The sequence below is a fragment of the Aeromonas sp. 602396 genome, from assembly GCF_049173735.1.
GTDB lineage: Bacteria > Pseudomonadota > Gammaproteobacteria > Enterobacterales > Aeromonadaceae > Aeromonas > Aeromonas veronii_A.
Window position 1 is genome coordinate 1 of sequence record NZ_JAAKSD010000020.1, and the last position, 57,106, is coordinate 57,106.

The 57,106-nt window shown below is 59.9% G+C and carries 54 protein-coding genes; 23 read left to right on the plus strand and 31 right to left on the minus strand.

All coding sequences use genetic code 11. The features are described from left to right. From G5229_RS19190 to trhA, 3 genes are all read right to left on the minus strand, one after another. Window positions 1-1,535 (minus strand): retention module-containing protein (locus G5229_RS19190; RefSeq protein WP_421210068.1); only part of this gene is annotated, 1,535 nt, incomplete at its 3' end. A 229-nt stretch (window positions 1,536-1,764) separates the two neighbouring features. Next, entirely contained in the window at window positions 1,765-3,426 is a 1,662-nt protein-coding gene (locus G5229_RS19195; protein ID WP_216952965.1) for a putative transporter, read from the minus strand. A 127-nt stretch (window positions 3,427-3,553) separates the two neighbouring features. Continuing rightward, complete coding sequence (trhA, locus tag G5229_RS19200) at window positions 3,554-4,189, minus strand: PAQR family membrane homeostasis protein TrhA (protein WP_421210070.1); 636 nt, start codon at window positions 4,187-4,189, stop codon at window positions 3,554-3,556. A 175-nt stretch (window positions 4,190-4,364) separates the two neighbouring features. Between trhA and G5229_RS19205 the strand changes: the two genes are divergently transcribed. The 3 genes from G5229_RS19205 (at window position 4,365) to G5229_RS19215 (ending at window position 6,863) form a co-directional block, all read left to right on the plus strand. Beyond that, the gene (locus G5229_RS19205; protein ID WP_421210072.1) at window positions 4,365-5,888 is read left to right on the plus strand and encodes an aminotransferase class V-fold PLP-dependent enzyme; all 1,524 of its coding nucleotides are present in this window, start codon (window positions 4,365-4,367) and stop codon (window positions 5,886-5,888) included. A 90-nt stretch (window positions 5,889-5,978) separates the two neighbouring features. Continuing rightward, on the plus strand, window positions 5,979-6,542 hold the full coding sequence (locus G5229_RS19210; protein WP_005354349.1) for a septation protein A: 564 nt from the start codon (window positions 5,979-5,981) through the stop codon (window positions 6,540-6,542). A 24-nt stretch (window positions 6,543-6,566) separates the two neighbouring features. Next, entirely contained in the window at window positions 6,567-6,863 is a 297-nt protein-coding gene (locus tag G5229_RS19215; protein ID WP_005354350.1) for a YciI family protein, read from the plus strand. 79 nt (window positions 6,864-6,942) lie between these two features. Here G5229_RS19215 and cysQ read toward each other — a convergent pair whose 3' ends face one another. Continuing rightward, on the minus strand, window positions 6,943-7,698 hold the full coding sequence (cysQ, locus tag G5229_RS19220; RefSeq protein ID WP_421210074.1) for a 3'(2'),5'-bisphosphate nucleotidase CysQ: 756 nt from the start codon (window positions 7,696-7,698) through the stop codon (window positions 6,943-6,945). A gap of 47 nt (window positions 7,699-7,745) precedes the next feature. Next, window positions 7,746-8,606, minus strand: coding sequence for a DeoR family transcriptional regulator (locus G5229_RS19225; RefSeq protein ID WP_421210076.1), 861 nt, complete (start codon window positions 8,604-8,606; stop codon window positions 7,746-7,748). A 274-nt stretch (window positions 8,607-8,880) separates the two neighbouring features. Between G5229_RS19225 and kbaZ the strand changes: the two genes are divergently transcribed. From kbaZ to G5229_RS19275, 10 genes are all read left to right on the plus strand, one after another. Beyond that, on the plus strand, window positions 8,881-10,194 hold the full coding sequence (kbaZ, locus tag G5229_RS19230; RefSeq protein ID WP_421210078.1) for a tagatose-bisphosphate aldolase subunit KbaZ: 1,314 nt from the start codon (window positions 8,881-8,883) through the stop codon (window positions 10,192-10,194). A 12-nt stretch (window positions 10,195-10,206) separates the two neighbouring features. Beyond that, window positions 10,207-11,376: an SIS domain-containing protein gene (locus tag G5229_RS19235; protein WP_421210079.1), complete on the plus strand. Its 1,170-nt coding sequence runs from the start codon at window positions 10,207-10,209 to the stop codon at window positions 11,374-11,376. After that, a complete protein-coding gene (gene agaV / locus G5229_RS19240) occupies window positions 11,376-11,849 on the plus strand; it encodes a PTS N-acetylgalactosamine transporter subunit IIB (RefSeq protein ID WP_005340902.1) in 474 nt (157 codons plus the stop codon). Before G5229_RS19235 ends, agaV begins: the two co-directional genes overlap by 1 nt. 15 nt (window positions 11,850-11,864) lie before the next feature. Next, the gene (agaW, locus tag G5229_RS19245; RefSeq protein ID WP_005340903.1) at window positions 11,865-12,638 is read left to right on the plus strand and encodes a PTS N-acetylgalactosamine transporter subunit IIC; all 774 of its coding nucleotides are present in this window, start codon (window positions 11,865-11,867) and stop codon (window positions 12,636-12,638) included. After that, window positions 12,628-13,506 (plus strand): PTS N-acetylgalactosamine transporter subunit IID, encoded by an 879-nt coding sequence (agaE, locus tag G5229_RS19250; protein WP_005354370.1) that lies wholly within the window; start codon window positions 12,628-12,630, stop codon window positions 13,504-13,506. Before agaW ends, agaE begins: the two co-directional genes overlap by 11 nt. A gap of 48 nt (window positions 13,507-13,554) precedes the next feature. Then, window positions 13,555-13,995, plus strand: a complete 441-nt coding sequence (agaF, locus tag G5229_RS19255) for a PTS galactosamine/N-acetylgalactosamine transporter subunit IIA (protein WP_236368401.1) — start codon at window positions 13,555-13,557, stop codon at window positions 13,993-13,995. Then, on the plus strand, window positions 13,995-15,194 hold the full coding sequence (gene nagA, locus G5229_RS19260) for an N-acetylglucosamine-6-phosphate deacetylase (RefSeq protein ID WP_421205954.1): 1,200 nt from the start codon (window positions 13,995-13,997) through the stop codon (window positions 15,192-15,194). Before agaF ends, nagA begins: the two co-directional genes overlap by 1 nt. Further along, window positions 15,185-16,039 carry a tagatose bisphosphate family class II aldolase gene (locus G5229_RS19265; RefSeq protein ID WP_421210083.1) on the plus strand — a complete coding sequence of 285 codons (855 nt, stop codon included), beginning with the start codon at window positions 15,185-15,187 and terminating at the stop codon, window positions 16,037-16,039. Before nagA ends, G5229_RS19265 begins: the two co-directional genes overlap by 10 nt. 104 nt (window positions 16,040-16,143) lie before the next feature. Next, complete coding sequence (gene malX, locus G5229_RS19270; protein ID WP_232354435.1) at window positions 16,144-17,613, plus strand: maltose/glucose-specific PTS transporter subunit IIBC; 1,470 nt, start codon at window positions 16,144-16,146, stop codon at window positions 17,611-17,613. Then, window positions 17,600-18,844, plus strand: coding sequence for a MalY/PatB family protein (locus tag G5229_RS19275; protein ID WP_421210085.1), 1,245 nt, complete (start codon window positions 17,600-17,602; stop codon window positions 18,842-18,844). The genes malX and G5229_RS19275 overlap by 14 nt, the downstream gene beginning before the upstream one ends. A 96-nt stretch (window positions 18,845-18,940) precedes the next feature. Here G5229_RS19275 and pdxJ read toward each other — a convergent pair whose 3' ends face one another. The 10 genes from pdxJ to rpoE form a co-directional block, all read right to left on the minus strand. Beyond that, window positions 18,941-19,678, minus strand: coding sequence for a pyridoxine 5'-phosphate synthase (gene pdxJ, locus G5229_RS19280; protein ID WP_005335389.1), 738 nt, complete (start codon window positions 19,676-19,678; stop codon window positions 18,941-18,943). Window positions 19,679-19,762: 84 nt separating this feature from the next. After that, window positions 19,763-20,473: a DNA repair protein RecO gene (gene recO, locus G5229_RS19285; protein ID WP_216950233.1), complete on the minus strand. Its 711-nt coding sequence runs from the start codon at window positions 20,471-20,473 to the stop codon at window positions 19,763-19,765. Then, window positions 20,474-21,373, minus strand: a complete 900-nt coding sequence (gene era, locus G5229_RS19290) for a GTPase Era (protein WP_005335393.1) — start codon at window positions 21,371-21,373, stop codon at window positions 20,474-20,476. Further along, entirely contained in the window at window positions 21,370-22,041 is a 672-nt protein-coding gene (rnc, locus tag G5229_RS19295; RefSeq protein ID WP_005335394.1) for a ribonuclease III, read from the minus strand. The genes era and rnc overlap by 4 nt, the downstream gene beginning before the upstream one ends. Further along, complete coding sequence (gene lepB / locus G5229_RS19300) at window positions 22,042-22,965, minus strand: signal peptidase I (RefSeq protein WP_005335395.1); 924 nt, start codon at window positions 22,963-22,965, stop codon at window positions 22,042-22,044. A gap of 3 nt (window positions 22,966-22,968) precedes the next feature. Next, the gene (lepA, locus tag G5229_RS19305) at window positions 22,969-24,762 is read right to left on the minus strand and encodes a translation elongation factor 4 (protein WP_005335396.1); all 1,794 of its coding nucleotides are present in this window, start codon (window positions 24,760-24,762) and stop codon (window positions 22,969-22,971) included. Between the two features lie 116 nt (window positions 24,763-24,878). Further along, window positions 24,879-25,340 (minus strand): SoxR reducing system RseC family protein, encoded by a 462-nt coding sequence (locus G5229_RS19310; RefSeq protein ID WP_040068038.1) that lies wholly within the window; start codon window positions 25,338-25,340, stop codon window positions 24,879-24,881. A 100-nt stretch (window positions 25,341-25,440) separates the two neighbouring features. After that, window positions 25,441-26,421: a MucB/RseB C-terminal domain-containing protein gene (locus G5229_RS19315; RefSeq protein ID WP_216980206.1), complete on the minus strand. Its 981-nt coding sequence runs from the start codon at window positions 26,419-26,421 to the stop codon at window positions 25,441-25,443. 21 nt (window positions 26,422-26,442) lie between these two features. Beyond that, the gene (locus tag G5229_RS19320) at window positions 26,443-27,045 is read right to left on the minus strand and encodes an RseA family anti-sigma factor (protein WP_421205956.1); all 603 of its coding nucleotides are present in this window, start codon (window positions 27,043-27,045) and stop codon (window positions 26,443-26,445) included. A 22-nt stretch (window positions 27,046-27,067) separates the two neighbouring features. Next, window positions 27,068-27,649 carry an RNA polymerase sigma factor RpoE gene (gene rpoE, locus G5229_RS19325; RefSeq protein WP_042062096.1) on the minus strand — a complete coding sequence of 194 codons (582 nt, stop codon included), beginning with the start codon at window positions 27,647-27,649 and terminating at the stop codon, window positions 27,068-27,070. Between the two features lie 182 nt (window positions 27,650-27,831). Between rpoE and nadB the strand changes: the two genes are divergently transcribed. Next, window positions 27,832-29,439 carry an L-aspartate oxidase gene (gene nadB / locus G5229_RS19330; RefSeq protein ID WP_005335413.1) on the plus strand — a complete coding sequence of 536 codons (1,608 nt, stop codon included), beginning with the start codon at window positions 27,832-27,834 and terminating at the stop codon, window positions 29,437-29,439. A 133-nt stretch (window positions 29,440-29,572) separates the two neighbouring features. On the opposite strand, the gene G5229_RS19335 is transcribed toward nadB, so the two are convergent. Both G5229_RS19335 and G5229_RS19340 read right to left on the minus strand, forming a co-directional pair. Then, window positions 29,573-29,965: a protein YgfX gene (locus tag G5229_RS19335; RefSeq protein ID WP_421210107.1), complete on the minus strand. Its 393-nt coding sequence runs from the start codon at window positions 29,963-29,965 to the stop codon at window positions 29,573-29,575. Between the two features lie 19 nt (window positions 29,966-29,984). Beyond that, window positions 29,985-30,254 carry a succinate dehydrogenase assembly factor 2 gene (locus tag G5229_RS19340; RefSeq protein ID WP_005335417.1) on the minus strand — a complete coding sequence of 90 codons (270 nt, stop codon included), beginning with the start codon at window positions 30,252-30,254 and terminating at the stop codon, window positions 29,985-29,987. A gap of 111 nt (window positions 30,255-30,365) precedes the next feature. On the opposite strand from G5229_RS19340, the gene ygfZ reads away from it, so the two are divergent. Next, window positions 30,366-31,274 (plus strand): tRNA-modifying protein YgfZ, encoded by a 909-nt coding sequence (gene ygfZ / locus G5229_RS19345; protein ID WP_421210088.1) that lies wholly within the window; start codon window positions 30,366-30,368, stop codon window positions 31,272-31,274. Between the two features lie 6 nt (window positions 31,275-31,280). Here the strand turns inward: ygfZ and G5229_RS19350 are convergent, their stop codons facing one another. After that, the gene (locus G5229_RS19350; protein WP_270906111.1) at window positions 31,281-32,162 is read right to left on the minus strand and encodes a LysR family transcriptional regulator; all 882 of its coding nucleotides are present in this window, start codon (window positions 32,160-32,162) and stop codon (window positions 31,281-31,283) included. 125 nt (window positions 32,163-32,287) lie between these two features. Between G5229_RS19350 and G5229_RS19355 the strand changes: the two genes are divergently transcribed. After that, the gene (locus tag G5229_RS19355; RefSeq protein WP_216961077.1) at window positions 32,288-32,734 is read left to right on the plus strand and encodes a PACE efflux transporter; all 447 of its coding nucleotides are present in this window, start codon (window positions 32,288-32,290) and stop codon (window positions 32,732-32,734) included. 162 nt (window positions 32,735-32,896) lie between these two features. Here G5229_RS19355 and G5229_RS19360 read toward each other — a convergent pair whose 3' ends face one another. Continuing rightward, on the minus strand, window positions 32,897-33,253 hold the full coding sequence (locus G5229_RS19360) for a hypothetical protein (RefSeq protein WP_167557017.1): 357 nt from the start codon (window positions 33,251-33,253) through the stop codon (window positions 32,897-32,899). A 244-nt stretch (window positions 33,254-33,497) separates the two neighbouring features. Between G5229_RS19360 and cutA the strand changes: the two genes are divergently transcribed. From cutA to G5229_RS19375, 3 genes are all read left to right on the plus strand, one after another. After that, window positions 33,498-33,815, plus strand: coding sequence for a divalent-cation tolerance protein CutA (cutA, locus tag G5229_RS19365; RefSeq protein ID WP_421210090.1), 318 nt, complete (start codon window positions 33,498-33,500; stop codon window positions 33,813-33,815). After that, complete coding sequence (locus G5229_RS19370; protein WP_421210092.1) at window positions 33,812-35,602, plus strand: protein-disulfide reductase DsbD; 1,791 nt, start codon at window positions 33,812-33,814, stop codon at window positions 35,600-35,602. Before cutA ends, G5229_RS19370 begins: the two co-directional genes overlap by 4 nt. Before the next feature lie 131 nt (window positions 35,603-35,733). Further along, window positions 35,734-36,147 (plus strand): hypothetical protein, encoded by a 414-nt coding sequence (locus G5229_RS19375; protein WP_139733337.1) that lies wholly within the window; start codon window positions 35,734-35,736, stop codon window positions 36,145-36,147. Between the two features lie 55 nt (window positions 36,148-36,202). Here the strand turns inward: G5229_RS19375 and G5229_RS19380 are convergent, their stop codons facing one another. The 11 genes from G5229_RS19380 to G5229_RS19430 all read right to left on the minus strand — a co-directional run bounded on the left by G5229_RS19380 (window position 36,203) and on the right by G5229_RS19430 (window position 50,258). Next, complete coding sequence (locus G5229_RS19380) at window positions 36,203-36,793, minus strand: hypothetical protein (RefSeq protein WP_266135361.1); 591 nt, start codon at window positions 36,791-36,793, stop codon at window positions 36,203-36,205. Window positions 36,794-37,009: 216 nt separating this feature from the next. After that, window positions 37,010-38,314, minus strand: a complete 1,305-nt coding sequence (locus tag G5229_RS19385) for an NAD(P)/FAD-dependent oxidoreductase (RefSeq protein WP_421210094.1) — start codon at window positions 38,312-38,314, stop codon at window positions 37,010-37,012. Window positions 38,315-38,473: 159 nt separating this feature from the next. Then, window positions 38,474-39,553 (minus strand): class II fructose-bisphosphate aldolase, encoded by a 1,080-nt coding sequence (fbaA, locus tag G5229_RS19390; protein WP_005340963.1) that lies wholly within the window; start codon window positions 39,551-39,553, stop codon window positions 38,474-38,476. 115 nt (window positions 39,554-39,668) lie between these two features. Further along, a complete protein-coding gene (locus G5229_RS19395; RefSeq protein WP_005340965.1) occupies window positions 39,669-40,832 on the minus strand; it encodes a phosphoglycerate kinase in 1,164 nt (387 codons plus the stop codon). Window positions 40,833-40,893: 61 nt separating this feature from the next. Beyond that, window positions 40,894-41,904 carry an erythrose-4-phosphate dehydrogenase gene (epd, locus tag G5229_RS19400; protein WP_201914803.1) on the minus strand — a complete coding sequence of 337 codons (1,011 nt, stop codon included), beginning with the start codon at window positions 41,902-41,904 and terminating at the stop codon, window positions 40,894-40,896. A 60-nt stretch (window positions 41,905-41,964) separates the two neighbouring features. Further along, entirely contained in the window at window positions 41,965-42,894 is a 930-nt protein-coding gene (locus G5229_RS19405; protein ID WP_421210096.1) for an ROK family protein, read from the minus strand. 111 nt (window positions 42,895-43,005) lie between these two features. Further along, window positions 43,006-44,073 carry a uroporphyrinogen decarboxylase gene (gene hemE, locus G5229_RS19410; protein WP_104016644.1) on the minus strand — a complete coding sequence of 356 codons (1,068 nt, stop codon included), beginning with the start codon at window positions 44,071-44,073 and terminating at the stop codon, window positions 43,006-43,008. Window positions 44,074-44,253: 180 nt separating this feature from the next. Beyond that, window positions 44,254-45,033 (minus strand): NAD(+) diphosphatase, encoded by a 780-nt coding sequence (nudC, locus tag G5229_RS19415; RefSeq protein ID WP_421210098.1) that lies wholly within the window; start codon window positions 45,031-45,033, stop codon window positions 44,254-44,256. A gap of 245 nt (window positions 45,034-45,278) precedes the next feature. Continuing rightward, entirely contained in the window at window positions 45,279-48,443 is a 3,165-nt protein-coding gene (gene putA / locus G5229_RS19420) for a bifunctional proline dehydrogenase/L-glutamate gamma-semialdehyde dehydrogenase PutA (RefSeq protein WP_421210100.1), read from the minus strand. A gap of 313 nt (window positions 48,444-48,756) precedes the next feature. After that, window positions 48,757-49,362, minus strand: coding sequence for a TIGR04211 family SH3 domain-containing protein (locus G5229_RS19425; RefSeq protein WP_005335443.1), 606 nt, complete (start codon window positions 49,360-49,362; stop codon window positions 48,757-48,759). Between the two features lie 146 nt (window positions 49,363-49,508). Next, on the minus strand, window positions 49,509-50,258 hold the full coding sequence (locus G5229_RS19430; protein ID WP_266135366.1) for a potassium channel family protein: 750 nt from the start codon (window positions 50,256-50,258) through the stop codon (window positions 49,509-49,511). A 100-nt stretch (window positions 50,259-50,358) separates the two neighbouring features. Here G5229_RS19430 and G5229_RS19435 point away from each other — a divergent pair, with 100 nt between their 5' ends. Then, window positions 50,359-51,609, plus strand: a complete 1,251-nt coding sequence (locus tag G5229_RS19435; protein ID WP_421210103.1) for a methyl-accepting chemotaxis protein — start codon at window positions 50,359-50,361, stop codon at window positions 51,607-51,609. Between the two features lie 140 nt (window positions 51,610-51,749). Here G5229_RS19435 and gltX read toward each other — a convergent pair whose 3' ends face one another. After that, a complete protein-coding gene (gltX, locus tag G5229_RS19440; protein WP_076360502.1) occupies window positions 51,750-53,165 on the minus strand; it encodes a glutamate--tRNA ligase in 1,416 nt (471 codons plus the stop codon). Between the two features lie 274 nt (window positions 53,166-53,439). Here gltX and G5229_RS19445 point away from each other — a divergent pair, with 274 nt between their 5' ends. From G5229_RS19445 to G5229_RS19455, 3 genes are all read left to right on the plus strand, one after another. Then, window positions 53,440-55,542 carry a methyl-accepting chemotaxis protein gene (locus G5229_RS19445; protein ID WP_421210105.1) on the plus strand — a complete coding sequence of 701 codons (2,103 nt, stop codon included), beginning with the start codon at window positions 53,440-53,442 and terminating at the stop codon, window positions 55,540-55,542. A 99-nt stretch (window positions 55,543-55,641) separates the two neighbouring features. Further along, window positions 55,642-56,310, plus strand: coding sequence for a LysM-like peptidoglycan-binding domain-containing protein (locus G5229_RS19450; protein ID WP_103250429.1), 669 nt, complete (start codon window positions 55,642-55,644; stop codon window positions 56,308-56,310). A gap of 274 nt (window positions 56,311-56,584) precedes the next feature. Next, window positions 56,585-56,794 (plus strand): cold-shock protein, encoded by a 210-nt coding sequence (locus G5229_RS19455; protein WP_005338972.1) that lies wholly within the window; start codon window positions 56,585-56,587, stop codon window positions 56,792-56,794. Window positions 56,795-57,106: the final 312 nt, after the last annotated feature.

Below are 57,106 nucleotides of genomic sequence, written 5' to 3' on the forward strand. Positions count from 1 at the left end.
TCGGTCACAGTCAGGGTGACTTTCTGGCCATCTTCCACGTTGCTGGTCGTGCCCTTGAGCTCGACCGCCTTGGCTTCATCCACCGACAGGTTGCCATCACCAATCGCCGCCAGGTCGATGCTCGGCAGGTCAGTATCCACTTCATAACCTTCGCTGTCGGTCGCGGTGGCGCTGTTGCCCGCCACGTCGGTGCTGGTCACGCTGGCATCGATGGTGCGGTCGCCATCGGCCGCCAGATCGCTGCCCGCCACCAGGATGGTGAAGCGGCCATCGGCAGCCACCTTGCCGGTGTATTCGGTGTTGTTGACGGTCAGGGTGACGGTGTCCCCTACCTTGAACTCGCCCGTCACGGTGCCGCTGACCGGGATCTGCTGACCCGCTTCAGCGGCGTTGATGACGTCGTCGGCGGTGATGTCGGCATCCAGGGTGATGGCCAGGTCAGGGGCCTTGCTATCAACACTGCCATCGTCGGTAGCGGTACCTGTGTTGCCAGACGGATCGGTGATGCTGGCCGTCACCTTATAGCTGCCTTCCGCCAGCGGAGTAGTGACATCTACGCTGTAACCACCACCCGGTTGCACGATGGCGGTCAACGTTTGTTGAGTGCCATTGGCATCGGTCACGACCAGAGTGACCGTGCTGCCAGCAGGTGCATCCGTAGTGCCCGTAATGGTCGGGGTGGTGTCATTGGTATTGTCAGGTGCATCAACAGTAATCACCGGAGCGGTTACATCCACACTGCCATCATCGGTCGCGGTGCCGGTGTTGCCGGCCGGATCGGTCACGGAAGCCGTCACCTGATAGCCCCCTTCGGCCAGCGGTGTGGCGACATCCACGGTGAAGGTGCCATTAGGTGTGACAATAGTGGTCAGGGTCTGCTGATTGCCGTTGGCATCGGTCACCACCAGGGTCACCGTGCTGCCAGCAGGCGCATCCGTGGTTCCGGTCAGGGTCGGAGTGGTGTCATTGGTATTGTCTGGCGCTACCACGGAGATGGTTGGAGGCGTAAGGTCAAATACCTCATCTTCTCCTGCAGCATCCAGCGGTGGCTCGCCATTGGTGTTGTAGGTGGTATCGAAGGTCGCTTCGGCAATGGTTGCGGAGCCGGTACGGTCGATGGTGACAAAACCGCCGTTGCCACTGGCTCCGGCGACACCACCAACCCCGCCACCACCGGCAGCAGGTGCACCGCCTGCGGCGGAGGCTTCAAAGGCCTGGGTCGGGTCAGCGCCACCCAAAATGGCTTCTTGCAGGGCACTGATATCATCGGGTGTGCCTGCGGCACTGTTTTGCGCCAGCTGGGGAGCATCTTCCTCTTCGGCAGGCTCACTCTGCTCGCTGGCAGGTTGCACATTGAAAGACTGTCCGCCGCCCATGAAACTGGCGCCATCCGGCGACATGATCACCGCCCCTTTCGGCAGCACATCCCCTTCCACCAGCAACTTGCGGCTACCATCTGCAGCCACCTGATAAACTTGACCTTTGAGCTGGGTGACGGTTACGCCCTGTTCCAGAGTAACGGAATTGGTAATCATGTTCTCTCCTGAATCCTGATTTGCATGCAAAAAGCCACAGCCTACTCTGCACAGAGAGAGAGCAAATAACCAGTTCGAAAATTCGAAAGAATAGACTGATTTGAGGCTGGACCGTTCAGCCAGACAGAAGGGTGATGAGGGGATTACCGAAAAATAAAAACTAAAATTATCAATATATTACATTATAATGGCAGGAGCATGACAAGGCATGCTCCTGTCCGGTTTAACCCTATGCACCGGCCCAGAGGATGATGGCCAGCAGTTGTGGCGAGATGATCCGCAAGAACATCACCAGCGGGTAGACAGTGGCGTATGAGAGCGCACTGGCACCACTGGTCGGGTGCATGGCGTTGGCAAAGGCCAATGCGGGAGGATCCGTCATGGAGCCAGCCAGCAAGCCACAGAGGGTGAGATAGTTCATCTTGCCATAGAGACGCGCCAGCACCCCGACCACCAGCAAGGGGATCAGGGTAATCGCTGCCCCATATAGCATCCAGGAGGGGCCATCACCGTTGATCAGGGTATCAACAAAGCCGGCCCCTGACTTGAAGCCAACCACCGCCAGAAACAGCACGATCCCGATCTCCCGCAGCGCGAGGTTGGCGCTGGGGGGCATGAACCAGTAGAGCTTGCCGATGCTGCCGATCCGCGACAGGATCAGCGCCACCACCAGCGGCCCCCCCGCCAGACCCAATTTGAGAGCGGCCGGGAATCCGGGCAGGTAGAAGGGGATGGAGCCGAGCAATACGCCGAGGCCAATCCCGATAAATACCGGCAACATCTGCACCTGTTGCAGTTTTTGTTGCACGTTGCCGACCACATTGGTCACGGCCTCGATGGCATCGAGACGACCTACCAGGTTGAGGATGTCACCAAACTGCAGACTGGTCTGGCTGGTCGGTACCAGCTCGATACCGGCCCGGTTGAGGCGCGAGATCACCACGTCATAGCGCTGTTTGATGTCAAGATCGCGGATCTTCTTGCCCAGCACCTGCTCGTTGGTCACCACGACCCGCTCCACCCTCAGGTCGGTACCGCGAGTCGATAGGGAGGTGTCGACCTCTTCACCCAGCACCAGCAACACCTTGTGCAGTGCATGGCGCTCACCAACCAGGTGCAGCAGGTCGCCCAGCTCGATACGGGAATCAGGGCGCGGCACCATCAGCTCGTCGCCACGCTTGAGGCGTGAGCAGATGACATCAGACTCGTCGAGACTCGGGATCTCGCTCAGCATCAAGCCATGCATGTTGGGGTTGCGTACCGCGATGTTGATGGTCTGCAAGCTCTCCTTGGTTTTACCTGTCTGCAACTCGAACTGGGCGGCTTCATCGTCGATCTTGATGCGAAAGAAGACCCTGACCAGCCACATGGTGAGCAAAATGCCGCAGATGCCGAATGGATAGGCCACTGCGTATCCCATCCCCATCAGCCCGGTTGAACCATGGGGAGCCCCCAGCTCCGCCAGGATCTGCTGACCCGCACCAAGAGATGGGGTATTGGTCACGGCACCGGAGAAGACCCCGAGGATCACCGGTAGCGGCACATCAAACAGTTGATGAAGTGCCGCCGCAACGATGCACCCCAGGATAACCAGCAAAGCAGCAAAGGCATTGAGCTTGAGTCCGGAGCTGCGCAATGACGAGAAAAAACCGGGGCCGACCTGAATGCCGATGGTATAGACAAACAGGATCAGGCCAAACTCTTGAATAAAATGGAGTGTTTGCTCATCGAGCGCCAGCTCTGACACCCCGGCAAAGTGACCCACTATGATGCCGCCGAACAGCACCCCACCGATCCCTAACCCAACGCCATAGACTCGCCAGTTTCCAAGCCAGAGTCCCAGCACTGCCACCAGCGACAACATGCTGATGGAAAGCGCGATTTCACTCATTTCGTGCATCCTTTGCGAATTGAACTGGCCCTAGCTTGTCAGCAAACGCTGATGCCAACTGTGTGATACCGCACGAATTTATCCTTTTACGCGCTAAAAATACCAATTAAGGGCTAGTTGCAAGACGTTAGGCGACGTAGCCGTAAATGGCCATAAAGTGACAAACGCTGCCACCCAGCACAAAGAGATGCCAGATGGCGTGGTTATAGGGGATCTGCTTGGCCACATAGAAGATGACCCCGAGGCTGTAGATAAGGCCGCCAAGCCCGAGCAGCAGCAGCCCCTCACCGGCCAGATGGATATAGAGCTGGTAGATGACCACCAGCGACAACCAGCCCAACATCAGGTAGGTAAAGAGCGACAACTTCTTGAAGCGGTTGATAAATACCAACTTGAACACCACGCCAGCCAGCGCCAGGGCCCAGATCACCACCATCAACCCCTTTGCCAGCGGCGTGTCGAGTGCAACCAGCAGGAAGGGAGTATAAGTACCGGCAATCAGCAGATAGATGGCACAGTGATCAAACACCTTGCACCAGCGTCTGGCCCGCCCTTCCGCCATGCAGTGGTAGAGGGTCGAGGCAAGATAGAGTAGCACCAGACTGCCGCCATAAAGGCTGTAGCTCACCAGCGCCTGCGTACCCTGCCCCCATCCCTTGATGAGCAACAGCACCAGCCCGACAATCCCCAGCAACAATCCCGCACCGTGACTCAGCCGATTTGCCAGCTCCTCCCGGGGGGAGTAATCCATCACACCACTCATAACATCGACTCCACAATAACTGTGGCTCACTCTACCCAGCGCCATTTCGGAGTACAAGTGTTCGCTTAAAAAATGGAGTGGCTGTCACCCGCCCCCCTTTGGTGTATGCTCTGCCGCCGATGCCCGACAGAAGCGGCATAGACACCAACACCGGTGACCTGGTCTGGAGAACCTGATGACGTTGACTGAGCTGTTTACACAAGCGGATCCCGCCTTTGGCGAGGCGATGAACACCTTGCTGGAGAGCTTCCACCACTCCGACGACAGTCAGGCTATCTACCAGCGCGACCAGTTCACCCACCAGCTCGCTCAATCCCGAATGCCTGCGGTCGGTCTCTCCATCGATGAGTATCTGGCGCGGCTGGCCACCCTGGTACCCGGCGCATCCCATCTCACCTCGCCACGCTACATGGGTCATATGACAGCACCATTGCCGGCCTTCACTGCCGAGCTGTCGCGCCTGCTGGTGATGCTCAACCAGAATCCGATGAAGATGGAGTCCTCCCGACTGCTCAGCTTTCTGGAGCGGGAGGTGCTGGCCAAGCTGCACCGCCTCATCTATGGCAGGGACGATGCTTTCTACGGCGAGCAGATGCATGCCAAGGATGCCGCCCTCGGCGTCATGACCAGCGGCGGCACCATCGCCAACGTCACGGCGCTGTGGCTAGCCCGCAACCGTGCCTGCGGCGACAACCTGTTCGCCCTCTATGAGCAGGGCTATCGCGGCGCCGTCATTCTGGGCTCCCGGCTGATGCACTACTCCTTCGACAAGGGGATGGATCTGTTGGGACTCGGCGCCCGCAGCGTCTGGCGCCTCGAGACCGACGAACAGAACCGGCTCAGTCTGGCCGCGCTGGAGCAGGCGCTGATCCAGAGCAAAGAGCAAAAATTGAAAGTACTGGCGCTGGTCGGCGTGGCGGGCAGCACAGACTTTGGCTCCATCGATCCCCTGCCGGAGCTGGCGGCCATCGCCGAACGCGAGCAGATCCACTTCCACGTGGATGCTGCCTGGGGTGGCCCGACCCTCTTCTCCCCCCGCTATCAAACCCTGCTGGCCGGGATCGAGCGAGCCGATACCGTCACCCTGGATGGCCACAAACAACTGCTGGTGCCGCTCGGTACCGGCATGCTGCTTTGCCGCCAGCCAGACCTGATGATGGCGGTCAAGCGGGAGGCCCCTTACGCCATCCGTGCCACCTCGTTCGATCAGGGTCGCTTTACCCTGGAGGGCACCCGCCCGGCCAACGCCCTCTATCTGGATGCCGCCTTCCAGCTGTTCGGCCAGCAGGGCTATGCCGACCTGCTCGAGGCCAACTACGACCGAGCCAGACTGATGGCCGAGCTTATTACCAGCAATCCGGCCTTCGAGTTGATGTCTGCTCCGGTGATGAACCTGCTCTCCTACCGCTGCATCCCGCCCCATCTACAGGGCAAGCTGCTGGACGAGACGGCCAACGAACAGATCAATGCCTTCAACGTGGCGCTGCAAAAAGCCCAGCGCGCCGAAGGGCACAGCTTTGTCTCCCGTACCCAGCGGGCGGTGGTACGCTACGGTGCCCAACCGCTCACCCTGCTGCGCGCCGTGCTGCTCAACCCGCTTATCGAAGAGCGCCATATCCGCGACCTGCTGGCCGATCAGCAGCGACTGGGGATCTCGATTGCACGCCAACTGTTTGGCGACAGCGCGGAACCGGCGTAAAAATGAGCGGTCTTATTCATTTGCCGTTGTCTGCTGTACAGGTAGACTGGGCGAAATTTGCAGGCCATCTTTGAGGACTAGGCGCCAACAATGAAGCAATTTATTGAATTTATTCCACTTATCGTTTTCTTTGCGGTCTACAAGTTCTACGACATCTACATGGCTACCGGCGCACTGGTGGTGGTCACCGGTCTGCAGCTCGCCTATAGCTGGATCCGCTATCGCAAAGTCGAGAAGATGCAGCTATTCACCTTCCTGCTGGTTGGCTTCTTCGGCGGCCTCACTGTCTTCTTCCACGATGACACCTTTATCAAGTGGAAAGTGACCGTCATCAACGTGCTGTTCGCACTGGGCCTGCTCATCAGCCGCTACGGCTTTGGCAAGAATCTGATCAAACAGATGCTGGCCAAGGAGCTGCAAGCCCCCGATGCAGTCTGGGACAAGGTCAATCTCGGCTGGGTCGGCTTCTTTACCGTCTGTGGCCTGCTCAACCTCTACGTGGCGTTCAACCTGCCGCAAGAGATGTGGGTCAACTTCAAGGTATTCGGCCTGCTGGGGATGACGCTGGTCTTTACCCTGCTGAGCGGCGTCTATCTCTATCGCCATATCCCTGCCGAGCAGTTGTCCCAGCAAAAAGACGAACCCAAAAAGTAACCCTCATCAGAAAAGGATTGTCTCATGTGGTATCTCATCTACTCCGAAGATGTCCCCGATAGCCTGCCACTGCGCAAGCAAGTTCGCCCTGCCCATCTGGCTCGCCTGCAAGCCCTGCAGGATGAGGGGCGGCTGCTGACAGCCGGCCCCAACCCGGCCATCGATGCCGAGGATCCGGCCGATGCCGGCTTTACCGGCAGCACCGTCATCGCCGAGTTTGCCTCGCAGGCGGACGCCCAGGCCTGGGCCGATGCCGATCCCTATGTGGCAGCTGGCGTCTATGCCAAAGTGACCATCAAGCCGTTCAAGAAGGTCTTCTGACCCGAAGCGAATAGCAAAATAAAAAAGGCCGGACTGGAAGTTCACTCCAGTCCGGCCTTTTTGCATCCCGGTATCAGCCTCACGCCCTGGCGACAAACCAGGGGTTAAGGATGTCCGGCTTGTTGTAGGCAAGGGGTGAACCGTCGAGTTGGGTGACGCTGCCACCCGCCCCCTCCAGCACCGCCTGCGCAGCGCCGGTATCCCACTCGCAGGTGGGTGCTAGGCGCGGATAGAGCTCGGCGCCCCCCTCGGCGATGATGCAGAACTTGAGCGAACTGCCCATGGAAACCAGCTCGATCTCGCCAAAGGGAGCCAAGAAATCGAGGGTCTCCTGCGACAGGTGGTTGCGACTGCCCACCACCCGCCACGCAGTTCCTTCAAGATGAGGCCGAGTCTGGATGGACTCGTGCTTGCCATCGGCGATGCGCCAGGCCCCCGCGCCCTTGCCGCCATACCAGAGCTTGTCCAGCACCGGCGCATAGACCAATCCCCAGCGCGGCGCCCCCTCTTCAATCAGCGCGATATTGACGGTGAACTCGCCATTGCGGGAGACAAACTCCTTGGTGCCGTCGAGGGGATCCACCAGCCAGTAACGGGACCAGCCGTGGCGCGCTGCCATCACCTCGGGCCCCGACTCCTCCGACAATACGGGGATGTCAGGGGTCAGCCGTGCCAACGCCTGAACGATCACCTCATGAGCCCCCTTGTCGGCCGCGGTCAGCGGACTCTCGTCGCTCTTGTACTCCACCGCGAAGGGCTGGCTGTAGATGGCCATGATGGCCGCCCCCGCCGCGCGGGCGACAGGTTCAAGTTCGGTGATATCGGGGTGGTACATAACAGGCTCGATCAGTGAGTGAGAAACCCAGTCTATCGCGTTTGTCATCAACCGCTTATAGCTGATTGCACTGGATTATATTGCCCCCGCGTCTCTTGTCCCGTGCTGCCATCGGCCGGTACCAGCAGCACTTCGATACCGGCATTGCGCAGGCCGGAAAGGATATCGGCAGGTACGGCATCGTCGGTGATCAGGGTGTGAATTCGCAGAGTATCGATGATCTTGTGCAGGCTGCGCCGGCCAAACTTGCTGGAGTCGGTGACCACCACAATCCGCTCGGCCACCTGACACATGCAGCGGTTGAGGCGTGCTTCGTCCTCATGATGGGTGCTGACGCCGCGCTCCAGATCGATGCCATCCACCCCGAGAAACAGCATGTCAAAGTGGTAGTTTTGCAGGGACTGCTCCGCTTGTGCACCGTAGAAGGAGAGCGACTTGCGGCGCAGATGTCCACCCGTCATCAGCAGCTCCACCCCTTCGGCTTCGAGCAGTTCATTCGCCACGTTCATGCCGTTGGTCATCACCAGGATCTCCTGATGTCCCTTCAGATGACGCGCCACCTCCAGTGTTGTCGTCCCCGAATCGAGGATAAGGCGACAACCGGAGGGCACCAGGGTCGCCGCCAGCGCGCCGATCCGCTGTTTCACCGGAGTATTGAGCACACTCTTGTCGGCAATGGTGCGCTCCGGAACCGTCTGGCCCGGCTCGCACAACAGGGCGCCGCCGTAGGCGCGCACGGCCACCCCCTGCTTCTCCAGAAAGGCCAGATCGTTGCGGATAGTCACGGTAGAGACCTGATAGTGACTCGCCAGCTCGTTGACCTGAACGCTGCCATTGCTGCGCAGCTGCTGAATAATCCGCTCCCGCCGCTCGCTGGTTCCGAGCGCACCTTTTTCGCTTGTTTGCATAGTTCTTCTGCCGGAATGCTGTAGTGAAAGATCGCTTTCACTTCGTTACGTTTGCATATTAACGCTCAGCGAAGGTGTCAAATCAAGCCTTCATTACGCTTTACCACCGCTCTCATCACCTTTCTCTACTATTCAAACACTTTCGATACCTTTCTTTTTGTGATCCCTTTCAAGATCTGACGACTCTTTTGTTTCGTTTTCTTTTCCTCCCCACTACCGTAAAGAAAAGAAATCGAAAGAACATTTCCATACGCAGCAACCAAGGGACATCAAAATGAAATCCATGCTGGCACTGGTCGAAAGACATAAACAGGGAGAACAGACCGGGATATACGCCGTCTGCTCCGCTCACCCGCTGGTGCTGGAGGCCGCGCTGCGGCTGGCCGCCGAAGGAGATGAGCTGCTGCTGGTCGAGGCCACATCCAATCAGGTGGATCAGTTTGGCGGCTATACCGGCATGACCCCCGCCGACTTTCGCGATCGTCTCTACGAGCTGGCGGCACAGTGTCACTTTCCGGCGCAGCGCCTCATTCTGGGGGGAGACCATCTGGGTCCCAACCGCTGGCAGGGGGAACCGGCCGGGCAGGCCATGGCCCATGCCGGGAATCTCATCGCCAGCTATGTCGCGGCCGGGTTCAAGAAGATCCACCTCGACTGCAGCATGTCCTGTCAGGGCGATCCCGTTCCCCTGACCGACGAGCTGGTCGCTGAAAGGGCGGCACGGCTGGCGCAGATCGCCGAGCAAACCTGTCTGGCCACTTTTGGCGAGAGCGATCTGGTCTATGTGATTGGCACCGAGGTGCCGGTGCCGGGCGGTGCCCATGAAGATCTTGCCGAGCTGGCGGTCACCACGCCGGAGGCGGCGCGCCACACCCTCGAGGCCCATCAACAGGCCTTCAACAAGGCGGGGCTGGCCCATATCTGGCCGAGGGTGATCGGTCTGGTGGTGCAACCCGGCGTCGAGTTTGACCATACCCGCGTCATCGATTACCGGCCCGAAAAAGCGGCTCCCCTTAGCCGGATGATCGAAGCCTATCCCCACATGGTGTTCGAGGCCCACTCCACCGATTACCAGACTCCCGAGGCTTACCGCCAGCTGGTACGCGACCACTTTGCCATTCTCAAAGTCGGCCCCGCCCTCACCTTCGCCCTGCGCGAAGCGCTGTTTGCCCTTGCCGCCATCGAGGAGGAACTGGTGGTTGCCAAGGCCTGTTCAGGTCTGCGCAAGGTGATGGAAGAGACCATGCTGGAGCGCCCCGACTTCTGGCGTAGCCACTATCAGGGCAGTGCCAACGAGTGTCGACTGGCCCGTGGCTACAGCTATTCGGATCGCATTCGCTACTACTGGCCCGATAGCCGGGTCGATGAGTGCTACGCCAGATTGCTGGCCAATCTGGCGGCGGAGCCCATCCCCTTGCCACTGCTGAGCCAGCATCTGCCCCTGCAGTATCGCAAGGTGCGTCAGGGCACGCTCTCGGCCAATCCCCATGACCTCATTCTCGATCAGGTGCAGGAGGTGCTGCGGCACTACGCCAGCGCCTGCACTGCGGCCTCTCGCCGCCATTCCCAGCTCGACCCTGTTGTATAAGGAGTTGCAGACATGATCCTTGGTTATCCAGAAGAGATGTTGCGCAGTGCCAATGGCCTGGCGACTGCCCGTGAAATTCGCCAGCAACCCGCCACCTGGCGCGAGACCCTCGCCATGGTCGAGGAGTGCCGTCCTGCGCTGACCCGTTTTCTGACCCCCCTGCTCGCCCGACAAGAGCTGCGCATCATCCTGACCGGGGCTGGCACCTCCGCCTTTGCCGGTCGGGCGCTCGCCCCCTATCTCTCGGCCCACCTGCATGCCCGGGTCGAGGCGATCGCCACCACGGATATCGTCACCAATCCGGCCGAGTATCTGGCCGAAGATTGCCCGACCCTGCTTATCTCCTTTGCCCGCTCCGGCAATAGCCCCGAGAGCGTGGCGGCGGTCGAACTGGCCAGCCAGCTGCTCAGCCACTGCCACCATCTGGTGCTGACCTGCAACGGTGAAGGGGCGCTCTATCGCCGCTGCCAGCAAGATGCCCACTCTCTGGCCCTGCTGATGCCTCCCCAGACCAATGATCGCAGCTTCGCCATGACCAGCAGCCTGACCAGCATGATGCTGAGCTGTCTGGCTCTCTTTCTGCCGGAGCGGTTCAACCGCCAGCGTTGCGAGCAACTGGTCGCTACCAGCGACGCCATTCTGGAGCAGGTTGTGCAGCGCGTACCGGCCTGGAACGAGACGTTGCCCGAGCGGGTCATCTATCTTGGCAGCGGCAGTCTGCAAGGGGTGGCGCAGGAGGCGGCACTCAAGTTGCTGGAGCTGACTGCCGGCCGTCTGGTCGCCATGTTCGACTCCCCCACCGGTTTTCGCCACGGCCCGAAATCGGTCGTCAACGAGCAGACGCTCATCGTGCTGCTCATCTCCAACGACCCTTACACCCGGCAATACGATCTGGATCTGCTACGCGAGCTGCGAAGCGATGGCAAGGCCGCCCGGGTGGTCGCCATCGCCGACCAGCCCCATCCCGTCATCGAGGAGGGGGAACACATCTATTTGCCCGCCACCCTGCATGGCGACGATGCCCAGCTCGCCTTCTGCTACCTGCTATATGCCCAGTACTACGCCTTTCATACCTCGCTGGGGCTGGGGATCAGCCCGGACAATCCCTGCCCGACTGGCCAAGTCAACCGGGTCGTACAGGGGGTCAATATCTACCCGTTCCACCAAGAAGGAGTGCTGTGATGCCCAATATCGTATTGAGCCGGATCGATGAGCGCCTGATCCACGGTCAGGTCGGTGTCCAGTGGGTCGGCTTTGCCGGTGCCAATCTGGTGCTGGTCGCCAACGACGAAGTGGCAGAGGACCCCATCCAGCAGAACCTGATGGAGATGGTTCTGGCCGAAGGTATTGCGGTGCGGTTCTGGCCGCTCCAGAAGGTGATCGACAACATCCACAAGGCGGCGGATCGCCAGAAGATCCTGCTGGTCTGCAAAAACCCGACCGATTTCAACACCCTGGTTCAGGGAGGTGTCCCCATCTCCCGGATCAACGTCGGCAACATGCATTACGCCGACGGCAAGCGTCAAATCCACAAGACCGTATCCGTGGACGAACAGGACATCACCGCATTTCGCGCCCTACGGGACGCCCATGTCGAGTGCTATGTCCAGGGCGTGCCGACCGAACCGGCACAGGACATTTTCAATTTGCTCTGATTAAGGACAATTGTGATGGAAATCAGTTTGTTACAAGGTCTGCTGCTTGGCATCCTGGCGTTCTTCGCCGGACTCGACCTGTTCAACGGTCTGACCCACTTCCACCGTCCCGTGGTGCTGGGGCCGCTGGTTGGCCTCATCCTCGGCGACCTGCCCACAGGTATTCTGGTGGGCGGTACCTTGGAGCTGGTCTGGATGGGGCTGGCACCGCTGGCGGGGGCGCAACCGCCCAACGTCATTATTGGCACCATAGTCGGCGCCACCTTCGCCATCACCACTGGGGTCAAGCCGGATGTGGCGGTCGGGGTTGCCGTTCCCTTCGCCGTGGCCGTGCAGATGGGGATCACCTTCCTCTTCTCGGTGATGTCGGGGGTCATGTCCCGCTGCGATCGCATGGCCGAAGCGGCTGACGTGCGCGGTATAGAGCGGGTCAACTACCTAGCGCTGCTGGCTCTGGGCACCTTCTACTTCCTCTGTGCCTTCCTGCCTACCTACTTCGGGGCCGAACATGCCAAGGCGGCCATCGACGTGCTGCCCGCCCGACTCATCGACGGCCTCGGCGTTGCTGGCGGCATCATGCCCGCCATCGGTTTTGCCGTGCTGCTCAAGATCATGATGAAGAACGTCTATATCCCCTACTTCATCCTCGGTTTCGTCGCTGCCGCCTGGCTCCAGTTGCCGGTACTGGCCATCGCCGCCGCCGCGCTGGCCATGGCCCTGATCGACTTCATGCGCACCACCCCCCCGCAAGCTCGTCCTGTTCAGGAGGAAACCGAAGATGGCATCTAACAACACAGCTGCGCGGATCATCTCCAGCGCCGAACCGCACAATACCCGGCCACAATCCGACGATACCTATGAAGATCAGCAGCTTGGCGCAGAGCTGACCAAGCAGGATATCAACCGCTTTGCCTGGCGCTCCCTGCTGCTGCAGGCCTCCTTCAACTATGAACGGATGCAGGCCTCGGGCTGGCTCTATGGCCTGCTGCCGGCACTGCAGAAGATCCACACCAATCCGCGGGATCTCTCTCGGGCGATGAAAGGGCACATGGGCTTCTTCAACACTCACCCCTTCCTGGTCACCTTCGTGATGGGGATCGTGCTGGCGATGGAGCGCTCCAAGCAGAACGTCAACAGCATTCAGAGCACCAAGATCGCAGTCGGCGCACCGCTCGGCGGGATTGGCGATGCCATGTTCTGGCTCACCCTGCTCCCCATCTGTGGTGGCATAGGGGCAGATCTGGCGCTGCAAGGCTCCATCATGGGTGCCGTGGTCTTCTTCCTGCTGTTCAACGTGGTCCACTTCGGCCTGCGTTTTGGTCTGGCGCACTACGCCTACCGCATGGGGGTAGCGGCCATTCCGGTCATCAAGGCCAACACCCGCAAGGTGGGCCATGCCGCATCCATCGTCGGTATGACGGTGATCGGCGCGCTGGTCGCCACCTATGTGCGTCTTGGCACCACGCTGGAGATCACTGCCGGTGATGCAGTCGTCAAACTGCAGGCGGATGTGCTCGACAAGCTGATGCCCGCCTTCCTGCCGCTGCTCTACACCCTGGCGATGTACGCCCTGATCCGCAAAGGCTGGAGCCCGCTGCGCCTCATCGTCATCACGGTGGTACTCGGTATCGTCGGCAAGTTCGCCGGTTTCCTCTAATCCGGAGCCGGCAGCAAGCCGGCCCCCTTTGCAGTAAAGGAACAGACTATGTTGGGCATCATTATTTGTGGTCATGGCGGTTTCGCCAGCGGTCTGGAGCGCGCCATGCTGCAGATCCTCGGCGAACAGAAAGCGGTTATCGCCATCGACTTTCCCGAGAGCTCCACCACCGCCCTGCTGCAGGCACAGTGCGAAGCGGCGCTGGCAGAGGTCGACAAGGGGGATGGCGTGGTCTTCCTGACCGACCTGCTCGGCGGCACCCCGTTTCGGGTCGCCTCTACCCTCTCACTGCACCAGCCAGAGCGGGAGGTCATTACCGGTACCAACTTGCAGCTGCTACTGGAGATGGTGCTGGAGCGCGATGGCCTCAGCGCCCGTGAATTCCGCCGGCAGGCCCTTGATTGCGGCCACCGGGGTCTCACCTCGCTGGCAGATGAGATAGGTAAAGAGCGTCAGGCAGATGCCGCTCTCGTCGAGGAGGGCATCTGATGGCCTCACGGATCCGTGCCCGTCGCCTGCTGACCGAACAGGGTTGGCTGGAACATCAGGAGCTGACCCATGAAGGGGGCATCATCACCGCCATCGCTCCCATCACGGATGGCGATCCGGCGCGGGATGTCGATCTGCTGGTGCCTGCGCTGATCGATGGTCATGTCCACGGCGGTGCAGGTGTCGATGTCATGGATAGCGAGGACAATGCCTTGGCAACCTTGTCGATGGCCAAGGCGACAGAAGGGGTCGGCGCTTTTCTTGCCACCACGGTCACCGCCCCACTCCCCGAGATAGAGCAAGCTCTTGCCCGCATTGCCGATGGCGTTGCCCGTGGCATGCCGGGCGCAGAGCTGCTCGGCTGCTATCTGGAAGGGCCCTACTTCACACCGGACAACAAGGGCGCCCACGATCAGGCGCTGTTTCGGGAGCTGGATATTGCCGAGCTGAACCACCTGCAACAGCTGGCGCGCGGCACCCTGAAGGTGGTCGCGCTGGCACCGGAAAAGCCCAACGCCATCGCGTCCATTCACCATCTTGCCGCAAACGGCGTGCGGGTAATGCTGGGCCACTCGGCGGCGGATCACAATACCACCATGGCGGCGCTGGCAGCGGGCGCCTCCGGGCTGGTGCACTGCTTCAATGGCATGCGCGGCCTGCACCACCGCGAACCCGGCATGGTCGGTGCAGGTCTTGTCCATCCCGCAGCTTGGCTGGAGCTGATCGCCGATGGCAATCATCTCCACCCGAGCGTGCTCAAGCTCTGTCACTGCTGCGCCGGCCAGCGCCTGCTCTTGATCACCGATGCGATGCGCGCCGCCGGTATGCCCGACGGTCACTATCTGCTTGGCAACTATCGGGTCGAGATGAAGAACGGCGTGGTACGCACCGAAACCGGCGGTCTGGCGGGCAGCACTCTCACCCTGCTTGGCGCCGTACGCAACATGGTGCAGCTGGCGGATGTGCCGCTCGATGAGGCCATCACAATGGCCTCGCTGGCACCCGCAAAGATGCTCGGCATTGCCGATCGCCTCGGTTCACTGGCAGTTGGCAAACAGGCCAATCTGCTCGCCCTCACCACTGAACTCAATCAACAACACATCTGGGTGGCTGGCCGGGAGATAAATCCGACCAACCTTTCCTCCCTTTTCTCAGGATCTCGCGTCAATCAGGACGCTCAGGAGTCACTATGTATCTGATCTCTTCCCATGAAATGCTCAAAGATGCCCAGCGCCGTGGCTACGCCGTACCGGCTTTCAACATCCACAACCTGGAAACCGTGCAGGTGGTGGCTCGCACCGCCGCTCGCATGCGCTCTCCGGTGATCTTGGCTGGCACCCCGGGCACCTATCGCCATGCCGGGGTCGAATATCTGGTCTCCATCTGTCAGGCAGCTGCTCATGAGTACCGCATCCCGCTGGTGCTGCATCTGGATCACCACGAAGACGAGCAGGACATCCACAACAAGGTCGAAGCGGGCATTCGCTCGGCCATGATCGATGCCTCGCACTTTCCGTTTGAAGAGAACATCGAGAAAGTACGCAGTGTGGTCACTTTCTGCCATCGCATGGGCGCCAGCGTTGAAGCGGAACTGGGCCAGCTGGGTGGTCAGGAAGATGACCTCATTGTCGATGCCGCAAATGCCAAATTTACCGATCCGCTGAAGGCTGCCGAGTTTGTCCGCCGTACCGGTATCGACTCGCTGGCCGTGGCCATCGGTACCGCACACGGCCTCTACAAGGAGGAGCCCCGTCTGGACTTTGCACGCCTCGCCGCCATTCGCGAGCAGGTAGATATTCCGCTGGTGCTGCACGGCGCCTCCGGCGTACCGGAGGCCGATGTGCGCCGCTGCATCGAACTCGGGATCTGCAAGGTCAACGTTGCGACCGAACTGAAGATAGCCTTCGCCGATGCAATGAAAGCCTTCCTTGGCTCTCATCCGGATGCCAGCGACCCGCGCCAGTATCTGGTACCCGCCATGGCCGCCATGGAGGAAGTTGTCGAGGCGAAAATCCGTATGTGCATGAGTAATAACAAGATTTGATAACAATAAAATTACGGTAACAGGTCTGGGAGATAATAATGATGGCTCGCGCATCCTTGCGAAATAAGGTATGGGAATTTGCCCAGAGTTTGGGGAAAACATTCATGTTTCCCGTCTCTTTGATGGCATTCATGGGACTACTGCTGGGGGTGGGGTCATCCATTACCAGCCCCTCCACCATAGATAATTTTCCTTTTCTTGGTGGAGAATATACCCAGCTCGTCTTCAATCTGGTGGCAACCGTAGGCAGCTTCGGCTTCACCTATCTGCCCATCATGTTTGCCATCGGTATTCCGATGGGATTGACCGAAAAGAACAAGGGTGTCGCGGCCTATTCCGGTTTCGTCGGCTATATGGCGATGAATATCGGGATCAACTTCTATCTCGCCAGTACCAGCCAACTGGCTTCGCCGGAAAATATCAAACTGGCGGGGCAAGCCATGGTGATGGGGGTTCAGACCCTCTCCATGGGTGTGCTGGGTGGCATAGTGTCGGGGATCGTAACCTACTTCATCCATCGCCGTTTTTATAACCTCAAACTGCACGACGCCTTCTCGTTCTTCAGCGGCCTGCGCTCCGTGCCCATCATCACCGTGCTGGTCATGTCGCTGATAGGTCTCGCCATGCCGCTCTTCTGGCACTATGTGGCGCTCGGTATTACTGCGGTCGGCAACATGATCATCTCTGCCGGCTCTTTTGGTGCCTTCCTCTACGGAGTGGCCATCAACCTGCTCAAACCGCTCGGTCTGCACCACATCATGCTGGCCATGGTGCGCTTTACCCCGGCAGGCGGTACCGAGCTGGTCAATGGCGAAACCATTTCCGGCGCGCTCAATATCTTCTTCGCCCAGTTGAAAGCGGGTGAACCTATCAGCCCGGCAGCAACCGCCTTCCTGTCGCAAGGGTTTATGCCGACCTTTATATTCGGTCTGCCTGCTGCAGCGTTGGCCATGTATATGGCAGCCACGCCCGGCAATCGAACCAGAATCAAGAGCCTGATTATCTCCGGGGTACTGGTCTCTATCGTGACCGGTATTTCCGAGCCCATCGAATTCCTGTTCCTGTTTGTCGCGCCGGTACTCTATCTGTTCCATGTCTTTATGACCGGCGCCGCGCTCTTTGTGGTGGCCATGTGTGGCGTCACCATCGGCAATACCGATGGCAGTGCACTCGACCTGCTTATTTTCGGCATCATGCAGGGCTGGCAAACCAAGTGGTATCTGATAATTCCCATTGGCCTTATCTGGTCTGCCATCTATTTCACCGTCTTCTACTGGTACATCAAGAAATATGACATCAAGACCCCCGGCAGGGATGAGGTCGATGATATCCAGATTGCGAAACACGACCCGGCCGTGATCCTGAGTGCCCTCGGTGGCAAGGAGAATATCGTCAGCCTGGACAACTGCGTCACACGGCTGAGACTGGTGGTACACGATATGGGCAAGCTGCAGGAGAAGATCCTGAAACAGGCTGGCGCCCTCTCCGTCGTCAAGATCGACGAGCACAGCGTGCAGGTCATCATTGGCGCTCAGGTTCAAACCGTGAAGGATAATCTCGATGCTCTCCTGTAAAGATCGGGAGGCCCTGCGCCTCCCAACCCCCTCTGCCGACTTGCAATCCTCCCGTTTCGACGAGCTGGCAGATCGCATCAGCGACAAATGCCGCAAGTGGGATATGAAAGTGATCGAGAGCCGCTTTGGCCCCGTTCCCGCCGACAGCATTCCCATGTGGATTGCCGATATGGATTTCAAATCGCCGCCGGCTGTGGCTCGCAAGTTCAGCGAAATCATCAGCTGGGGCACCTTCAGCTACACCCACTGCATCGATGATTTCTACGAGGCGGTCATCAACTTCCAGGCCCGCCACCACAAGGTCGCGGTGGAACGGGAGTGGATCACCCTCTCCTATGGTACCGTCTCCACCCTGCACTACACGGTGCAGGCATTCTGCCAGCCGGGTGACAGCATCATCATGAACACCCCTGTCTATGATCCCTTTGCCAAGGCGGCCGAAAGGCAGGGGGTCAAGGTTGTCGCCAACCCGTTAGCCCTGAACAAAGGACGATACCGGATCGATCTGGCGAAGCTGGAGGAGCAGATCATTAGCCACAAGCCCAAAATCTATTTTCTCTGCTCGCCCCATAACCCGTCGGGCAGGATCTGGAGTCAGGCCGAGCTGGAAGCCGTTGCCGACATCTGCCTGCGCCATCAGGTGTTGATGATGGTCGATGAAGTGCATGCAGAGCACATCATCCATGGCGAGTTCGTCTCCTTTCTGGCACTGGAGGAGCGTTACTGCAACAACATGATGCTGATGAGCTCGCCCAACAAGGCATTCAATCTGGGCGGATTGAAAACCTCCTACAGCATCATTCCAAATCCGCAGATAAGAAACCGCTTCAGAGCGCGCCTTGAGCAGAACTCCATCACCTCTCCCAATGTGTTCGGGCTCTGGGGAATTATCACCGCCTATAACGAGTGCGATGCATGGCTGGCCGAATTGAATCTCTATCTGAGAGAGAACTACGCCCTGCTGGCGCGCTACTTCAGGGAGAATCTGCCCGACTTCCAAGTCATGCCGATGGATGCCTCCTATCTGGTCTGGGTCAATACCAAAGGGAGCGGAATGAGCGCAAGCGAGGTGACCCTCAGGTGGGCAGTCGAAGCGGGGGTCATCATCGAAGATGGCTCCCACTACGTCAGCGATGGCGAAGAGTATGTGCGGATCAACATAGGCACCTCCCGCCAGCTGCTCGGCGAGGCGCTGCAACGTCTGGGAAGATGGGCGCAGCAGCAGGTCTGACGACTGCGATATTCCCATCGGCAGAAACAACAAAAGGGATGCCATGGAGTCCCTATTGTTTCATATGGCCACTGTGCGTTGCCAGTACCCGAAGCATCAGATCCCCTGACGAGCTTCCTGCATCAGCAGGCGCATGTCGCTCACGGCTTTGGCCAAACCATCGAAGGCGGCGCGGCCGATGATGGCGTGGCCGATGTTGAGCTCATAGAGCTCGGGGATGGCGGCGATGGCCTTGACGTTGTGGTAGTGCAGGCCGTGACCGGCATTGACCTTCAAGCCCTTGCCAGCGGCATAGGAGGCGCCGGCGGCGATACGCTTGAACTCGGCGTTGCGCTCAGCATCGGTGGTGGCATCGGCGTAACGGCCGGTATGGATCTCGATAAAGGGGGCGCCACTCTCGGCAGCCGCATCGATCTGGATGGGATCGGCGTCGATAAAGAGGGATACCTGGGCACCCACAGCAGAGAGGCGGGCAACGGCGTCAGTCACCTTGTCCAGCTGACCGGCCACGTCCAGACCGCCCTCGGTGGTCACTTCGGTGCGCTTCTCCGGCACCAGACAGACGAAGTGGGGCTTGATGCGGCAGGCGATGCCGATCATCTCTTCGGTCACCGCCATCTCCAGGTTCATTCTGGTCTGGATAGTCTGGCGCAGGATCTCCACATCGCGGTCGGTGATGTGGCGGCGATCTTCACGCAGATGCACGGTAATGCCATCGGCCCCGGCCTGCTCGGCCACGAACGCGGCCTGTACCGGATCCGGATACTGGGTGCCACGGGCGTTGCGCAGGGTGGCGATATGGTCGATGTTCACACCCAGATAGATTTCACTCATTGAGAACTCCTTGAAAGGCTTCATCTGTTGACTGCGCGGTCAGCGAATCACACCGCGCCAATATCCGTATGTCTGTAATCTGTGTCAGCCTTGCATACTGGCTTTGCGTTTTAAAAACAGCTCCCGGCTCTTTAGCTGGCGCTTGCCCAGATAGGGTTGCAGTGCCAATCGGCTGAAACGTTTGGCCGCCTGCAGCAAGGGAGGGGTATCGAAACGTCCCTCGGCAAAGGCGAGCAGGTGGGCACCGAGAAACAGGGTACGGGGATCCGGCGCCCGCTCGCAAGCAACAAAGCCCAATTCACGCTCGAAGCCATAGAGCAAGTTCGGCTCGATGGGCGACTCGTCGTCCGCCGTGTATTCGAAATCCACCGCATAGCCGAGCGCCTGCAACAGCAGGAACTCGAAGCGACGCAGCGGCAGCTCCGGCGTCTCGCCATCGGCCAGCGCCATGATGGCACGGGCATAGGCATCGAATACTTCGGGGAACGGGGTGTGCGCTTCCAGCAGGTAGTAAACCAGCTCGTTGAGATAGAGGCCGTAGAAGAGGCGATCACCGCCGAGTCGCAGGGAGTGATCCGGGCATTCGACCTGGGTGAGATTCTTGAGATCCCCCTTGCCTCGCCAGGCGATGGTGAGCAGGGTAAAGGGCTGCAACAGCCCCTTGAGAGGGGAGCGTGGCCCGCGAGAACCGCGAGCCACCAGGGTAAATCGGCCACTATCCTGGGTGAAGACCTCGACCAGCTGGCTGGTCTCCCGATAGGGCCGACTGTGGATGACGAAAGCCGGGGTCAGCAATCAGTCGTCGCCATACCCGAGGCTACGCAGGGCGCGCTCATCATCAGCCCAGCCCGACTTGACCTTGACCCACAGCTCGAGGTGCACCTTGTTCTGGAACAGACGTTCCATGTCGAGGCGCGCCTCGGTGCCGATGGTCTTGATCTTCTCGCCCTTGTTGCCGATGACCATCTTCTTCTGGCCATCGCGCTCGACCAGGATCAGGCCGTGGATATGGTAGAGGCCGTTCTCTTCCACCTTGAAGCGCTCTATCTCCACCGTCACCGAGTAGGGCAGCTCCTCACCGGTGAAGCGCATCAGCTTCTCGCGGATGATTTCGGAGGCCATAAAGCGGGAGGAGCGGTCGGTCACGTAATCTTCCGGGAAGAAGTGGACGTTTTCCGGCAGCAGATCCTTGGCCCACTCGCGGATCTTCTCCACGTTGGTGCCCTTTTCGGCACTGATGGGCAGAATATGGGCGAAGTTCATCTGTTGGCCCAGCCACTCGAGGTGGGGCAGCAGATCTTCTTTCTCTTTGACGTTGTCGATCTTGTTGACCGCCAGCACCACAGGGCACTTGAGATTGCGCAACTTGCCCAGCACCATCTCGTCGTCTTTGGTCCAGTGGGTACCGTCGACCATGAACACCACCATGGCCACATCACCCAGCGAACTGGTGGCGGCACGGTTCATCAGGCGGTTGATGGCCCGTTTCTCTTCAATGTGCAGACCTGGGGTATCTACATAGATGGTCTGGTAGTTATCCTCGGTGTCGATCCCCAAAATCCGGTGACGGGTGGTCTGGGGCTTCTTCGAGGTGATGCTGACCTTCTGGCCAAGCAGCTTGTTGAGCAGGGTGGACTTGCCCACATTCGGGCGGCCCACGATGGCGACAAAGCCGCAATAGGTAGTATCTGTCATGACAGTTTTTCCAATGCTTGCTGCGCCGCGGCCTGTTCGGCCTTGCGACGGCTGGTGCCGACCCCGACGAGGGGACCATCCAGACCTTCCACGTCACACTGGACGGTGAACTCCTGGTTGTGGGCCTCGCCCTTGACGTTGGTCACGGTGTAGGTCGGCAGGGATTTGCGGCTTCCCTGCAAAATTTCTTGCAGACGGGTCTTGGGATCTTTCTGCTCGATGCCCGGCTTGATCTCTTCCAGGCGGCTGGCATACCAGCTCAGCAGCAGTGTCCGCACCGTCTCAAGATTGGTATCCAGATAGACGGCACCGATCACCGCCTCGACCGTGTCGGCCAGGATGGATTCGCGGCGAAAACCGCCGCTCTTGAGTTCGCCGGGACCGAGGATCAAGTGATCCCCGAGGTCGAACTCCCGGCCCAGTTCGGCCAGGGTCTTCTCGCGCACCAGGGTGGCGCGCATCCGGCTGAGATCCCCTTCCGCCGCTTGCGGGAAGCGGTGGAACAGATCGTCGGCAATCACCAGACTCAAAATCGAGTCACCCAGAAATTCCAGTCGTTCATTGTGACGAGAGCCGGCGCTGCGGTGAGTCAGCGCCCGGGTCAGCAGTTCCAGATCCGCAAAGACATGCCCGAGACGGGACTGCAGTCTGTTCATCTTGATATTCATTTACTTGATTCCGCCAATGCGGTTGAAGCGCACACCTGTCGGTACCCAACTTGGCAGCAGGGAGCCTTCTTCGCGCTCGAATTCAAAACTTATCCAGATAGCGACCGCCTTGCCGACCAGATTCTGCTCGGGCACAAAGCCCCAGAAGCGGCTGTCGGTGCTGTTGTCGCGGTTGTCGCCCATCACGAAATACTGGCCTTCCGGTACGACCCATTCGTCGGGGTAGGTGCCGGGCTGGCGATAGTAACGGCCAACCATATCGGGCATCAGCGGATTGCGCAGGGTCTCGTGGGAGACATCACCCAACTGCTCGGTATAGCGGTCAAGGGGGATCCCCATCTGGGTAAATTCGCCTCTTTGTTCAAACTTGACGTCGAGCTTCTTGAAGCCCGGGCACGTTTTCCCTTCCTGCTCTTCGCACTTGGGCCGGATCATCAGCTCCTTGTTGCGATAGATGACCCGATCACCCGGCATGCCGACCACCCGCTTGATGTAGTCAACGCGCGGTTCAAGGGGATACTTGAACACCACCACATCGCCGCGCTTGGGCTCACCGGTCTCGAGGAACTTGGTGTTGGTCACCGGGTCCCGCAGACCATAGGCAAACTTCTCCACCAGGATGAAATCGCCCACCAGCAGGGTAGGCATCATGGAACCTGACGGGATCTGGAACGGTTCAAAAATGAACGAACGCAGGATCAGCACAAAGGTGATGACCGGGAACACCCCGGCGGTCTGCTCAATCCAGACCGGCACGGGGGCGACCTTGGCCAGGGTCTTCTCATCCAGGTGGGCACCGCCATGGGCACGAGCCACAGCAATCTTGGCGGCGCGCTGCTTGGACCAAATCATCTTGTCCAGACACCAGATAACACCGGTGATCGCGCAGACCACCACCAGGATCAGGGAAAACGTGCTTGCCATCTATTAATCCTTTCCGACGTGGAGAATCGCGAGGAAGGCTTCCTGCGGCACGTCGACACGGCCGAGGGACTTCATCCGCTTCTTACCTTCTTTCTGCTTGTTCAGCAGTTTCTTCTTACGACTCACGTCACCACCGTAGCACTTGGCGGTTACGTCTTTACGCAGAGCCTTGACGGTGCTGCGAGCGATGATCTGGTTGCCGATAGCCGCCTGAATGGCGATATCGAACATCTGGCGCGGGATCAGCTCGCGCATCTTCTCCACCACCTGACGACCGCGATACTGGGCGTTGTCCTTGTGGGTGATGATGGCCAGGGCATCGACGCGCTCACCGTTGATCATGATGTCCAGACGGACCATGTCGGAGGTTTCGAAACGCTTGAAGCCGTAGTCCAGCGAGGCGTAACCGCGACTGGTGGACTTCAGACGGTCGAAGAAGTCGAGCACCACTTCCGCCATCGGGATTTCATAGGTCAGCGCCACCTGCTTGCCGTGATAGACCATGTTGGTCTGCACGCCACGCTTCTCGATACAGAGGGTGATGACGTTGCCCATGTACTCCTGCGGCAGCAGGATATGACACTCGGCGATCGGCTCGCGCATCTCCTTGATGCTGGTGATGGCGGGCATCTGGGCCGGGCTGTCGATATGGATGGTGGAGCCGTCGGTCAGCTCGATCTCGTACACTACGGTCGGCGCCGTGGTGATCAGATCCAGATCGTATTCACGCTCCAGACGCTCCTGAATGATCTCCATGTGCAGCATGCCGAGGAAGCCACAACGGAAGCCGAAGCCCAGCGCAGTGGAGCTCTCCGGTTCGAAGAACAGGGAGGCATCGTTCAGGGAGAGCTTGTCGAGGGCGTCACGGAACGACTCGTAGTCATCGCTGGAGATGGGGAACAGACCCGCATAAACCTGCGGCTTCACCTTCTTGAAGCCGGCCAGCGCCTTGTCGGCACCGTTCTTGGCCTGAGTCAGGGTATCGCCCACCGGCGCGCCGTGGATATCCTTGATACCGCAGACAACCCAACCTACCTCGCCACAGCCCAGCCCCTGGGTATCCACCTGCTTTGGCGTGAAGATACCGATACGATCGACACCCCACACCTGACCGGTGCTCATCACCTTGATCTTGTCGTTCTTCTTCAGGGAACCATTCTTGATCCGCACCAAAGAGACAACGCCCAGATAGGAGTCGAACCAGGAGTCGATGATCAGCGCCTGCAGCGGGGCATCCGGGTCACCTTCCGGCGCCGGGATCTTGGCCACGATCTCTTCCAGCACCAGATCAACACCCAGACCAGTCTTGGCGGAGCAGCGCACCGCATCGACTGCGTCGATACCGACGATGTCTTCGATCTCCTCGGCAACCCGCTCGGGTTCTGCGGCCGGCAGGTCAATCTTGTTCAGCACCGGCACCACTTCCAGATCCATTTCCATGGCGGTATAGCAGTTGGCCAGAGTCTGTGCCTCAACCCCCTGGCCGGCATCCACCACCAGCAGCGCCCCTTCACAGGCCGCCAAAGAGCGGGAGACCTCGTAGGAGAAATCCACGTGGCCCGGGGTGTCGATAAAGTTCAGCTGGTAGGTGTTACCGTCTTGTGCCTGGTAGTTCAGGGTCACACTCTGTGCTTTGATGGTAATGCCGCGCTCGCGCTCCAGATCCATGGAGTCAAGCACCTGAGCCTGCATCTCGCGGTCGGACAAGCCACCGCAAGTCTGGATCAGACGGTCCGACAGGGTCGATTTACCGTGGTCGATGTGCGCAATAATCGAAAAGTTACGAATGTGTTTCATCGAGCAAGAGTCACTCAAAATTAGTTAAGGTCAGTTATGGAGGCGCGATTTTACTGGATAACCCGGCTGACGGCCATTCTTTAGTCGCCAGCGCCAGTGAAATAGCGCCTGTTCGGTCAGGGGAGGATGCGGACAGGGACGACAACGCCGAGCATCTGCGGGCCGTAACGCCCCTGATCCAGGCGGTTGGAAAAGTAACGAACCAGTAAAAAGCCCAGCACGCCCCCCAGCAGGCAGCAGAGAATGGTAATCCCCTCCCCGCCCGAGAGCAGCGGCGCCAGCCAGAGCTGCCCCAGCAAGGCGCCGGCCAACAGACAGAAAAGCGGCAGCACATAGACCAGCGCAGCCCCGCGCAGCAGACTCTCCTGCGGGATACCGAGCCTCACTTGCTGGCCAACCCGCACCTCGGCGGTCAGCCTGACTCGCAAGCGGGGGGCTTTCAGGGGAAACGCCTTGGCCACAGTGCCGGTACCGCAGTTGGATTGCTGCTGACAACCACTGCAGGCGGAGCGACGCTCGCACTCCACCCAGGCATGGTCACCCTCAATGGCCACCACGGTCGCCAGCTCTTCACTCATCTCATTCACGGCAACACCTCGTGCTCATGCAATGGCAGGATCTGAACACGACTCACAGCCAACGGCAAGCCGCACACTACTGTGAACCCAGAACATGGACTCACTGCACCGCTTCGTTGCGAGCCAGCGGCTGCACCGACTCGGCGATGCGTTTGGCTGTCTCGGCAGGCACTTCCCCAACCACGGTGATCTCGACCCCCACCTCGTTGACGTAGCTCACCAGCGAGGTCGCCCCCTGGCGGATCAGCTGCTGGCGCACCGCCTGCTTGGGATCGACCCGAGAGACGTAGACCGAGAGATCCACCAGGCCATCGGAGAGCATCATGTAATCCACCGGTACACTGGTGGTCACCAGCTGGTGCCGGTCTTGCGACAGCACCTTGAAGCCATCGGGCAACCAGGTGATCTGCCAGTTCAACTGCTGTTGCGGCGCCGGATAGGCATCCTCCAGCGCCAGCGCCGAGGGCTGCTTGCTGTTGGCCAGCTTTACCAGCCATGGGGACGGTTTTTGTTGCAATTGCAGATCCACCCCCAGCATCTGCTCCACCAGATTGCCCTCCCGCTCCACCATGTCGACTCGCAGCAACAGGTGACTACGTTCGTCAATCCAGAGCACAAAGCCATATTTGTCAGCTTCCTTGGGAACCAACCTGACGACTTGAGCGACCTCGCCGGCCACCCGGCTACGGCCAGCAAGCACAGGATCATAACTCTCCAGCACCTGTGCCAACGGCATCTTCACCAGGGTCGACCAGATACCGGGAAAGCGGGCATCCTTCAGGGTGTAGGGATCATGGCTGTTTTCAAAAAAAGTGTATTCATTCTGACGCTGGAGATACTCGATCGCCTTGCCATCGAGATAGCTGAGATGGGCTACCTCCTTGCCATCGATCACGGCATGGCTGATGCGGATCGGTTCAAGACGTCCCTGACGGGCCTTGACCATGGACAATTCGAAGTTCTGTTGCTGCACGGCACTCTGCATCTGCTGCAACAAGGCCTCGGCCGACTTATCGTCGGCCGAGGCCTTGGCACTGATCAGCAGGAGAGAGGCCAGTAAAATACGGCTGTACTGGCGCACGTTGATATCCCTGACGACTCGTTATTGTTGGTTCTGCCTGTCTTGCAACAGGCGTTGTTGCAACTGGTGGTCACGCAGGAAGGCGTTGATCCGCTCCCGCTGTTCCTGCATCTGCTGTTCGGTCAGACCTTGCTGACGGGCACGGGCACCATCCTGTTGCGGATAATGGACGCTCACAGGCGCCGCGCTGCCACCGATTGGAATGGTATTGAGCACCGGATTGGCCGGAACGCCATCCTGTCCCTGATAATGCTGCACTCCGAAGATAACAGCGGCGGCCACGGAGGCGGCAATGGCGTATTGCCCCAGTTGCTGACCGACACGGCGGAACAACGGAACCACATTGGAATCTGTCTTGACAGGTGCAACGACAGGTTGCAGTACGGGAGCCGTCTCGACCGGCTTGGGTGCCAGTATGGTGGGCTCATCCTCCAGCGCAGTCATGATGCTGTCACTGAGATCCAGTTGCAGATTGACCGGCAGGTCACCCCGCATGGCATCGCCGATCAGGTGGTAACGACCCCAAGTATCTTGCAAGTCGGAGTCCATCTCCAGCTCGTTCAGTACCTCTGCGTCACTCAGCTCACCATCCATCAGGGCAGAGATTTGCTCTTTATTTGCCATAAGTTAACCCGTCTTTCCCCAGTTAATTCTCGATCAGAGGTTGCAGCTTTTTATCGATTGCTTCCCTCGCCCGGAAGATACGGGATCTGACCGTACCCACAGGGCAATCCATGATTTCGGCAATCTCTTCGTAGCTCAGCCCTTCCAGTTCGCGGAGGGTGATAGCTGTCCTCAGGTCTTCCGGCAATGCCTCTATGGCTGAAAACACGGTGCGTTTGATCTCGTCAGTCAGCGCCAGGTTTTCGGGGGTTGAGACCTCTTGCAAGGCTTCACCGCCGCCATAAGACTCCGCTTCGTCAGCCTCCACATCACTGCTCGGGGGCCTACGCCCCTGGGAGGTCAGATAGTTCTTCGCCGTGTTCACGGCAATTCGGTACAACCAGGTGTAAAAAGCACTTTCGCCACGGAATGTCGGCAATGCACGGTAGGCTTTTATAAAGGCCTCTTGCGCCACATCGGGCACATCGCCGGGATTGTTGACATACCTGGCAACCAGGTTGACCACCTTTTGCTGGTATTTTTTTACCAACAGGTTGAAAGCTGCTTTATCGCCGCGCTGGACCCGTTCAACCAGTTGTTCGTCCAGTAGATTCTGGTCGCTCATCAGAGCCGTAAAACCCCCATCAGGTTATCGTTTTTCTTTTCCGGCCCTTCCTAAGCGCACAAGTTCAGACAGGGAGAATCAGAGAAAGTTCGCTTCAATTGAAAAAAATGTGATGCAAGCTGCATCCTCGCCCTCGCTTGGGCTACCATGGTGCCAGTTCTTAATCCAGGCCAATGATACTTATGAAAGCAAGTGTTGAATACCTTTGCGATGTACTGATCATTGGCAGCGGTGCCGCTGGTTTGTCCCTCGCGTTGCGATTGGCAGACCACGCCAAAGTCCTGGTTCTGAGCAAGGGGCCCATCAGTGAAGGGGCCACTTTCTATGCGCAAGGAGGCATCGCTGCCGTTTTCGACGAAACCGACAGCATCGAATCTCACGTGAGCGACACGCTCAACGCGGGCGCCGGGTTGTGTGACCCGGCAGTGGTGGAGTTCACCGCTCGCCACGCCCGCGAATCCATCCAGTGGCTCATTCAGCAAGGGGTCCCCTTCGATCAGGAGGAGAACGCCGACGGCGAATCCCAGTACCACCTCACCCGGGAAGGGGGCCACAGCCATCGCCGCATCTTCCACGCGGCGGATGCCACTGGCAAGGCGGTGCAACTGACCCTGATCGATCAGGTGCGCGCTCACCCCAATATCCAGTTGATGGAGCGCTTCAACGCGGTCGACCTCATCACCACCCGCAAGCTCAACCTGCCGGGCAACAAGGTGCTGGGCGCCTACGTCTGGAACCGCAACGCCGAGCAGGTCGAGGTGATCCGCGCCCGTTTCGTGGCGCTGGCCACCGGTGGTGCTTCCAAGGTCTACCAGTACACCTCCAACCCGGATGTGAGCTCTGGTGATGGTATCGCCATGGCATGGCGGGCCGGCTGCCGGGTGGCGAACCTGGAGTTCAACCAGTTCCACCCCACCAGTCTGTTCCACCCGGACGACCCCAACTTCCTGCTGACCGAAGCGCTGCGTGGCGAGGGGGCCTATCTGCGCCGCCCGGACGGCAGCCGCTTTATGCCGGAGTTTGACGAGCGGGCCGAGCTGGCACCGCGCGATATCGTCGCCCGCGCCATCGACCACGAAATGAAGCGGCTCGGGGCGGATTGCATGTATCTGGATATCAGCCACAAACCGGCCGATTTCATCATCAAGCACTTCCCGACCATTTATGAGCGCTGCCTCGCGGTCGGCATCGACATCACCAAGGAGCCGATGCCCATCGTGCCGGCCGCCCACTACACCTGTGGCGGCGTGATGATCGACAACAACGGCCAGACCGATATCCCCGGCCTCTATGCCATCGGCGAAGTGACCTACACCGGTCTGCACGGCGCCAACCGCATGGCCTCCAACTCCCTGCTGGAATGCGTGGTCTATGCCCATCAGGCAGGGGCCGATATTCTGGCCAAGCTGCCGATGAGCGTGGAGCCGCCGCGCCTGCCGGTATGGGACGAGAGCAAGGTGGAAGATTCCGACGAACTGGTGGTGATCCAGCACAACTGGCACGAACTGCGGTTGATGATGTGGGACTACGTGGGGATAGTGCGTACCAACAAACGCCTGGCCCGCGCCAAGCGCCGCATCGACCTGCTCAAGCAGGAGGTGCAGGAGTACTACGCCAACTTCCGTGTCTCCAACAACCTGCTGGAGCTGCGCAACCTGCTGCAGGTGGCCGAGCTTATCGTCAACTGCGCCCTGCAGCGCAAAGAGTCTCGCGGCCTGCACTACAACCTGGATCATCCGGATATGCTGCCGGACTCCAAGCCAACCGTACTGACCCCGGAGCGGGATTAATCCCCTTCCCGCCAAGCATTGCAGCAATCAGTGACCCCGCCCCGGCGGGGTCACTTGTTTTCAACCGCTTTTCAGCCACATGGCAACAGCTTATCGCGCTAAATCAGCGCATGGTCATCACGGAAAGCAGGCGTCAGCGCCGAGATGGCAGAAAGTGGATGGCTCGCGCCAGCAGGCGGTAATGTTCGGGGGGAAGGGCGTCGGAGAAGAGCCACAGTTGCCGTGGCGACGCCGATTCAGAGCCTTCCGGCTCGGGACAAAGCGCCAGCCTGAGCACGCCGGGCAAAATGCGGCTTTTCTTGCCGAGCTGATAGCGGCAACCTTGCCACTGTAGCCACTGACCATCCCAGACAAGCTCGAACGGGGGCGCGGCGAGCACCCGCCAGCTCAGCCAGAGCGACACCAACCAGACGGGCAGCAACAGTGCCCACTGCCAACCGCCAATCAGGCCAGCCACCGGCCAGAGCAGCAACAAAAAGAGGGCCACCAGCAAACATTGCTGATGGCGGGAGGGGTGAACCGTCACGATCACCCGCTCCACAGTATTACCCCTGGCGGTCGTGGCGCGCCTGATTGCGCTCCAGGATCATCGGGATCATGGCGGCAAATGCGGGATCGGCAGGGACACCATGACCCATGCACCATTTGAACAGATCCGGATCGTCGCTCGCCAGCAGGCGGATAAAGGTCTGCTGATCGGCTTCGCTCAGGGAGTCGAACTCGTGTTCGAAAAAGGGCATAAAGATCACATCCAGCTCGAGCATACCGCGACGGCAGGCCCACTTCAGGCGGGATTTTTCAACTGGGCTCAACATGGCACTCTCCTTACAAAGACCGGGGGATGGTACCAGCTGGATTTTCCGGCTGACAAACATTAGTTACGTCTTTACCATGCAGCTCACATACTTTCTCTCTGGAATACCATCGTGAGCCTGCAACCACCTGTTTTTCCTGCCGAGCCGACCCGCTTCTCCCTGACCAAGCTGGCCATCACCCGTATCAGCGGCCAGGATCGAGCCAAATATCTGCAAGGTCAGGTCACCTGTGATGTCAACGCCCTGCAACCGGGGCAACAGACCCAGGGTGGCCACTGTGATCCCAAGGGCAAGCTGTGGAGCAATTTCCGCCTGTTCTGCCTCGACGACAGCCTGCTGCTGCTGACCAGCCCCTCGGTGCTGGAACGTCAGTTGCCGGAGCTGAAGAAATTTGCCGTCTTCTCCAAGGTCGAGATCACCGCCGATGAGCGTCACGCTACCGGGATCGCCGGTACGGGCAGCGATGGCTGGATCGCCGCGCAGTTTGGCCTTGAGCAGAGCGGTCTGATCGATGGCGGCATGGCGGTGAAGATTGAGCAGGATCGCTGGCTGCTGGTGAGCAATCAGCAAGCCGACACCCTGCCGCAAGGTGACGAGTCACTCTGGTGGGGGCTCGAGATCAAGGCGGGCCTGCCACATATGGAAGCGGTGCATCAGGGGGAGTTCATCCCGCAGATGCTCAACCTGCAGGCGCTGGACGGTATCAGCTTCAATAAGGGCTGCTACATGGGGCAGGAGACGGTGGCCCGCGCCAAGTATCGCGGCGCCAACAACCGCGCCCTGTTCCTGCTGGCGGGCACTGCCAGTGAGCCGGTCAATGCGGGCGATACCCTGGAGATCCAGCTCGGTGACAACTGGCGTCGCAGCGGCATGGTGCTCAACGCTTGGCAACATCAGGGTCAGGTGTGGCTCACCGCCGTACTGCCGAAAGACACCGAGGCTGACGCCCAATTCCGCCTCAAGCAGGACGAAGGCTCCCGCCTCACCCTGCAACCCCTGCCTTACGTCCTGACCGAGTAAGGTCGGCTAGCGAGGCACCCGCGCCAGCAGTGCCTCCTTCAGCCAGCGCCCCGCCAGCCCCAGCGGGCGGGCGCGATGCCACTGCAACTCCAGCGCCAGCGCGTGGCTGGCGATAAAGTCTGGCTTCAGCACCACCACTTCGCCCCGCTTCAGCGGTTGATGCAGCAGAAATTCCGGAATGGCGGACCAGCCAAGGCCCCGCTTGACCAGCTCCAGCACCCCGAGATCCCCCTCGACCCACCACACCTGAGCCGAGATGCGAAAACGCTGGCGCTCGCTCCCTTCTCGTCGGCCGGTCACCATCAGCTGACGTGCACCCTGCAGATCGACCTCCCGCAGCGGCTGCTTGCGGGCCAGCGGATGATTCGGTGACACCACCAGCGGCATGGTCACCTCCCCCAGCGATCGGGCGACAATCTCCCGCTGGGGATGCACCTTCTGATAGCTGATGCCGAGCTGGGCCCGACCGGTCACCAGCATCTCGGTCACATCCTCCATCAGCGGGAAGAGCAGCTCCAGCTCCACGGTCGGGTAGCGAGTGGCGAACTCCTCCAGCAGGGTGCCGAGCCAGGGGAGGTGGGAGTCATCATCGATGGCCAGAGTGAGGCGCGTCTCCACCCCGGCCGCCAGCTCCCCGGCAATGGATTGCAATCGTTCACTCTGCGCCAGCAGGATCCCCGCCTCCTGCACCATGCGGGCCCCCGCCTCCGTCAGCTGCGGATAGCGGCCGCTGCGGTCAAACAGGGTGAGCGCCAGATCGATCTCCAGATTGGCGATAGCGCTGCTCACTACCGACTGCGCCTTGCCCAGCTTGCGGGCGGCAGCGGAAAACGAGCCGGTTTCGGCGGCCGCCAGCAAGATCCTCAGTTGTTCCAGTGATGGCGTCATCTTATGGCCCTCCGGCAAGCTCTCTCATCCATCTATTTTAGCGATGGATACCAACATGAATCTATCGCTAAAGATCTATAGATTAACCAGCAATCCGTGAATAAATCTGATTGAGAGAGTGACTTATGCGTACCCGTAACGATCGCCTGCGCCATGCCATTGGCTTTGAATTCATTGGCCTGCTGATTGCCGCCCCGCTGGCCAGCTGGGTTACCGGGGTCGGGCTCAACCATATGGGCCCGCTGGCACTGTTCTTCTCGGTGCTGGCCACGGTCTGGAACTACATCTACAACATCGGGGTCGACAAGCTGCTGCTCAAATATCAGGGCCATACCCACAAAACCCTGTGGCAACGGGTTCTGCATACCTTCGGCTTTGAGGGCGGTCTGCTGATCGTCGCGCTGCCGGTCATGTCCTGGTGGCTGAGCGTCAGCCTGCTGGAGGCGCTGGTGCTGGATCTGGGCTTCGTCGTCTTCTATCTGATCTATGCCTTCGTCTACAACTGGGGTTATGACAAGGTGTTCCCCATCCCCGGCGAAGTGCCGCACGGCATGCCACAAGAGGCGCGCTAAGGCACGAATCAGTTGGATTGAAACCGAGAAGTGAAGGTCAACGAGGGAAGGCAACAGAAGAAACGACACGGCCCCACCATGGCAGACATGATAGGGCCGCAACAGGGATCAGCGCTGGCAGGCCGGCTGATTCAGAGGTAAGGATTCAGGCCTGCCCGTCGCTCAAGCCTGGGCCTTGAGCTCTTCGCCGCTCTCGTCGGCCGCAGCAGCCTCTTCAGGCTGGGCCTGAGCGGTCTGCAGCGCTTCCAGCTCGCTCTGATAATCGCTCAGGATCTGCTGGGCAACCGCCATATCTCCCTTGTGTTTGCGCTCGAACAGATGGTGCTGCACCACGCCGTTGAGATACTCCACCGTGATGGGCTGCTCCAGGGTGGCCATCAGCTCCTCTTTCTCCAGCTCGGCATTGATTTCATCGGCGGTCGTGCGCAGCAGCCCGGCCAATTGAACCAACATGCGGCGCTCACCTTCGCGCAGCAGGCTCAACATGCGGTTTCTCTGCTGCTCATTCTGTTGGGTCATACATTTCCTTACGTCAATTGGGAACAAGCCCGCTCATTCTGCCCTGTCCCCATGACAGCGTCTATCTCATGCCCCCCACAAATTTTTGGCGCTGGCTCACAAATGGCTACAGATGCTATTTGAAGCGCCTCTGGGGTATAGTAGCCGCTGATTTTCGGGCGCTTTTTTCACCTTCATCCGCAGACAGGGATGAGACGGCAAGGGCGCCTGCCCGGTTTACCCCAACGAGGTGAAGATCCGCTTTATGACCGACGCCATTGTGGTGCTCTGCACCTGCCCAGATCAAACCAGTGCCGACCTTCTCTGCGAGCAGCTGCTGAACCAGCGGCTGGCCGCCTGCATCAATCAACTGCCGAGCATGACCTCCGTCTATCGCTGGCAAGGCAAGGTGGAGCGCACCGCCGAGATCCAGCTCATCATCAAATCCCGTCAGTCGCGCTTTGCCGAGCTGCAGGCATGTATTCAAGCCAATCACCCCTATGAGGTGCCCGAGCTGCTGGCCCTGCCGGTGAGTGCCGGACTACCTGCCTATCTCGACTGGCTCAATGGGGAGAGCGCATGACGTTCACCCGCTTGCTCTCTCCCCTGTTGCTGCTCTGTGCCCTGTTGACGACAGCGGCGGGCAGCGCCCCTGCCCACGCCAGCGGCACCGATCTGCTCAGCTCGCTGGGCATTGAGGCCAATGCCAAACCCAAATTTTTGCAGGTCGATGAGGCCTTTCAGATCGAGAGCGAACAGCGTGGCGATCAGCTGCTGCTAACCCTCCACATCGCCGACGACTACTACCTCTATCGCCATAGCCTGCGCTTCAAGGGGAACAACCTCACCTTCAGCGAGCCGACCCTGCCGGAAGGCACCGAGCACGAGGATGACTTCTTCGGCAAGACCCGGGTCTACTACCAGCAGGTGAGCATTGCGGTGCCGCTCAAAGAGGTGGGCGACGGCGCCACCCTGCGGGTGCGCTATCAGGGCTGCACCGACGGCCTCTGCTACCCGCCGACCGACAAGCTGATCGATGTGGCCCCGCTGGTCACGGCAACCACCGCATCCGCAGCTGAAACGGCACAAAGCGTCGCACCGGTTAGCCAGCAGGATCAGCTCGCCGCAGCCCTCGGCAATCAGGGTTTCTGGCTCAGCATCGTCGCCTTCTTCGCGCTGGGGCTGGGGCTCGCCTTCACCCCCTGCGTCTTCCCCATGTACCCAATCCTGACCGGCATCATCGCTGGCGCCGGCCATCGCCTCTCTACCGGTCGCGCCTTCCTGCTCTCCTTTGTCTATGTGCAGGGGATGGCGGTCACCTACACCTTGCTGGGGCTGGTAGTGGCCTCGGCAGGGCTGAAATTCCAGGCTGCACTGCAACACCCCTACGTACTGATCGGCCTCTCGCTGATGTTCGTGCTGCTGGCCCTCTCCATGTTCGGGCTCTACACACTGCAGTTGCCGAGCAGTTTGCAAACCCGGCTCTCCGGTCTCTCCAACCGCCAGCAGGGCGGCTCGGTAGTCGGGGTCGCCATCATGGGGATGATCTCCGGGCTGGTCTGCTCCCCCTGCACCACGGCGCCGCTCTCGGGGGCACTGATTTATGTTGCACAGAGCGGTGACCTCTGGCTCGGCGGGGCGGCGCTCTATGCGCTGTCACTGGGGATGGGGCTGCCGTTGCTGCTGCTCGGCACCTCGGGTGGCAAGCTGCTGCCCAAAGCGGGCGCCTGGATGGATGTGATCAAGCAGCTGTTTGGTTTTGCCCTGCTGGCAGTGCCGATCCTGCTGCTGTCACGGCTCTGGAGCGACCAGATTGCTACTCTCGCCTGGCTTGGCTGGGGGCTGCTGCTGTGCGGCTACCTCTATCACCACAACCAGCATCAGCCCCACTCGGTGGCCAGAAGCGTGCGCGGTTTCGTGCTGTTGCTGGCGATGATCAGCGCCGTGGTAGTGGGCAAGGATCTGCTGCAACCGGCCCCCCCTGCTGCCATCACGGCGGATGCCAGTCAAACGGCACCTCAGTTTATCCGCATCAAGACGCTGGATGATCTCAAGGTGCAGCTGGCCGCCGCTCGCGGCAAGCCGGTGCTGCTCGACCTCTACGCCGACTGGTGCGTCGCCTGCAAGGAGTTCGAGCACAAGACCTTCAGCGATCCCACGGTGAGGGAGCGCTTCGGCCAGATGGTGCTGCTGCAGGCGGATGTTACCGCCAACGACGATGCCGATATCGAGCTGCTCAACGGCCTCAATGTGCTGGGGCTGCCGACCCTCATCTTCTTCGACCGCGAGGGCAAGGAGCTGACAGGCCTGCGGGTCACCGGTTTTATGGGGCCTGCCGAGTTTCTGGGCAAACTTGATCAGCTACGCTGACCAACGGCCCCCCTGTCGACAGGCAGGGGCCGCCTCATACGTTACGCACTGATTTTTCTGGCAATCCCTTGTATATGACCGGCAGCATGGCAGAATTTGCCCTTCGATTGTCTCGCCCGTCCGGAGTTTTGATGAAAAAGTGGTTCATCCCCCTGCTAGCCCTCTGGCTTTATGGCTGCAGTGCAGGGCCCGGTGAAGAGGATATCCGGAGCCAAGTTACCGCCAAGCTGCTGGCCGAGACAGACGCCAACCTGTTCGATATCAGCGACTTCACCATCCTCGGCAAGGAGGAGCGGATGGAGGGGGTCTATCTGGTCAAGGTGAGTTACCAGCTCCACTTCAAGCAGGGGCTCGATCAGTTGCAGGTATTGCACGACGAGGATCTGGTCTACGACCGGGTTGGCCCCTTCCAGCAGGAGATGGGTCTGATGGAGCTCGAGCGTAAATATGGCGAGTTCGAGGCGGGCCAGGTGCTGCCGCAAGAGGCAGAGGTGTGGATGATGAAGAGCGAACAGGGCTGGCGGCTGGCGGAACCAGCGCAATAAAAGGCAACAAGCCCCTCATGTCTCTGCAACGGCGGGGCTGCCGTTGCCAACCAGCTCAAACCTGGGTATCGACCCGATACCCTTTTCGCTCGGCAGGTTCGTTCGGCAGCTTGCTGGCCAACCCTGACAGTACCTCCTTGAGGGTGACCCCGCTCTCTGCCGCACCGCTGCTCTCCAGCAGCTTGGTCAGCTGGCTCTGCAAGGGGTTCACCGCTTCGATCTCGGCTCCTGGTTCGCTCTCTTTTCCCTGCCCGCCCTGTTGATCCAGCGTCTCCAGCAGGCGCTCCAGATCCCGCTTGAGCGGATTTTCGCTGCTGTCGGCGATGGCGAGTTTGCGCTGTTCCTGCTCTTGCCGCTGTTGTTGCTGCAATGCCAACTGTTGTTCCTGCTGCTGTTGCAGGGCGCCCATCATGGTGTTGATGAACGCTTCCAGCGAATCTCTGATTGAGATGCGGCTCCCGCTGCTATCCTCCCCTTGCGGCGACAGCCCGAGCTCATCCAGCACGGCGCCAAGATCGCGTACCATACGGCTGTCACTGCCCGTTGATGGTGAGGTCACAGCCCGCTCCTGTGCCTGCGCAGCGGGAGATCCCTGCCGTTGCGCCAGCGGGGTGAGCCCGCCTGACGCGACCACATTTATCTCCATCTTGGCCCTCCTTCACATCTTTTTCGGCCAGCGAACCCGCTCTTGTTCGCCTGGCCCGGCATCACGCTCACACCTAAAAGATAGCGCCAACCAGCAGGGATTGGCGCGAATGCATCTTTTGGTCTATCAGGCGAGATAATTGTGCCAACCCGCTATAAACAAGGGGCTGGCAAGAGTGCCTCGTTCAACCATCACTACGCAGGCTGATAATCGGAGTCAGAAGATATCCTTCATCCGGTGCCACAGCATCCCCAGTGCCAGCAGCGGAGAGCGCAGCGCCGGGCCACCGGGGAAGGTGATGTGAGGCACGCTGGCGAAGAGATCGAAACCCCGGCTCTCGCCGCGGATCGCCTCGGCTACCAGCTTGCCCGCCATATGGGTGGCGTTGAGACCGTGCCCCGAGTAGGCCTGGGCATAGAGCACATTGGGATGCTCCTTGAGACGGCCAATCTGCGGCAGCCGGTTGGCGCCGATCCCGATCATCCCGCCCCACTGGAACTCGATGGCGGTACCAGCCAGCTCGGGGAAGACCCGCAGCATCTTGGGCAGCATGAAGGCCTTGATATCGCGGGGATCCCTTCCCGAGTAGTTACAGGCCCCGCCGAACAGCAGACGACCGTCGGCGGAGAGGCGGTAGTAGTCGAGGGCCACGTTCTGATCGCACACCGCCATGTTTTGCGGCAGCAAGCGCTGGCGCAAGCGGCGATCCAGCACCTCGGTAGCGAGAATGTAGGAGCCCGCGGGCAGCACCCGCCCTCCCAGCTCCGGATTGAGGTCGTTGAGGTAGGCGTTGCAGCCGATCACCAGATAGTCAGAGGTGACCCGACCATGAGCCGTGGTCACCTCGACCTGCTTGCCGTAATCGATATGGGTCACCCGGGAGTGTTCAAACAGGGAAACCCCGAGGCTGGCTGCGGCGCGCGCCTCGCCGAGCGCAAGATTGAGAGGATGCAGGTGGCCGGAGCCCATGTCGATAAGGCCGCCGATATAGCGATCCGATCCCACCACGCTATGGATATCTTCCCGCGGCACCAGTTTGAGTTCGTGCTCATAGCCGAGGCTCGCCAGATGCGCGAGATCCTCTTCGAAACCGGCCAGATGACGCTGACGGGTCGCGAGGTCGCAGTAGCCCCAGGTGAGATCGCACTCGATGTTGAAGCGTTCGACCCGCTCGCGCACCAGCTGCACCGCCTCCAGCCCCATCAGGTCGAGTTCGCGCACCCCATCCTCACCAATCCAGCGGGCAAACTGGCTGGTATCGTGGCCGATACCGCGAATAAGCTGACCGCCGTTGCGCCCGGAGGCGCCCCAGCCGATGCGGTTGGCCTCCAGCAGCACCACCTTGTAGCCCGCATCAACCAGATTGATGGCGGTGTTGAGGCCAGTAAAACCGCCGCCGATAATGCAGACATCCGCTTTCAGCTCGGCCTCGAGTTCCGACCACTGCTGTGGATCGTTGCGGGTCGCCGCGTAGTAGGAGGCGACGTGCTCCTGATATCCGTTGTGCTTTCCTGCCTGCATACTCAGCATCCTGCCTTGGTTGCAAATTGTTTAATAAAATAAGCAAAGTTGTTTCGATAATACCCAGTTCCTCCTCCACTCACCAACCGGTGCGGATCACAGAAATGCAAAAGGCGCCCTGAAGGGCGCCTTTTCATGCAATCAAGGTGCTGTAACGAATTACAGTACGTCGATGGCGTTCAGGTCGGAGAATGCTTTCTCCAGACGAGCGATCATGGAAGTCTGACCTTCACGCAGCCATACGCGCGGATCGTAGTACTTCTTGTTCGGCTTGTCGGCGCCTTCCGGGTTGCCCAGCTGGCCTTGCAGGTAAGCTTCGTTCTTCTTGTAGAAGTTCAGCAGACCTTCCCAGGTTGCCCACTGGGTGTCGGTGTCGATGTTCATCTTCACTACGCCGTAGGAGATGGACTCGCGGATCTCTTCAAGAGTGGAACCTGAACCACCGTGGAATACGAAGTCCAGAGACTTGGCTGGAACGCCAAACTTCTCGGAAACGTACTTCTGGGAAGCGTCCAGGATGGACGGGGTCAGCTTGACGTTACCCGGCTTGTATACACCGTGTACGTTACCGAAGGAGGCAGCGATGGTGAAACGCGGGCTGATCTTGGACAGACGCTCGTAAGCGTAAGCAACATCTTCCGGCTGGGTGTACAGAGCGGACTGATCCATGTGGCTGTTGTCGACACCGTCTTCTTCGCCACCGGTGCAACCCAGTTCCAGCTCCAGAGTCATGTTCATCTTGGCCATGCGGGTCAGGTACTCGCAGCAGATGTCGATGTTCTCTTCCAGAGACTCTTCGGACAGATCCAGCATGTGGGAGGAGAACAGCGGCTTGCCGGTTTCAGCAAAGTGCTTCTCGCCCGCTTCCAGCAGACCGTCGATCCACGGCAGCAGCTTCTTGGCAGCGTGGTCGGTGTGCAGGATTACCGGCACGCCGTAGGCTTCGGCAACAGCGTGAACGTGCTTGGCACCAGAGATGGCACCCAGGATGGCAGCTTTCTGACCTTCTAGCTTCAGACCCTTACCGGCGGTGAACACGGCACCACCGTTGGAGAACTGAACGATAACCGGCGCTTTAACCTTGGCAGCAGCTTCCAGTACGGCGTTCACGGAGTCGGTACCAACGCAGTTTACGGCCGGCAGAGCAAAGCCGTTCTCTTTAGCGATGGCGAACACTTTCTGAACGTCATCACCAGTGATCACGCCGGGTTTTACGAAGTCGAAAATTTTCTTAGACATGTTTAATCGTCCTGTCTCGTATGCCGTTAATAAAAAATGGGGGGTTCATCATGAACCGGCACAGCGGGCACATGATAAACGAAACGGGAGGCTTTTGCCCCCCGTTCCGGGTCAATTAGGCTTTGGCGCGCTGTTCCAGAATCGCAACAGCCGGCAGAACCTTGCCTTCTACGAACTCCAGGAAGGCGCCGCCGCCAGTGGAGATGTAGGAGACTTTGTCAGCGATGCCGAACTTGTCGATGGCAGCCAGGGTGTCACCACCGCCAGCGATGGAGAAGGCCGGAGAAGCAGCGATGGCTTCAGCGATAACCTTGGTGCCTTCAGCGAACTGGTCGAACTCGAACACGCCAACCGGGCCGTTCCACAGGATGGTCTTGGCGTTCATGATGATGTCAGCCAGGGCCTTGGCAGAATCCGGGCCGATGTCGAAGATCATGTCGCCGTCAGTCACATCGTTAACAGACTTGATGGTCGCCGGAGTGGACTCGGAGAACTCGGCACCTACAACCACGTCGGTGGTCACAGGAATGTTGGTCTCGGCAGCCAGTTTCTTGGCGGTGTCGATCAGGTCGTGCTCGCACAGGGACTTGCCGACGTTGTGACCGGCAGCAGCGATGAAGGTGTTGGCGATGCCACCACCGACAACCAGCTGGTCAGCGATTTTGGAGAGGGATTCCAGAACGGTCAGCTTGGTGGAGACCTTGGAGCCGCCAACGATGGCAACCATCGGGCGCTCGGGCTTCAGCATGGCTTTGCCCAGGGCTTCCAGTTCACCCGCCAGCAGCGGACCAGCACAAGCGACCGGAGCGAACTGGGCAACACCGTAGGTGGAACCTTCGGCGCGGTGAGCAGTACCGAACGCATCCATTACAAAGACATCACACAGGGCGGCGTATTTTTTGGCCAGCTCTTCGGTGTTCTTCTTCTCGCCTTTGTTGAAGCGGCAGTTTTCCAGCACAACCAGCTCACCGGCAGCGACTTCTACGCCATCCAGGTAATCCTTGGCCAGGCGAACCGGGCAGGACAGAGCGTCTTTCAGATAGTTGACAACCGGAGCCAGGGAGAATTCTTCGTTGTATTCACCCTCGGTCGGACGACCCAGGTGGGAGGTGATCATCAGCTTGGCGCCCTTTTCCAGAGCCAGCTTGATGGTCGGCAGAGTCGCAACGATACGTGCATCGGAGGTGACCTTGCCGTCTTTTACCGGTACGTTCAGGTCAGCACGGATCAGAACGCGTTTACCCGCCAGATCCAGGTCAGTCATCTTGATAACAGACATATTCAGTCCTCTATATTTTCCAGGTAATGTTAAAAACAGTAACCTTTCGCCCGGGGCAGGCTCAGCCTGCGGCCATCATGGCCCGGGTGGTATCCAGCATCCGGTTTGCGAAGCCCCATTCGTTATCGCACCACATCAACATCTTGACGAGGTTGGCATCGCTCACCCGGGTCTGGGTACCATCAATGATGCAGGAGTGTGCATCATGATTGAAGTCTACGGAGACCAGCGGTTCTTCCGTGTAATCCAGAATACCGTGTAATGTACCTCTGGATGCCCGTTGCAGGGCTTGATTTACGTCACTAACTGTCACTTTTTTACGAACAGTAATACTGAGATCCATCGCTGTTACATTGATGGTCGGCACCCGCACCGCGATCGCCTCGAACTTGCCGGCGAAGTGGGGCAGGATACGCTCCAGCCCCTTTGCCAGCTTGGTGTCCACCGGAATGATGGACTGACTGGCAGCGCGGGTTCGGCGCAAGTCACTGTGGTAGGCATCGATGACTTGCTGATCATGCATGGCCGAATGAATTGTCGTAATAGTACCACAATTTATCTCGAATTCTCGATGCAATGTTTCAATCACCGGCACCACGCAGTTGGTGGTACAGGAGGCGTTGGAGACGATCCGCTCCGCTCCGGTGAGGGTATGATGGTTGACCCCGTAGACCACGGTGGCATCCACATCGGCATCCGCCGGGTGGGAGAAGAGCACCTTGCCCGCCCCCGCCGTCAGATGCAGCTCGGCATCGGCCCGCGAGCCAAACACCCCGGTGCAATCGAGCACCACATCGACCCCCAGCGCCCGCCACGGCAGCTTTGACGGATCCCGCTCGGCAAACAGAGAGATAAGATCCTCCCCCACCAGCATGCTGTTGCCCGCCAGTTGCACCGGATGGTGGAACCGACCGTGACTGGTATCGTAACGGGTCAGGTGCACCATGGCCTCGGGGGCCGCCAGCTCGTTGATGGCGACGATCTTGATGGTCTTGTCGCGCCCGCTTTCATAGAGGGCTCGCAACACGTTGCGACCGATCCGCCCGTAACCATTGATGGCAATCTTGATCATCGAGAATCCGTTTCCTTGAACCAGCAACAGGGCGGCGCACCGGCCGCCCGGGAGCCCCGGCTACGACAGCAGGGCCTCCTTGAATTCACCGCGGGCCAGCAGTGCGGCCCCGAATACCCCGGCACTGTCACCAAGGGCAGGAGCAATAATGGGGGTTGCGAAGCGGGGATTAAAGAGGAAGGGCAAAATTGTCTGCCGTCCGGCGCTGTAAAGGCTCTGCACATTGCCCACCCCGCCACCGATGACGATCACATCCGGGTCGAGAATGTTGACCACGTTGGCCAGCGCCTGACCAAACAGCAGATGCAGCCGGTCGATGGTGAGCTTGGCCACATGATCGTGAGCCGTGGCGGCCGCGATTTGGGCAAGCGAGAGGTGGCGCTTGGCCTTGGCTTCGTACCAAGCCTCCAGCGCCGGACCGCTGATCAGGGTCTCGACGCAGCCACGCTTGCCGCAGTAGCACTCGGGGCCATCAGGGGAAAGCACGTTATGGCCCCACTCACCGGCGATGCCGTGATGGCCGTTGAGGATCTGGCCGTTGATGACGATGCCGGAGCCGACCCCGGTGCCCATGATGATGCCGAACACCACTTTCGCATCGGGATGGTGCTGGCGCACTGCACCGAGATGGGTTTCTGCCAGCGCGAAGCAGTTGGCGTCGTTGGCGATCAGCACCGGCACGCCCAGCTTGCGCTCCAGATCCTCCTTGAACGGCTTGCCGTTGAGCTCGGTGGTGTTGCAGTTCTTCATCAGGCCGGTCTGCGGATCCCGCGCCCCCGGCGTGCCCATGCCGATGACGGTCGGGCGCTGGCCAATCTTCTCGGCACACTCAGCTACCAGCTTGGCGATCTGGCCGATCATATGGTCATAACCGCCAGCCCGCTCGGTGGGGATGCGGTGGCGCAGCAGCACCTCGTTACCATCCAGCACCACGCATTCGCACTTGGTACCACCAAGATCGATACCCCAATCCAGTGACTTGCTGCTCATCTTGCCTCCTGCACTGGCGCCACATTCTCGTCGTTGCAGCGCCTATTTCAATGTAAAACGGGGCCTGACGGCCCCGGATTTCAAACAAACTCTTCTTCTCTCGCCCCGGCCTTAGCGACCGTGGTACTGGGCAGAGAGCTCGTGTACCGCGTTGACGAACACGCCAGCGTGTTCCGGGTTCACATCCTGATGGATGCCGTGGCCGAGGTTGAAGACGTGGCCATTGCCGTGACCGAAACCGGCCAGAATGGAGGCGACCTCTTCACGGATGCGAGCCGGAGTGGCGTAGAGCATGGAGGGATCCATGTTGCCCTGCAGCGCCACCTTGTCACCGACCCGACGCTTGGCGTCGGCAATGTCGGTGGTCCAGTCCAGACCCAGCGCATCGCAACCGGTGGCGGCAATCAGCTCCAGCCACTGACCGCCGTTCTTGGTGAACAAGGTGACCGGCACGCGGCGACCGTCGTGCTCGCGGATCAGGCCATCGACAATCTTGTGCATGTACTGCAGGGAGAAGTCGCGGTAATCGCGCGGGGTGAGCACGCCGCCCCAGGTGTCGAACACCATGACCGCCTGTGCACCCGCCTTGATCTGGGCGTTGAGGTAGGCAATCACGCTGTCGGCCAGCTTGTCGAGCAGCAGGTGCAGGGTTTGCGGCTCTGCGTACATCATCTGCTTGATCTTGGTGAACGCCTTGGAGCTGCCCCCCTCCACCATGTAGGTGGCCAGGGTCCATGGGCTGCCGGAGAAGCCGATGAGCGGCACTTCGCCCTTCAGCTCGCGGCGGATGGTGCGCACCGCGTTCATCACGTAGCCCAGCTCATCTTCCGGATCCGGAATGGGCAGCGCCTGCACGTCGGCCATGGAGGTGATCGGACGCTCGAAGCGCGGGCCTTCACCCTGCTCGAAGTAGAGACCCAGCCCCATGGCATCGGGTACGGTGAGAATGTCGGAGAAGAGGATGGCGGCATCGAGCGGGTAGCGGCGCAGCGGCTGCAGGGTGACTTCACAGGCCAGCTCGGCATTGCGGCACAGGGACATGAAATCCCCCGCCTGGGCGCGAGTCGCCTTGTATTCCGGCAGATAGCGCCCTGCCTGGCGCATCATCCATACCGGCGTCATGTCTACATCCTGACGCAGCAAAGCGCGCAGGTATCGATCGTTCTTCAGCTCTTTCATCCCAGTTCCTGAATTCATATCACGCATAAAATGGCGGTCATAATACCACTTTGCCCAGTCAAGCGGACTGCCCAAAACGTGGCAAATGGGTGATCGGTTGCAAAGATGTGAAGGGGCGCAAACCAGAGCGCCCCGTTTTTAAAAAGAGGTGCAAAAAGGTTGGCGAAAAGATAAGCGCCGTTACCCCTCGCCAGCCAGTGACAACTCGATCAGCCGCCGGGCGATGGTGCCGTGAGGCGGCAAACGCGGCAGCCGGTCGGCAGCAAAGAAAGCGGCTGCGACCAGTTCGTCATCCTGCACCTTGATCTCGCCGCTCTCGTAGTCGGCGGTAAAGCCCATCATCAAGCTGTGAGGGAAGGGCCAGGGCTGGCTCGCCACATAACGCACATTGCGCACCCGGATGCCGCTCTCCTCGAACACCTCCCGTGCCACGCACTGCTCGAGGTTCTCTCCTGCCTCCACGAAGCCGGCCAGCACGGTATACATGGGATCGTCCGCCTGATAGTGACGGCGATGGGCTGCCAAGAGGATCTCCGGCCCCTTGCGCACCGCCACTATGATGCAGGGGGAGATGCGCGGATAGACGCTGTGCCCCTGCTGGCACTCCTGTGCCCACTCCCCCATCTTCGGGGTCATGGGGGCGCCGCACTCGCCGCAGAAACGGTGGGTGCGGCGGAAGGTAACGAGCTGCCAAGCGCGGCCCGCGAGACGAAAGCCCTCCTCGTCCCCCGCCACCATCAGCTGGCGCAGGGGGGCCATCATAGTCGTGTCGGCCTCAGCCCCCAGATCCAGCAGATAACAGGGCAGCCCCTGCCACTCATCAAAACGCTCGAAACGGGCACCGGCCAGCGCTGCGGGCAGGCACGCCTTCACGCCGCTCGGCACCTGACCCGCCTCATCGAGCAGGATTTGATGGTCACCCGCCACGACAAACCAGCGGGCTTGTTCAGTTAATGACATCGGATAAACACTCTCGTTAAGTCAGATTAAACAACGCCACGGTCACAGCAGGCTGCAGCAGGGGCAAAATAGCGCGAATGGGCCCCATCTTACGACTGGCAAGCGCCACTGACGACCCCGCCGCCACAACAAAATCGCCTCCGATCTTCGTCCCGCCGGGGCCAAAACCGGCGAGCAAGAGGAGCACATCAACAAAGAGGCCGCCCGAAGGCGGCCTGCTGTCAGTCGTTCTTTCGCTGCACCGATCAGGCATCGCCCATCGCCAGCAGGGAGGCGTTACCGCCCACTGCCGTGGTGTTGATGGTGCGGGTCTTTTCAGTGACGAAGCGGCTCAGGTAGTGGGGGCCACCCGCCTTGGGACCGGTGCCGGAGAGCCCCTGCCCGCCGAACGGCTGCACCCCGACCATGGCGCCGATCTGGTTGCGGTTGATGTAGACGTTGCCCACGTTGATGCGGCTCGCCAGCTCCTCCGCGTGGGATTCATTGCGGCTGTGGATCCCGAGCGTCAGGCCGTAGCCGGTACCGTTGATGTCGCTGATCACCTTGTCCAGATCCCGGGTGGCGTAGCGCACCACGTGCAGGATGGGGCCGAACTGCTCCTTGGCCAGCTCACGGATGGAGCCGATCTCCAGCGCGGTCGGCTGGACAAAGTGCCCTTCCATAGTCGCGGCCGGCATCGGCGCCTGGGCAATCAGGCGAGCGCGGGGCACCATGTAGGCGAGGTGAGCATCGAGACCGGCCTTGGCATCGGCATCGATCACCGGGCCGACGTCGGTGTTGTGCTCGGCCGGGTTGCCCACTTTCAGCTCCTGCATGGCGCCGGTGAGGATCTCCAGCACCCGCTCGGCGATCTCCTCCTGCAGGTAGAGCACCCGCAGGGCCGAGCAGCGCTGACCGGCGCTCTGGAAAGCAGCGCTCACCACGTCGCGCACCACCTGCTCCGGCAGGGCGGTGGAGTCGACGATCATGGCGTTCTGACCGCCGGTCTCGGCGATGAGTGGCAGGATGGCGCCATCGCGCTGGGCCAGAGTCATGTTGATGAGCTTGGCGGTCTCGGTGGAGCCGGTGAAGCAGACGCCGCCGATGCGCGGATCCGCCGTCAGCTTGGCGCCGACGGTGGCGCCATCACCGGGCAGCAGCTGCAGCACGTCGCCCGGAATACCAGCCTGATGGGCCAGCGTCACCGCCAGATGGGCGATAAGGCCGGTCTGCTCCGCCGGTTTGGCGATGACGGTGTTGCCGGTGGCCAGCGCAGCTGCGATTTGGCCGAGGAAGATCGCCAGCGGGAAGTTCCACGGGCTGATGCAGACAAACACCCCGCGCCCCTGCAGGAACAGCTCGTTCTGCTCGCCGGTGTAACCGGGCAGCAGGGTCGCCTGCCCCATCAGGCTGCGGGCCTGCACCGCGTAGTAGCGGCAGAAATCGACCGCTTCACGCACCTCGTCGATGCCATCTTGCAGCAGCTTGCCCGCCTCGCGGGTACAGAGGGAGACGAACTGCTCGCGGTTCGCTTCCAGCAGATCCGCCAGCTTCTCCAGCGCGGCAGCACGCTCGCTCACCGGGGTTTCACGCCAGCGCGGGAAGGCAGAGTGGGCAGATGCCAAGGCCTGCTCCACCGCCTGCTCGTCGGCCCAGTGGATCTTGCCGACGGTGAGGCTCACATCCTGCGGGCTCAGCACGGTACGTGCCTCGCTGCGCTTGAGGGTCTCGCCATCGACGATGGGGCCCGCCAGCCACTGCTTGCTCTCCAGCTCTTTCAAGCGGGCGAAGAAGGGGCGCTGGATGGAGAGGATGTTCATGTTGACGCCGCTGGAGTTCTTGCGGTCGGTGAAGAGGTTCACCGGCTGCGGAATGCGGTCGTTGGCAAAGCCGGAGTAGCGCTTGAGGGTGCGCAGCGGGTGCTCGGCCAGCGAGTCCACCGGGGTGTTGGGATCCACCAGCTTGTGGACGAAAGAGGTGTTCGCCCCGTTCTCCAGCAGGCGGCGCACCAGATAGGGCAGCAAGTCCTTGTGGGCGCCGACCGGCGCGTAGATGCGGCAGTGCAGACCGGGATTGTCGCTCAGCACGGCGTTGTGCAGCTCCTCGCCCATGCCGTGCAGACGCTGGAATTCAAACTGGCGATCACCGGCCATCTCCAGAATGCTGACCACGGTATTGGCGTTGTGGGTGGCGAACTGGGGGGCGATAAAGCCGCGGGTCGGTTCGCTCAGCAGGTAGCGGGCGCAGGCGAGGTAGGAGATATCGGTGCCCGCCTTGCGGGTAAAGAGCGGGTAGCCGGGCAGGCCCGCCTGCTGGGCATATTTCAGTTCGCTGTCCCAGTAGGCGCCTTTTACCAGTCGCACCGGAATGAGGTCACCCTGCTCGCGAGCCAGTGCGGTCAGCCAGCAGAGTACCGGCAGGGCGCGCTTGGAGTAGGCCTGCACCACCATGCCGAGCTTGCCCCAGCCACGGTTGGCATCGGAGCGGTAGAGCTGCTCGAACAGATCCAGCGACAGCTCGAGTCTGTCCATCTCCTCGGCGTCGATGCTGATGGCCACATCCTTGTCGCGGGCGAGACGCACCAGCCCCACCAGCCGCTCGCACATTTCGCCGAGCACCCGTTCGCGGTTGGCCACGTCATATCGCGGATGGAGTGCCGAGAGCTTGATGGAGATGGAGGGGGCCGGGCCGCCGTCGCTGACCCGCTCGTTGCCCACCGCCTCGATGGCGTTGCGGTAATCGGTCAGATACTTGTCGGCATCCTGCATGGTCAGCGCAGATTCACCCAGCATGTCGTAGGTATGGGTGTAGCCCAGCTCGCGGGATTTGCGGCTCGCCTTGAGCGCCTCCTTCATGTCGCGCCCCAGCACGAACTGCTTGCCCATGATCTTCATGGCGGCATACATGGCGGATCGCACCACCGGCTCCCCCAGCTTGTTGACCATGCGCCCCAGCAGGTTGGCCGGGTTGCCGTCGAGCTTTTTGTCGAGCTTGATGATCTTGCCGGTCAGCATCAGCCCCCAGGTGGAGGCGTTGACCAGAGTAGAGTCGCTCTTGCGGAAATGAGATGACCAGTTGGCGCCGGAGAGCTTGTCCTTGATCAGGGCGTCAGCGGTCTCGGCATCGGGAATGCGCAGCAGCGCCTCGGCCAGACACATCAGGATAATCCCCTCCTGAGTATCCAGGCTGTACTCCTGCAGGAAGGCGTCGATACCGTCACCGGAGCCGCTCTCCTTGCGCACCTTGGTCACCAGAGTACGGGCATGCTGGGTCACCTGCTCCAGCGAGGCACCATCCCCCGGCAGCATGGCCGACAGTTCGGCCAGATAGGCATTTTCATCCACCACGTAGTTTTGGGTGATGGCTTCGCGCAGGGCGGCCAGATCAGAGGGGATATAGTCAGCGGCAAGTACTTGAGTAGCTTTGAACATATGGGGTCTTCCTGTACGCCCTAAGGCTGATATCGACAAAGGCGGTCGCGCCGCCGAAACGCCGACAATGTATACAATATCCTCCCCTATATGAAATGAATTTGTTGCCACTCTTTAACAAAGATCGCTAATTCACCCTATTCATTCCCTTTTGAAGCCAGCCCGCCAATAAACATGAGGGTCATCTGACTTCATTTTGTATACGATCTGCCACCGCTCTATCGCAAAGCAGCCACCCATCCCCCCAATACGCCCCAAAAAAAGAAGGGCCGCCACGGCGACCCTTCTCAGCAATTCATTCAGCCAGATGCTGTCAGTTCATCCAGCGATCGCCGCGGCTGCGACGACGGGGCAGCATCGGCAGCAGGATGCCAAGCAGGATACCGGCACCGACCATGGCTCCACCACGGATAAACCAGTCCATCTGCATGTCGTGCTCCTGGTTGTCGTAGCTCTGGGTCAGGGCATCATTCTGCTCTTTGAGATTGCTCATCTCCTCACCCTGACTGACCAGCTGGGCCTTGAGAGCAGCGATCTCCTTGCTCTGGGCGGCGATCTGGCCATCCTTCTCGGTGAAGCGTTTCTCGTTGTCACCGTTGAGGTTCTGCAAGCGATCTTTAAGCTCATCGCGCTCTTTTTCCACCTGGGGCAGACGCTCGCGCAGGCTGATCTGGCTCTGCAGTTCGCTGTTCTTGATCCACCCCTCGCGGCCACGACCGTCCACCACCTGGGTGAAACCGGCCTCGCTGTTCACCGCCTTTACCTCCAGCGGTTCACCAGCCTTGACGCTGCCAAGGATCCGGTACTGGGTACCCGGGCCATTGTGGATATAGGTAAAGATGTTGTCTGAAACATAACGGGTATCGGCCAGTGCCTGTTGGGCACACAAGCAGATCAAAATCCCGAGAAGGGCGCGCATGGTCGATCGGTTCTCTTTTTCTGGTGTGGACAAGAGGTTGAATGTTAAGCCGCCAGCAGGCTAAAGGACAAGCAAAGAAAAAGCAGCTCCCCCCGGATATAAAGCGCGGAGTTGCGAGTCACCTCGCAACTTGCCCGCCCTTGGCCTCACTTGTTTTTCAGCTCCCGCACCTCGCTGCGCAGGGCGCGGATCTCTCGCAGCAACTCCTCTTGCTGGTTGTTGTAGTGATGACGCCACTTGTCGGTCTCGCTCTCCTTGGCAGGCTGCAAAAAGATACTGGCCATAAAACCGCTTATGGCACCAAACAGACCGACCCCGAACAGGATCAGCAGGCTGGCGACAAAACGCCCCTCCTCGGTCTTGGGTACCAGATCGCCATAGCCCACGGTCGACAGGGTCACCAGCGTCCACCAGAAGGCGTCATAGGGGGTCTCAATCTGGCTGCCGGGCTGGCCAGACTCAATCCAGTACATGACGCCGGAGCCCAATCCCAGCAGCAGGACGAAGAGGAAGAGGATGCCGGAGAGGGTGGTCTCGTTGCGCTCGCGACGGAACATGGCCCAGAGATCCGGGTGCTCCTTGAACAGTTGATAGACCCGCCACAACTGGAGCAGTCGGGCCCAACGCAGCTGCTCCACCATCGGCAGACTACCCGGCAGATAGAACCAGTTTGCCTTGAAGTAGGCTTTGCGGTCTGGAGCACGGATCCAGCCATAAGCAAAATGCGCGAGGAAGAAGTAGCAGATCAGACTGTCCAGGTCATAGAAGAGCTGCAGGGTCTGGGGAGTCAGGGTTTCGTGGCCCCACCAGCGGGCCGTCACCAGCAGAACCGAGACAATCGACAGAAATGCCATCAGCAGATCCATCGCCCGTAGATGAGTTAAGTGATGTCGCATACATTTTCCAACTTTAAGCACAGTGCGAATTAATAAAAGAGAAGATAATGCCGATAGCCTTGAGGGCAAAGGAAAAGCGATATTCAAAGGAGATTTTACGATGCAGTTGAACCTGCTGGAGAAGCGGATGAGCAACATTCGGCTGGTGCCGAAAGTGGTGTTGCTGATGGTGGTGAGTACCATTTTGCTACTGACCAAACTCTGGTTTGATACCAACAATCTGGAGACCACCCTGCTCAGCGAGGGGCTTGATCCGGACAAAGCCAACGCCATTGCCGACCGCCTGCTCTGGAGCGGCCTGATGGAGACCACCATCATGGGGCTGCTGTTCGTGATCCTGCTGATGACCGGTTCCCGCCTGATGGTCAAGCAGGTGCACTATCTGGTGGATCTGCTGGAGCGCTTCGCCAAGCGGGATCTCAGTCACAAGGTGTTGCTCAAATCTCAGGATGAATTCGGTGACATCGCCAAGGCGGTCTCCCACTCGCAGGAGAACCTCAAAGCAGTGTTTAACAACCAGCGCGCCGCCTGCAAGGAGCTCAACGACATCGCCTCTCAGGTCACCCTCTGCATGGAGGAGGCCAACGAAGCGATCAACGAAGAGTTCACCCAGATCGAACAGCTGGCGAGCGCCATGAGCCAGATGGTCGGCGCCATTCGCGAAGTGGCTGCCCATGCGGATCAGGCCTCTCACGCCACCGCCGAAACCAGCCAGCTGGCGGAAGAGGGAAGCCGCTGCGTCGCCGATACCGTCAGCACCATCGACACCCTCTCCGGCAACATCCAGCGCTCCGCCACCGTGGTCAACGAGGTGGAGCAGGGGGTCGAGCGCATTGGCTCTGTGGTCGACACCATTCGCGGCATCTCGGAGCAGACCAACCTGCTGGCACTGAACGCCGCCATCGAAGCGGCTCGCGCCGGTGAAGCGGGTCGTGGCTTTGCCGTGGTGGCCTCCGAAGTGCGCGAGCTGGCCAACCGGGCTCAGGCCGCCACCGTCGAGATCCAGAAGATGATCGAACAGCTGCAGGGCAATGCCGGTCAGGCCGCCGAACTGATGGCCCAGAGCGTGCGCCAGGCCGACAAGGGGGTGGAACAGGTGACCCAGGCCGGTACCCAGCTCGCCACCATAGTGCAGCGGGTACAGGGTGTCGCCGACATGAACCGCCACATCGCCGCCGCCTCCGAGCAGCAGAGCTCGGTCGCCGAAGAGATGCGCGGCAATCTGGAACAGGTCAAGCAGATTGCCGAAGGCTCCGTCGTGGTGCTGCGCGAGCTGCAAGAGGCCTCCGAGCTGGTCGAACAGCACAGCAAGGAGCTCGACAGCCAGATCCACTCCTTCAAGCTCGCCTGACTGCTCGCCCTGGTCGGGCATGACCGCGTTGTGCCCTGCCGCCGCTCCCGGCCATAAAAAAATCCGAAACCAGTGGTTTCGGATTTTTTCTATCGGACAAAGGGCAGGCTCGGCTATCGCTTTGCCCACTCTTGCACAACTTACTCGGCAGCCATACGGGCTTCGATGTAAGCCAGTGCGCGGTCGATACGCGCCAGTACGCGCTCCTTGCCCACCAATGCCATTACGGCGTCGATGGCAGGGGATTGACCCAGACCGGTGACGGCCACACGCAGCGGCATACCAACCTTGCCCATGCCCTGACCCAGCTCGGCGGCAGTGGCTTCAATCAGCTCGTGCAGCGCTTCGGTAGTCCAGCTATCCAGTGCAGCCAGCTTGGTTTTGGCCAGAGCCAGCGGCTCGGCAGCGACGCCACGCAGGTGCTTCTTAGCGGCCGCCTCGTCAATGGCTTCGTACTCTTCGAACAGATAGCGGCTCTGGGCGGCCATCTCGACCAGGGTGTTGCAGCGCTCGGCCAGCAGGGTGACCACGTCGGCCAGCGCCGGGCCATTGCTGGTGTCGATCTTCTGGTTTTCCATGTGCCATGCCAGATGCTTGGCAACATAGGCCGGATCCAGGCTGCGCATGTAGTGGTTGTTCAGCCACAACAGCTTGTCGGTGTTGAAGGCGGAGGCAGACTTGGAGATGGCATCCAGGCTGAACAGCTTGATCATCTCTTCCAGGCTGAAGATCTCCTGATCGCCGTGGGACCAGCCCAGACGCACCAGATAGTTCAGCAGCGCTTCCGGCAGGTAGCCGTCGTCGCGGTACTGCATCACGGAGACTGCACCGTGGCGCTTGGAGAGCTTGGCGCCATCGTCACCCAGGATCATGGATACGTGGGCAAACTCAGGTACCGGCGCGTTCAGCGCCTTGTAGATGTTGATCTGGCGCGGGGTATTGTTGATGTGGTCTTCACCTCGCACCACGTGGGTGATCTCCATATCCCAGTCATCGACCACTACGCAGAAGTTGTAGGTCGGCGCGCCGTCGGTACGGCGGATAATCAGATCGTCTAGCTCGGTGTTGGCGAACTCGATGCGGCCACGGACGTGGTCATCGAACACCACGGAACCTTCGGTCGGGTTGCGGAAGCGGATCACGTGCGGCGCATCGGCAGGGTGATCGTGGGCGTGGTCGCGGCACTTGCCGTCGTAACGGGGCTTCTCGCCGTTGGCCATCTGGCCTTCGCGCAGTGCTTCCAGACGCTCTTTGGAGCAGTAGCACTTGTAGGCGCGGCCATCGGCCAGCATCTCGTCGATCAGACCGTTGTAGCGATCGAAGCGCTTGGTCTGGTAGTAGGGGCCCTCATCCCAGTTTAGCTCCAGCCATTCCATGCCCTCAATGATGGCGTCGATCGCCTCCTGAGTGGAACGTTCCAGGTCGGTATCCTCAATACGCAGCACAAACTCACCGCCCTGGTTCTTTGCAAACAACCAGGAATAGAGTGCGGTACGGGCACCGCCGACATGCAAAAAGCCGGTCGGGCTGGGAGCAAAACGGGTTTTGACTTTCATCTTTAAGCCTTGTGTAGAGGGCCTTGGGCCAATTCGTTAGAAAAAACCGTCGCATTTTAGCACCGACAATCACGGATGGGAAAACCATGACGCCATTGCGGGCTAAAGTAGGGGATTAAATCTGTCGCCATTTGCATCTGTAGCCCGATATTTGAAGAGGATCGCAAAACAGAAGCCTCGTTTCCGATTTGCTATGCACAATGCTGGAGAGCTGCCTCCTCCGGTCGATACCCAAATAACGCTCACCACACTTCTCACGAACAAGGAAGAGACGATGCAGTTCCGTTCTATCCAGAATCGCATTCTAGTGATGGCCGGGATCGCCATGACCGCAGCCCTGGTCATCCTGATCCTGCTCAACCAATACTCCGGCCAACAGACCCAACAACTCACCATCAGCTCCAGCCGTGAAGCGCTGCAGCAGGAGGCATGGCAGAAGGTCAGCGCCAATGCCCGTGCCGAGGCGGCCACCATCACCCAACTGCTGCAAAAAGGACTCTCCTACACCCAACAGATGGCCAGCGCCCTCGCCCTGCAACAACAGGGCAAACTGCCGCTGGATCGCCAGCAGGCCACCGACCTGCTCAAGGCACAATTGGCGTTGGAGCCCCAGCTCTATGGCGCCTTTGCCGGCTTCGAGCCCAACGGTTTCGACGGTCAGGATGCCAGCTTTGCTGGCCAGAGTGCGCTGGGCAGTGATGACAAGGGGCGCTTCGTGCCCTACTTCTATCGCGACAAGGATCAAATCGGCACCGATCTGCTGCTCTCCATCGAAAAAACCGACCCGGACGAATTCGGCAATCCCGCCAACGACTACTACGCCTGCCCGAAACGGGAAGGGCGCTCTTGTCTGATCGATCCCTTCAAGGTGGATATCAACGGTCAGCAGGTGCTGGTGAGCACTATCACCACCCCCATCATGGTGAATGGTCAGTTCAAGGGGATCGCCGCGCTGGATCTGGCGGTGGACTCCATCAGCCGTCAGGCCAAGAGCCTCAACAGCAATATCTATGACGGCAAGGGCGAAACCCTGATCGTCAGCGCCGCCGGTGTCATCACCGGCACCAGCGGTGATGCCAGCCTGCTCGGCAGCAGCGCAAGTAAGGTGCTGGGCAACCAGTGGCAACAGTACCTGAAACCGGAAGTTCAGCGTCAGGAGCTGGACGAGTCATTCCGTATTTCCGTCCCCATCATGGTGCCGGGCATGAGCCGCAACTGGGCCATCATCGTCACCCTGCCCTACAAGGTGGTACTGGCGGGGGCCGATCAACTGGAAAGCCAGCTGAGCGACATGAACCAAGCAGCCATGACCCAGCAATTGGTGGGCGCCGTTATCGTACTGGTGCTGGCGCTGGCCACCATGCTGGTGATTGCACGCAGCATCACAGGCCCCATCCGTCAGATGGTCAGCCTGGTGGATGACATCGCCGATGGTGAAGGGGATCTCACCAAACGCCTCACGACCCGCTCGGTGGATGAGCTGGGGGATCTCGCCAAGGGGATCAACCGCTTTATCGACAAGCTGCAAGGGTTGCTCGGGGATGTGCTCAAGACTGCCAGCGAGGTGAACCGCTACGCCGGTGACACCGATCGCATTGCCGGTCAGACCGACAACAATCTGCAGCATCATCAGGCCGAGATGGAGCAGATGCTGACCGCGGTACAGGAGATGTCCTACGTCAGTCAGGAGGTCGCCACCCACGCCAACAATACCGCCGACTCGGCTAAACAGGCGCAAAGCGCTGCCGATCAGGGCAAGGAGCGCTTCCAGCAGGTGATCCAGTCGATGCACAAGGTCGCGGCAGAAGCCGGTAAAGGGGCCGAAGTGGTGGAAGGGCTGGCTCACGACAGCGCCCAGATCACCAGCATCCTCACCGTCATTCAGGGAATTGCCGACCAGACCAACCTGCTGGCCCTCAACGCCGCCATCGAGGCTGCCCGGGCTGGCGAACAGGGCCGCGGCTTTGCGGTAGTCGCCGACGAGGTGCGCAAACTGGCGGGCAATACCCAGCAGGCGGTACAGAACACCCAGGAGTTGATCGAGAAGATCCGCCTCAGCTCCACCAATGCAGTCAACGCCATCACCCAGAGCCAGCAGCTGACCCATCAAGCGGTGGGCGAGGCGGATCTGGCGGAAGAGGCGCTCGGCAGCATCTACCAGGCCATCTCCACCATCAACGACATGACCTATCAGATCGCCTCCGCCGCCGAAGAGCAGAGCTCGGTCTCAGAAACCGTCTCCGGCAACCTGTCAAAAACCAACGCACTGGCCAACGACATTGCTCAGGATGCGACCGAAACGGCCAAAGCCAGTCAGGCATTGCGTCAGGCGGCCGACAAATTGCAGCAATTACTGGGTCAATTTCGTCTCAGCTGATAATTTTCCGCCTCAGGACTCTCCCCCTCGGGGGCGAGTCCGTTTACCATAGGCGACGAATTTGCCTGATGGCAGGCAATGTAGTGAGAGGTAAATGCCGTGCCCACCCCGGACCGTCGCCCACGAGGCCATAACAGACGAGCCCAGCAGCGTCGCCAAGACGAATCACAAGGATCCCTGCTCCATCGCATCAATGCCGCGACCCTGTCCCTGCGCCAACGTTTTGGCCAAGGGATGAGCAACCTCGGCCAACGTCGCCAGGATGCCAAAGCAGGCAAATTCAAGCTGTCCAGCCCGCTGCCGCGTAAAAACACCATAGGTCTGCTGATCCTGATCCCGCTCTGGTTGCTGGTGCTGGCCTGGGAGCCGGCACCATCCGCCCCCAAAGCCGCCCCTTCCGGCTCGCTGGAAGTGCCGCTGGCCGTGCCTGCTCAAGCTCTAACTGTCGGTAATGGCGCGGCAGGTAGTGCCCCCGCGGCAGCCAAGCCGGTCGAAGAGAAGGTCAACGGTACCTGGCTGCAACACGATGTGCAGGCGGGTGAGACCCTCTACTCCATCTGGCGCAAATTCGAGTTGCCGGGTGCCGAGCTGAGCCGCCTGATCGCCATCGAGGGGCCGGATCGCCCCCTGACCCGCCTGCAATCGGGCCGCTCTATCTTCATCCTGGTGGACGACACCCGCCGCATCCAGCGGGTGGAGATCCGCTCCTACGGTCAGGCGGTTTACCGCTACGACCGGCAGGGCGAAGGGTTCGCCCTCAAGGAATAACAAAAACGGGAGGCGCTGGCCTCCCGTTTTTTTCAGTCAAATCTCTACAAATAAGCTACTGACTTCACAATATTTTTAGCTTGTTCAAAAAACGAAAGGGGTCAAATTGACAAGGATCGGCGCTAACGTACAATCGTTTGTGCTTTAGACAGGGATTGTTCTACGTGCTACTGGGACAAAGAGACGTGGTCAGTCATGAGCCAACCCCTGCTTGCAAGGCAAATGCAGCCCAGCACGGGCTTAGTTTCATTTTGTTATTGATAGGATTTAGCACATGTCTGACATTCGCACCGGCCAGGTAAAATGGTTCAACGAAACCAAGGGTTTTGGCTTTATTGAACAATCCCAGGGTCCGGACGTATTCGTTCACTTCTCCTCCATCCAGAGCACCGGTTTCAAAACCCTGGCTGAAGGTCAAAAAGTCCAGTTCACTGTGACCCAGGGCAAAAAAGGCCCTCAGGCTGAAAACGTTACTCTGGTCTAAGCCCGCGCCAGTGAATCATGCAGGAGGAGCCAAGGCCCCTCCTCTTTTTTGCCCGCAATTCTCGCCTTCCACCACCTGTCACAACCGCTTGCCTCGTACAATCCGCACAATGAGCCCACATCCCTTTCCTGTTGGCAGGAGGTGGTAGAGACACGCCTAGTAAACGCCAGATACGACAAAGCATCGCAGCGCGATGTGAGGGGCAATTCAAAGGGATTATGAAAACTTCGAAGAGAGATTGGAGCGGGAAACGAGACTCGAACTCGCGACCCCGACCTTGGCAAGGTCGTGCTCTACCAACTGAGCTATTCC

Coding starts and splice junctions, on each gene's coding strand:
- malX (WP_232354435.1), top strand. CDS start 16,144: ATGTTTCCCGTCTCTTTGATGGCATTCATGGGACTACTGCTGGGGGTG.
- cutA (WP_421210090.1), top strand. CDS start 33,498: ATGACCGACGCCATTGTGGTGCTCTGCACCTGCCCAGATCAAACCAGT.
- pdxJ (WP_005335389.1), bottom strand. CDS start 19,678: ATGAGTGAAATCTATCTGGGTGTGAACATCGACCATATCGCCACCCTG.
- gltX (WP_076360502.1), bottom strand. CDS start 53,165: ATGAAAGTCAAAACCCGTTTTGCTCCCAGCCCGACCGGCTTTTTGCAT.
- hemE (WP_104016644.1), bottom strand. CDS start 44,073: ATGAAAGAGCTGAAGAACGATCGATACCTGCGCGCTTTGCTGCGTCAG.
- kbaZ (WP_421210078.1), top strand. CDS start 8,881: ATGAAATCCATGCTGGCACTGGTCGAAAGACATAAACAGGGAGAACAG.
- trhA (WP_421210070.1), bottom strand. CDS start 4,189: ATGAGTGGTGTGATGGATTACTCCCCCCGGGAGGAGCTGGCAAATCGG.
- cysQ (WP_421210074.1), bottom strand. CDS start 7,698: ATGTACCACCCCGATATCACCGAACTTGAACCTGTCGCCCGCGCGGCG.
- G5229_RS19225 (WP_421210076.1), bottom strand. CDS start 8,606: ATGCAAACAAGCGAAAAAGGTGCGCTCGGAACCAGCGAGCGGCGGGAG.
- G5229_RS19385 (WP_421210094.1), bottom strand. CDS start 38,314: ATGCAGGCAGGAAAGCACAACGGATATCAGGAGCACGTCGCCTCCTAC.
- G5229_RS19235 (WP_421210079.1), top strand. CDS start 10,207: ATGATCCTTGGTTATCCAGAAGAGATGTTGCGCAGTGCCAATGGCCTG.
- G5229_RS19355 (WP_216961077.1), top strand. CDS start 32,288: ATGCGTACCCGTAACGATCGCCTGCGCCATGCCATTGGCTTTGAATTC.
- era (WP_005335393.1), bottom strand. CDS start 21,373: ATGACAGATACTACCTATTGCGGCTTTGTCGCCATCGTGGGCCGCCCG.
- G5229_RS19265 (WP_421210083.1), top strand. CDS start 15,185: ATGTATCTGATCTCTTCCCATGAAATGCTCAAAGATGCCCAGCGCCGT.
- agaV (WP_005340902.1), top strand. CDS start 11,376: ATGCCCAATATCGTATTGAGCCGGATCGATGAGCGCCTGATCCACGGT.
- epd (WP_201914803.1), bottom strand. CDS start 41,904: ATGATCAAGATTGCCATCAATGGTTACGGGCGGATCGGTCGCAACGTG.
- G5229_RS19310 (WP_040068038.1), bottom strand. CDS start 25,340: ATGAGTGAAGAGCTGGCGACCGTGGTGGCCATTGAGGGTGACCATGCC.
- agaF (WP_236368401.1), top strand. CDS start 13,555: ATGTTGGGCATCATTATTTGTGGTCATGGCGGTTTCGCCAGCGGTCTG.
- G5229_RS19360 (WP_167557017.1), bottom strand. CDS start 33,253: ATGACCCAACAGAATGAGCAGCAGAGAAACCGCATGTTGAGCCTGCTG.
- G5229_RS19430 (WP_266135366.1), bottom strand. CDS start 50,258: ATGCGACATCACTTAACTCATCTACGGGCGATGGATCTGCTGATGGCA.
- G5229_RS19350 (WP_270906111.1), bottom strand. CDS start 32,162: ATGACGCCATCACTGGAACAACTGAGGATCTTGCTGGCGGCCGCCGAA.
- G5229_RS19425 (WP_005335443.1), bottom strand. CDS start 49,362: ATGCGCGCCCTTCTCGGGATTTTGATCTGCTTGTGTGCCCAACAGGCA.
- rnc (WP_005335394.1), bottom strand. CDS start 22,041: ATGAATATCAAGATGAACAGACTGCAGTCCCGTCTCGGGCATGTCTTT.
- agaE (WP_005354370.1), top strand. CDS start 12,628: ATGGCATCTAACAACACAGCTGCGCGGATCATCTCCAGCGCCGAACCG.
- lepB (WP_005335395.1), bottom strand. CDS start 22,965: ATGGCAAGCACGTTTTCCCTGATCCTGGTGGTGGTCTGCGCGATCACC.
- G5229_RS19395 (WP_005340965.1), bottom strand. CDS start 40,832: ATGTCTGTTATCAAGATGACTGACCTGGATCTGGCGGGTAAACGCGTT.
- lepA (WP_005335396.1), bottom strand. CDS start 24,762: ATGAAACACATTCGTAACTTTTCGATTATTGCGCACATCGACCACGGT.
- nagA (WP_421205954.1), top strand. CDS start 13,995: ATGGCCTCACGGATCCGTGCCCGTCGCCTGCTGACCGAACAGGGTTGG.
- G5229_RS19380 (WP_266135361.1), bottom strand. CDS start 36,793: ATGGAGATAAATGTGGTCGCGTCAGGCGGGCTCACCCCGCTGGCGCAA.
- G5229_RS19405 (WP_421210096.1), bottom strand. CDS start 42,894: ATGAGCAGCAAGTCACTGGATTGGGGTATCGATCTTGGTGGTACCAAG.
- putA (WP_421210100.1), bottom strand. CDS start 48,443: ATGTTCAAAGCTACTCAAGTACTTGCCGCTGACTATATCCCCTCTGAT.
- G5229_RS19370 (WP_421210092.1), top strand. CDS start 33,812: ATGACGTTCACCCGCTTGCTCTCTCCCCTGTTGCTGCTCTGTGCCCTG.
- G5229_RS19210 (WP_005354349.1), top strand. CDS start 5,979: ATGAAGCAATTTATTGAATTTATTCCACTTATCGTTTTCTTTGCGGTC.
- G5229_RS19195 (WP_216952965.1), bottom strand. CDS start 3,426: ATGAGTGAAATCGCGCTTTCCATCAGCATGTTGTCGCTGGTGGCAGTG.
- nudC (WP_421210098.1), bottom strand. CDS start 45,033: ATGTCATTAACTGAACAAGCCCGCTGGTTTGTCGTGGCGGGTGACCAT.
- G5229_RS19275 (WP_421210085.1), top strand. CDS start 17,600: ATGCTCTCCTGTAAAGATCGGGAGGCCCTGCGCCTCCCAACCCCCTCT.
- fbaA (WP_005340963.1), bottom strand. CDS start 39,553: ATGTCTAAGAAAATTTTCGACTTCGTAAAACCCGGCGTGATCACTGGT.
- rpoE (WP_042062096.1), bottom strand. CDS start 27,649: ATGAGCGACCAGAATCTACTGGACGAACAACTGGTTGAACGGGTCCAG.
- G5229_RS19215 (WP_005354350.1), top strand. CDS start 6,567: ATGTGGTATCTCATCTACTCCGAAGATGTCCCCGATAGCCTGCCACTG.
- G5229_RS19340 (WP_005335417.1), bottom strand. CDS start 30,254: ATGTTGAGCCCAGTTGAAAAATCCCGCCTGAAGTGGGCCTGCCGTCGC.
- agaW (WP_005340903.1), top strand. CDS start 11,865: ATGGAAATCAGTTTGTTACAAGGTCTGCTGCTTGGCATCCTGGCGTTC.
- G5229_RS19375 (WP_139733337.1), top strand. CDS start 35,734: ATGAAAAAGTGGTTCATCCCCCTGCTAGCCCTCTGGCTTTATGGCTGC.
- nadB (WP_005335413.1), top strand. CDS start 27,832: ATGAAAGCAAGTGTTGAATACCTTTGCGATGTACTGATCATTGGCAGC.
- G5229_RS19205 (WP_421210072.1), top strand. CDS start 4,365: ATGACGTTGACTGAGCTGTTTACACAAGCGGATCCCGCCTTTGGCGAG.
- G5229_RS19435 (WP_421210103.1), top strand. CDS start 50,359: ATGCAGTTGAACCTGCTGGAGAAGCGGATGAGCAACATTCGGCTGGTG.
- G5229_RS19455 (WP_005338972.1), top strand. CDS start 56,585: ATGTCTGACATTCGCACCGGCCAGGTAAAATGGTTCAACGAAACCAAG.
- G5229_RS19445 (WP_421210105.1), top strand. CDS start 53,440: ATGCAGTTCCGTTCTATCCAGAATCGCATTCTAGTGATGGCCGGGATC.
- G5229_RS19320 (WP_421205956.1), bottom strand. CDS start 27,045: ATGGCAAATAAAGAGCAAATCTCTGCCCTGATGGATGGTGAGCTGAGT.